Source organism: Kocuria cellulosilytica (genome assembly GCF_040981245.1).
In the GTDB taxonomy this organism is placed as follows: Bacteria; Actinomycetota; Actinomycetes; order Actinomycetales; family Micrococcaceae; genus Kocuria; species Kocuria cellulosilytica.
Window position 1 is genome coordinate 169203 of sequence record NZ_JAVFWZ010000004.1, and the last position, 57671, is coordinate 226873.

Consider the following 57671-nt stretch of genomic DNA (forward strand, 5'->3'; position numbering starts at 1 on the left):
CCAGGTCCCAGGGGCGCCCGTTGGCCAGGTGGACGTTGAGGCTGTGCGGGAGGAACTGCTCGACGACCCAGACGTCCGAGACGTGGGAGTGCACGAGGTTGGACAGGGCCACGTCGATGAGCCGGTAGGTGCCCGCCACGGGCAGGGCGGGCTTGACCTTCTTCTCCGTCAGGGCGCCGAGGCGGGAGCCCTTGCCCCCGGCGAGGATCAGGGCCAGTGTGCGGGGGATGCGCATCGTGCGTCCTTCCTCTCGGCACCATCCTGCCAGAGCGGGGCCGGGGCGATTTGCCCCCATGCGATAATCTTGGCTTCCATGGCCTCCCTTGACTTCCCGGCAGAGATCTCCGCCCTTCGTTCCACGTTCGCGTCCATCGAGGCCGTGAGCGACGTCGACGCCATCAAGCGGGACATCGCCGAGCTCTCGCAGCAGGCGACCGCCCCGGACCTCTGGGACGACCCGGCCTCGGCGCAGAAGATCACCTCCAAGCTCTCGCACAAGCAGTCCGACCTCGAACGGCTCGAGAAGCTCGGCGGCCGGATCGACGACATCGAGGTCATGGTGCAGCTGGCCGCCGAGGAGGACGACGCCGAGACCCTGGAGCTCGCCGTGGAGGAGCTCGCCGCGGTGAAGAAGGCGCTCTCCCAGCTGGAGGTCCAGACGCTGCTCTCGGGCGAGTACGACGAGCGCGAGGCCGTGGTGACCATCCGCTCCGGCGCCGGCGGCGTGGACGCCGCCGACTTCGCCGAGATGCTCATGCGCATGTACCTGCGCTGGGCCGAGCGCCACGGCTACCCGACCACCGTCCTCGACACCTCCTACGCGGAGGAGGCGGGCCTGAAGTCCGCGACCTTCGAGGTCAAGGCGCCCTACGCCTTCGGCACGCTGTCCGTGGAGGCCGGCACCCACCGGCTCGTGCGCATCTCCCCGTTCGACAACCAGGGGCGGCGCCAGACCTCGTTCGCGGCCGTGGAGGTCATCCCGCTCATCGAGCAGGACGACTCGATCGAGATCCCGGAGTCGGAGATCAAGGTGGACGTCTTCCGCTCGTCGGGCCCCGGCGGGCAGTCCGTGAACACCACGGACTCCGCGGTGCGGATGACGCACATCCCCACGGGCATCGTCGTGTCCATGCAGAACGAGAAGTCCCAGATCCAGAACCGCGCCGCCGCGCTGCGCGTGCTCCAGTCCCGGCTGCTCCTGCAGCGCCAGGAGGAGGAGAGCGCCAAGAAGAAGGAGCTGGCCGGGGACGTCAAGGCGTCCTGGGGCGACCAGATGCGCTCCTACGTCCTGAACCCGTACCAGATGGTCAAGGACCTGCGGACCAACCACGAGGAGGGCAACCCCTCCGCGATCTTCGACGGCGCGATCGACGGCTTCGTCGACGCCGGCATCCGCTGGCGCGCCGACCAGCGCCACGCCCCGGCCGACGCCTGAGCTCCCGCGGGATCCCCGCCGGGGCCTCGGCCGCTGGCCGGCCCGGGCCCGGTGCTCAGCGGCGCCAGAAGCGCGCGACCGTCCGTCCCGGCAGGGTGCGGGCCTCGGGCTCGGCCGGGCCGTGCTCGGGGGGATCGACGGCCGGGTACAGCTCCTCCGCCTCGCGCAGCTTCGTCCGGTGCAGCCGTGCGGCCGTGGCCGGGAAGTCGGCGGACCGGGCGGGTGCGGCCGGTTCCGTGCTGCCGGTCGGCGTGACGGACCAGCCGGTGCCGGCCTCGAGCAGGGACTGGTGCTTGACCCGGTAGTAGTCCGGGCTGACCTCGAGCGCGGTGCCCTCCGCGCCGCACGCGGCGGCGAGCAGGTGGAAGTGGAACCGGGAGGTCAGCCAGGTCTGGCCCGGGCGGGCCGGGAAGCCCTCCTGCCACACCCGGGTGAAGGGCACGAAGTTCTCCTCCGGGACGAGGTCGGCGAGCCGGTCGAAGGCCGCGCGGTCGGCGCCGGGGATCGCCTCGAGGTAGCGCACGGTCCGCCCGGCCAGCGCCGGGTCCGTCAGGGCGGCCCGCACGGCGGCGACGGCGTCCTCGAGGACCCCGGGCTCGGACATGTCGCTCTGCAGGCACACCCACACGTCGCCGTCGGCGGCCCCCTCGGCGGGAGCGCCGGTGAAGCCCGCGAGGCCCGGGAGCCCGAGGAAGGCGTCGTCGGGGGCGCGGTCGGCCCGGGAGAGCCGGGCGCTGGGCGCGTCGCGGACCGTGGCGTGCTCGAAGGTCCCCAGCGCGGCGCGCAGGCCCTCGGCGTCGGCGGCGGGGGACAGGCCGAGGCCGGTGGCGACGAGGCGCGCACCGGACACCTCGCGCAGCCGCAGGGCCGCACGCAGCAGGCGCGCGTGGTGCGGCCAGATGGAGTTCAGGTAGCCGCCCCCGATGAAGTGGACCGAGCCGGCCCGGCGGGCGCCGAGCAGGCCGAGGTCGTAGCGGGGGGAGCCCAGGTGCGTCACCACCCGGTCCACGTGGGCGTCGGCCGCGGCAGGATCCATCCCCGCTGTCTCGAAGGCGAGCCGCCACAGGGTGTCGGTGGTCCGCAGCCGCGGGTGCAGGTCCGCGAACAGGTGGGACGCCAGCCCCGGGTTCGGGCAGTCGAGCCACACCTCGGCGTCGGGCCGGGCGCGGGCGAGGAAGCGCAGCCACGACGCGGCGATGAACTCGTCGCCGAAGTTCGGGTGGCCGCTCGTGCCGACGAGGTACAGGACCTCCCGGACAGGTGGGGGCTCGGTGGGGACTCGATCCAGCATCCGCTCAGCTTAGCGGGTGCCGCGACGGTGACCTGGGGCGACGCCCGTGCCCCGGCTCCGCCTCCCGGCGCGGAGGGCGACCGTCCGTTCCGCGCCGACGCCGTGGCGTAGGATGGAGGCCCTGCCGCGTGCCCCGGTGCGCGGCCGTTCCCCGCCCGCACCGTCCCCAGGGAGGAGGCCCATGGCCAAGAAGGACTCCGGTCGCCAGGTCGTCGCCAACAACAAGAAGGCCCGGCACGACTACCACATCCTCGACACCTACGAGGCAGGCCTCTCGCTCATGGGCACCGAGGTGAAGTCCCTGCGCATGGGGCGCGCCTCGCTCGTGGACGGGTTCTGCCAGTTCACCGACGGGGAGCTGTGGCTCGAGGGCGTCCACATCCCCGAGTACCTGCAGGGCTCGTGGACCAACCACTCCGCCCGCCGGCGCCGCAAGCTGCTCCTGCACCGCACCGAGATGGACAAGATCCAGCAGAAGACCCGGGAGGCGGGCTTCACGATCGTCCCGCTCTCCCTGTACTTCGTGGACGGGAAGCGGGCCAAGGTCGAGATCGCGGTGGCCAAGGGAAAGCGGGAGTACGACAAGCGCCAGGCGCTGCGGGAGCAGCAGGACAACCGCGAGGCGCAGCGCGCCATGCGCTACAAGAACCTGGGCTGAGGCGCCCGGGCATCCCTTGCGGCCGGCGTGTACCGCGCGGTACAGTGGGTTGTCCCGCTGCGGCGGGGTGATTGACAAACGAATACGGGGATGATCGGTTTCGACGATGTGAGTTGAGACAGGGGAAGCGGGTCGAGGACGCAGAGTTATCTCGTAAACGCTCTCTGTAAAACAATAGTTGCCAATTCCAAGAGCAACGCCACGCAGTCCACTTTCGCGCTCGCCGCGTAAGTAGACTCACCAGTGGCTGTCAGCCCGGGTTCGCCTTCGGCCCGGGGCCTGGCATCAGCTAGAAGGCCACTGCTCCAGCCGTTCGTCGCGGGCGTCTGGAGAACACTTTCGCGACTGAGTCCGTCGGCCACGTGTCTGCACGAGGGCCGGGACTGAGAAGACGCCAAGCAGACTGCGCCCGGAGAAGCCCTGACAATGCTGCATCGGACGGGGGTTCAATTCCCCCCATCTCCACGAGATCCCTGACCGGGGAGCGCCGCGAGGCGCTCCCCGGTTTTTTCGTGCCCGCTCCGTCCGGTGCGGGGGTCCTCCGGCGCCCCGTGCCGGCCCGGTCCGCGACCGGTGGGCCCACAGGGTCTCACGGCGGACCGTGTGACAAGCTGGTGCCGTACCGACGACGACCGAAAGGGCAACGCCATGAGCCACAACGACAACACGCCAGACCAGAGCGGCACCGGTGCCGGCGGGTCGTCGAGCTCGGGCCGCCAGGACGTGCCCGAGTACGGCCAGCGCGTGGAGGGAGCTCCCTCCGGCCCCTCCTACGACCCGCCGCGCTACGGCCAGGGAGCACCCGGCGACCAGTACTCCGCACCCCAGTACGGGCAGGGGCAGTACGGCCAGGGCCAGTACGGGCAGGACTCCTACAACCAGGGCCAGTACAACCAGGGACAGTACGGACAGGACCAGTACAACCAGGGGCAGTACCGACAGGACCAGTACGGCCAGGGCTCCTACAACCAGGGCCAGTACAACCAGGGGCAGTACAACCCGGACCAGTACGGCCAGGGCCAGTACAACCAGGGTCAGCAGGGCTACCAGGGCCAGTACGACATGGGCCATTACGGGGCGGCGTCCAAGCCCGCGGGCACGGGCCTGGGCATCGCCGCCCTGGTGCTGGGCATCGTGGCGCTGCTGACGTGCTGGTTCGTGCTCGGCATCGTCCCGGGACTCGTCGGACTGGTGCTGGGCATCGTGGCGCTGCGCAAGCTGGGCAGGACGCCCGGCACGTCCAAGGCCCTGCCGATCATCGGCATCGTGCTCAGCGTCCTGGGGATCCTCGCGAGCATCTTCTTCCTCGTGGTCTACGGGGCGTTGATCGACTCGGTCCTCAACGGCGAGTGCGCCCAGTACCTCGAGGCCAACGACCAGGCCGGCTTCCAGCGCTGCCTCGAGCAGGAGTGGGGCGTCAGCACCATGGACCAGTGACCGCCCGGTGACCCGTCCCGCTCGAGCGGGCAGGGCGCACGCGAGGGGCCCGCACCGACCGGTGCGGGCCCCTCGCCGTCGCCGGGGCGGTCCGTGCCCGGCGAGCCGGGCGCGGTGCGTCAGGAACCGGTGGCCAGCATCCCCAGGACCTCGTCGTGGAGCAGCCCGTTGGTGGCCAGCGCGTTGCCGCCGAAGGGGCCGGGCTCGCCCTCGAGGGAGGTGAAGCGGCCGCCGGCCTCCTCGACCACGGGCACGAGCGCGGCCATGTCGTGCAGACTGAGCTCGGGCTCGCAGGCGATGTCCACGGCGCCCTCCGCCAGGAGGCAGTAGGACCAGAAGTCGCCGTAGGCCCGGGTCCGCCAGACCTCGTCGGTGAGCTCCAGGAAGCGGTCGCGCACCCCGCGGTCCCGCCACCCGGTGAGCGAGGAGTAGGACAGCGAGGCGTCGGAGAGCCGCCCGACCTGGGAGACGCGGATGCGCTGGGCGTTGGCCAGGGACTTGCCGGTGAAGGCGCCGGTGCCGGACGCCGCCCACCAGCGGCGGCCGAGCGCCGGTGCGGAGACCACGCCGACCACCGGCCGGCCCTCGTCGACGAGGGCGATCAGGGTGGCCCACACCGGCACGCCGCGCACGAAGTTCTTGGTGCCGTCGATGGGGTCCACGACCCACTGCCGGGCGCCGCTGCCGGTGGCGCCGTACTCCTCGCCGATCACGGCGTCCCGGTTGCGCGTGCGCCCCAGCTGGGCGCGGATGAGCTGCTCGGCCTCGCGGTCGGCGTCGGTGACGGGGGTGAGGTCGGGCTTGGTCTCCACCACGAGGTCCTGGGCCTTGAACCGGCGCATGGTCAGGCGGTCCACGGCGTCGGCCAGGATGTGGGCGAGGCGGAGGTCGTCGGTGTAGTTGCTGGGGCTGCGCATTGGACCAACCTACCCCGAACCCGTCCCGGGCCTGGTCGGACGGGAATGGTGCTGGGCGGCCCGGCGGGTCACTGGACGCCGAGCTCCTTGTCCTCGCGGGACTCCCCGGGGCGCTCCCCGGCGCCGAGCAGGCGGCGCAGGGAGACCAGCCGGGACTCGCCCGCGTCCCCGGCACGGCCCTGCGCCACCCAGGCGTCGAGGGCGCAGCCGGGGGAGGTGTCCGTGTGCCGGCAGCCCTTGGGGCACTCGGCGATCGCCTCGGCGAGCTCGTCGAAGGACTCCACGATCCGGTCGTGGTCCACGTGCGCGAGGCCGAACGAGCGGATGCCCGGGGTGTCGATGATCCAGGACCCGGGGGAGGCGTCCTCGACCTTCAGGGCCAGGGCCGACGACGACGTGTGCCGGCCCCGCCCGGTCACGGCGTTCACCCCGCCGGTGGCCCGGTCGGCGCCCGTGAGAGCGTTCACGAGGGTCGACTTGCCCACGCCGGAGTGCCCGAGCAGCACCGAGACGCGGCCGTCGAGCCGCTTCCGCAGGGCCTCCACGAGCGCGGGGTCGAGGGGCAGCGTGGTCCCGTCGTCGTCCGCCGGGACGTCCCGGGCGGGCCCCGAGACGAGCACGGGCAGCTCGAGCGCCGTGTAGTGGGAGATCAGCTCCGCGGGATCCCGGAGGTCGGTCTTGGTGATGCACAGCAGCGGCTCGATGCCGGCGTCGTAGGCGGCCACCAGGGAGCGGTCGATGAACCCCGTGCGGGGCTCGGGGTTGGCGGCGGCCACCACGACCACGAGCTGGTCGGCGTTGGCGACGACGACCCGCTCGACCGGGTCGGTGTCGTCCGCGCTGCGCCGCAGCACAGTGGAGCGCTCCTCGATCCGCACGAGGCGGGCCAGGGTGTCCGGGGCCCCGCTGACGTCCCCGACGAGGCCCACGAGGTCGCCGGCGACCACCGGCCGGCGGCGCAGCTCCTTGGCGCGCACCGCCACGACCAGCCGCTCCCGGGGCGTGTCCTCCTCGAGGATCGCGGTGTACCGGCCGCGGTCCACGGTGACGATCCGTCCCGTGACCGCGTCCTCGTGCGCCGGCCGCTCCTTGGTGCGCGGCCGGGAGCCGGACTTGCTGGGCCGCACGCGCACGTCCGACTCGTCCCAGTCGCGCCGGACGGAGTCCCTACGCGCCACGGTGCGTGCCCGTGAGCTCCGCCCACAGCCGGGGGAACTCGGGCAGGGTCTTGGCGGTGGTCGCGATGTTCTCGACCATGACGTCCGGGACCACGAGGCCGATCACGGCGCCGGCGGTGGCCATGCGGTGGTCCTCGTAGCTCCGGAAGGTCCCCCCGTGCAGGGGCGCGGGACGGATCAGCAGCCCGTCCGCGGTCTCCTCGGCGTCGCCGCCGAGCCGGTTGATCTCGGTGACGAGCGCCGCGAGCCGGTCGGTCTCGTGGCCGCGCAGGTGCGCGATGCCGCGCAGCCGCGACGGCGTGCCGGCGACCGCGCACACGGCGGCGACGGTGGGCGCGAGCTCCCCGGCCTCGCCGAGGTCGAGGTCGACCCCGGTCACCGACTCCGGTCCCGTGACGGTGAAGGTCCCGTCCGCGAGCTCCACCGACGCGCCGAACGCCGGGAGGATGTGCTTCCAGTGGTCCCCGCCCTGGGTGGTGCGGGCGGGCCACCGGGGCACCGAGACCCGTCCGCCGGTCACCACGGCGGCCGCCAGGAAGGGGCCCGCGTTGGAGAGGTCCTGCTCGATGGTGACGTCGAAGGCCCGCACCGGTCCCGGCGCCACCCGCCACTCGTCGGGGACCGAGTCGTCCACGGAGACGCCCAGGCCGCGCAGCACCTCCACGGTCATCTCGACGTGCGGCATCGACGGCACGCCGCGGCCGGAGCCGTCGGCGCTGCGGTGGCGCAGCACGAGCCCGTCGTCGAAGCGCGCTCCCGCGAGCAGCAGGGCGGAGACGAACTGGCTCGAGCCGGTGGCGTCGATCTCCAGCTCCCCGCCGCGCGCAGCACCGGTGCCGTGCACGGTGAAGGGCAGCCGGCCCCGCCCGTCGTCCTCGACGCGCAGGCCCAGACCGCGCAGGGCGTCGATCACCGGCCCCATGGGGCGCACCCGGGCGCCGGGGTCGCCGTCGAACGTGACCGGGCGTCGTGCGAGGGCGGCGAGGGGCGGGACGAAGCGCATCACGGTCCCGGCCAGGCCGCAGTCGACCACGACCGGCTCCGTGGCGTCCCACGCCGCGGGCTCGACGAGCAGGTCGGGGCCGAAGCCGCCGTCCCCCGGCACCTCCTCGACGCCGGCGCCCAGGGCGCGCAGGGCGTCGACCATGAGCCGGGAGTCCCGGGAGTGCAGGGGAGCGCGCAGCCGGCACGGCCCGTCCGCGAGGGCGGCGAGCAGCAGGTACCGGTTGGTGAGGGACTTCGAGCCCGGGACCGTGAGCTCGGCGACGACGGGGCGGGCGCCGACGTGCGGAGCCGGCCACAGCTCGTGCTGCGGGACCGGCTCCGCCGCGCCGGGACGGGCCGGTGGGGCGGAGGACTCCGACGGCTTCACGGCGGGGGGACCGTGGCCTAGCCCTGCTTGACGGCGTGCTGGAGGGCCTTCTCGGCCTTGGCGACCTGCTTCTGGGTGTCCTTGCCCAGCTTGGAGGCGTTCTTGCGCACGTCCCCGGCGAGGTGCTCGGCGCGCCAGAGCAGGGAGGGGTTGCCCTCGGTGTCCACGGCGGCGAGCATGACGGCGCCCACCAAGGAGGAGTTCTTGAAGGCGGTGGAGCGGCGGGCGGCCTTCTGCTCCGCCGTGCTCGCCTCGGCGGCGCGGTAGTCGGCGTAGGCGTTGAGCGCGGTCGTGGTGACGAGCACGCCGGCCGAGAGGCGGGGCAGCTTGCCCAGCCCGAAGAGCACGGCGGCGCCGACCTGCGCCGCGGCCAGGCCCTGGGCCACCACGGCGTGGTTCTGCAGCGCGGGACCGGCCTGCGGGAAGGCCTTGGTGGCGGCGGAGATCGCCGGGGCGAGGTGCTGGGCGGCCTGGGACGAGCTGCGGAAGCTCTCCACCCCGTTGGCGACGTAACCGGTGGCCAGCAGCGGGCGGGCGATGCGACGGACGATGCTCATGGGTTCCTCCTCGGCGGCGGACGGTACCGCGGGGCTGTGTCGGGCGGGTCTGGTGCGGCGCACGGCGCCGCTCGTCCCATCCTAGCCACGGGGACCGCGCGCGGGGCGAGCGCGCGGCCACGGCGCCGGGGAATACGCGCGGCGGTGTCCCCCGTTGTGCAGGACAGTGATCGGCCCGGAAAGGGGCCGGGCACCATCGACGTCCAGCGAGCGGACCCGCACGGCCGGGGGAGAGGAGCAGCAATCACCGCCCCCACGAGCGTTCTCGAGCCGGCCCCGGCCCGCGCGCACCGCCCCGTAGACTGGTCAGTGATGAACGAGCAGAACCAGCAGGGGGCCGCCCCGCAGCGCGCCGAGCCGCCCGTCGACGTCGAGACCGAGAGTCCCGAGGCCCGGAAGGCGCGCTTCGAGCAGGACGCCATGGAGTACGTGGACCAGCTCTACGCCGCCGCCCTGCGCATGGCTCGCAACCCGGCCGACGCGGAGGACCTCGTCCAGGAGGCCTACACGAAGGCCTTCTCGGCGTTCCACCAGTACAAGCCCGGCACGAACCTCAAGGCGTGGCTGTACCGCATCCTCACGAACACGTACATCAACCTCTACCGCAAGCGGCAGCGCGAACCGCTGCAGGCCAACACCGACACCGTCGAGGACTGGCAGCTGCACCGCGCCGAGTCCCACACGTCCTCGGGGCTGCGCTCCGCGGAGGTCGAGGCGCTGGACCACCTGCCGGACAGCGACGTCAAGCGCGCCCTGCAGGAGCTGCCCGAGGAGTTCCGGCTCGCGGTGTACTTCTCCGACGTGGAGGGCTTCGCGTACAAGGAGATCTCCGAGATCATGGACACGCCGATCGGGACGGTGATGTCCCGCCTGCACCGCGGGCGGAAGCTGCTGCGCGAGAAGCTCGCCGACTACGCCGCGGAGCGCGGCTTCGACACGTCCAGGGTGACCGGCGACCAGAAGAAGGAAAAGGACAAGTAGACATGGCCGACTGCGAGAGCCTCGGAGGCTGCACGGACGAGAGGATCCGCCTGATCTACGAGTACCTGGACGGGGTGCTCCCGGCGGAGGACCTCGACGACATCCACGGGCACCTCCTCGAGTGCCGGGAGTGCGCCCGCGAGTACGACCTGGAGTGCGTGATCCGCTCCGTGGTCCGGCGCTCCTGCGCGGAGACGGCGCCGGCGGACCTGCGGGTCTCCATCCTCGCCCGGCTGCACGGCCAGCGCCAGGACCCTCCCGCCGCCTGAGCCCGGCGCCCCGCCCGGGCACACGGAAGGGCCCCGGACCGCTTCAGCGGTCCGGGGCCCTTCCGTCACGGCGTCGCCGGGGTCCGGGGAGGACCTCAGGCGTTGGGGCGCTTGCCGTGGTTGGCGCCGCCCTTGCGGCGGTCCTTGCGCTTGCGTCCGCGCTTGCTCATGCGAGCCTCCTGTCTGTCCGCGGTCGTCCGCGGCGGATCGTGGGTGTCGGCGTCCGTTCCCGCGTGGTCGGGTGATGTCGGCGGCGGCCGGACGGGGCACTGCCCGCCATTCTCTCACACGCGGGGCGGGCGGGGCTCACTGGGGCTCGGGCAGGTCCAGCCAGTCGTACCAGCCGCGGTGCAGCACGAGCCAGGCCATCAGGCCGTAGCCCGCCTGGCCGGGGTGGCCGTGGTTGGCCGCGAGGTCCTTGCGCCACTGCTCGTGGTGCTGCAGCGGGTTGAACGTGTCCACGTAGACGTGGTTGCGCCGGGTCGTGACGTCCGCGTAGGCGGCCGAGAGGTCCGCGATCCGGCGGTTGCGCTCGGTGTCCATCGTGGGCGGGGGGCCGACGACGAGGACCCGCACGTTGTGCTGGGAGGCGGTGTCGATGATGTTCGCCATGTTCAGCCGGGACCGGGCGCTCGTGATGGACAGGTCGATGTCCAGCGTGGAGGGCGCGATGACCAGGCGGTTGTCGTGGCCCGGGGAGAAGCGGCGGGCCGCCTCCTCGAACCAGCGCTCGTTCAGCGACTCGCTGCCCTCGCCGGGCGCCGCCAGGTTGTAGGCGGACACCGGGGCCACGTGGTGCGGGGTCCGGGCCATGACCCGCCCGAACCAGCCCAGGCCCCGGGGGTCGCCCTCGCCGGCCAGCAGCTCGTCACCGACTGCGACAATTCTGATCCTTCGTTGCTCCACGTCGTTCTTTCTGGTCGGGGGTGCGGGATGTCGGGGGGACGAGCGGCGCCGGCCCGTGGGCACGGGCCGGCGCCGGACTCGCTGGGGACGTGCGGGAGGGCAGGGGCACGGGCCCCTGCCCTCCGGGACCGCCTCAGTCGCGCTCGAAGGCCGTCTGCACCAGGGTCTCGAGCTCGGCCGCGTGGCGCTTGGCCGAGCCGTTGGCCGGGGACGCGGACGCGGGACGGGAGGCCAGCCGGACCGGCCGGTCGAGCTGCGGCACCAGGTTGACCGCCATGAACGGCCAGGCGCCCTGGTTGGCGGGCTCGTCCTGGGCCCACGTGAGCCGGGCCTCCGGGTACTTGCCGAGCTCCTCCCGGATCTCCGCGAGGGGCAGCGGGTACAGCTGCTCCACGCGCACCACCGCCGTGCTCCGGTCCTGGCGCTCCTCGCGGGCCGAGACGAGGTCGTAGTAGAGCCGGCCGGAGACCAGCACCACGTCCGTGACCTCGGAGGCCTCCAGCCCCGCCTGGTCGCCGATCACCGGGCGGAACCCCCCGGACGTGAACTCCTCGATCGGGGAGGCCGCCGCCTTGAGGCGCAGCAGCTGCTTCGGCGTGGCCACCACCAGCGGCTTGCGCGGACGGCTGTAGGCCTGCCGGCGCAGCAGGTGGAAGTGGTTCGCCGGCGTCGAGGGGTTGGCCACGACCATGTTCTTCTCGGCGCACAGCGTCAGGAAGCGCTCGATGCGGGCGGAGGAGTGGTCCGGGCCCTGCCCCTCGAACCCGTGCGGCAGGAGCATGACCAGCGAGGAGCGCTGGCCCCACTTCTGCTCGGCGGAGGAGACGAACTCGTCCAGGATGATCTGGGCGCCGTTGACGAAGTCGCCGAACTGGGCCTCCCAGACGGTCAGGGCCTCGGGGCGCTCCACGGAGTAGCCGTACTCGAAGCCCAGCACCCCGTACTCGGACAGCAGCGAGTTGTAGATCGCCAGCTGCGCCTGGTTCCCGGAGAGGTGGTTGAGCGGGGTCCACTCCGCACCGGTGCCGGCGTCGTAGAACACGGCGTGGCGCTGGGTGAAGGTGCCGCGCCGGACGTCCTGGCCGGACATCCGGACCGGGATGCCCTCCATCATCAGGGACCCGAAGGCCATGAGCTCGCCCATGCCCCAGTCCACGCCGCCCTCGCGGGTCATCGCCTCGCGGCGCTCGAGCAGCTTGCGCAGCTTCTTGTGCACGGTGAAGTCCTCGGGGACCTCCAGGTGCACCGCGCCGATCCGCTCGGCGGCCTCGCCGGAGATCGCCGTGGTGCGCGGGATGGACACCCCGGAGTCGGCCTGCTGGGCGGAGGGCCGCTCGATGTTCGAGATCGCGGCGGAGTCCCCGGTGACCAGCGGGATGGAGGAGGTCTGCGCCTCGTGGGTCTCGGCGAAGACCCGCTCCAGCCGCTCCTGGTAGTCCTTCAGCGCCCGGTCGGCCTCCTCCTGGGTGATGTCGCCGCGGCCCACGAGGTTCTCGGTGTAGATCTTGCGGGTCGAGCGCTTCTCCTCGATGAGGTTGTACATCAGCGGCTGCGTCATCGAGGGGTCGTCGCCCTCGTTGTGGCCGCGGCGCCGGTAGCACACGAGGTCGATGATGACGTCCTTGTGGAAGGCCTGCCGGTACGCGAATGCCATCTGGCCCACGTGCGTGACGGCCTCGGGGTCGTCGGCGTTGACGTGGAAGATCGGCGCCTGCAGGCCCTTGGCGATGTCCGTGGCGTACGTGGTGGACCGGGCCGCGGCGGGCGCGGTGGTGAAGCCCACCTGGTTGTTCACCACGACGTGGACGGTGCCGCCCACCGTGTAGCCGGGCAGCAGGGCCATCTGCAGGACCTCCGCGACCACGCCCTGGCCCGCGAAGGCGGCGTCGCCGTGCACCTGGATGGGCAGCACGGGGAAGGTGCCGTCGCCCTCGGGGCCGGCCCCGAGGACGTCGGTCTTGGCCCGGGCGATGCCCTCGACGACCGGGTCGGCCGCCTCGAGGTGGGACGGGTTGGCGGCCAGGTAGACCTGGGTCTCGTTGCCGTTGTCGGAGGTGAAGGAGCCCTCGGTGCCGAGGTGGTACTTCACGTCGCCGGAGCCCTCGGTGGTGCGCGGGTCCTGGCTGCCCTCGAACTCGCGGAAGACCTGGGCGTAGGACTTGCCGGCGATGTTGGTGAGCACGTTGAGCCGGCCGCGGTGGGCCATGGCGATGCCCACGCCGGCGAGCCCGGCGTCGGCGGCGTCGGAGATGATCTCATCCAGCAGCGGGATCAGGGACTCGCCGCCCTCGAGGGAGAACCGCTTCTGGCCCACGTACTTGGTCTGCAGGAACGTCTCGAAGGCCTCGGCGGCGTTGAGCCGGCCGAGGATGCGGAACTGCTCCTCGCGGCTGGGCTTCTGGTAGCCGTGCTCGAGCTGGTCCTGGAACCACTCGCGCTCCTCCGGCTCCTGCAGGTGCATGTACTCCACGCCGACGGTGCGGCAGTAGGCGTCCCGCAGCCGGCCCAGGATGGTGCGCAGACTCAGCACGTCCGCGCCGCCGAAGCCCCCGGTGGGCCACTCCCGCTCCAGGTCCCACAGGGACAGCCCGTACGTGCGGATGTCGAGGTCCGGGTGCTTGCGCATCACGTACTCGAGCGGGTTGGTGTCCGCCATGAGGTGCCCGCGGACCCGGTAGGCGTGGATCAGCTGCTGGATCCGGGCGACCTTGTTGACCTGGATCTCGGGGTTGACCTGGTTGTCCACGGCCCAGCGCACGGGCTCGTAGGGGATCCGCAGGGCCTCGAAGATCTCGTCGTAGAAGTCCTCCCCGCCCAGCAGGTAGGACTCGATCAGGCGCAGGAACTCGCCGGAGCCCGCGCCCTGGATGACGCGGTGGTCGTAGGTTGAGGTCAGCGTGATGATCTTCGAGACCGCGTGCCGCGCGATCGTCTTGGGGGAGGAGCCCCGGTACTCGGCGGGGTGGTCGAGCGCGCCCACGCCGACGATGCACGCCTGCCCCTTGGACAGCCGGGGCACCGAGTGCACCGTGCCGATGCCGCCCGGGTTGGTCAGGGACACCGTGGTGCCCTGGTAGTCCTCCATGGTCAGCTCGTTGGCGCGCGCGCGGCGGACGACGTCCTCGTACGCGTTCCAGAACTGCATGAAGGACATGTCCTCGGCGCCCTTGATGTTGGGCACCACGAGGTTGCGGGAGCCGTCCTTGTTCGGGATGTCGATGGCGATGCCGAAGTTGACGTGGGCGGGGTGCACCGCGACGGGCTTGCCGTCCTGCTCGTCGTAGACGACGTTCTGGGACGGGTAGTTGGCCAGGGCCTTGATCACGGCGTAGCCGATCAGGTGCGTGAAGGACACCTTGCCGCCACGGTTGCGGGCGAGGTGGCTGTTGATGACGATGCGGTTGTCGATCAGCAGCTTCGCCGGCACGGCGCGGACCGTGGTGGCGGTGGGCACGGTGAGGGACGCGTCCATGTTGGCGGCCACGGCCTTCGCGGGCCCGCGCAGCTTGACGACCTTGTCCTCGGCCGGCGCGTCGTGGTTGGGGGCCGTGGCGCGGGCGCGGGCGGGCTGGGCCGGGATGGGCCGCTTCGCCTCGGTGGTCTCGGCCTCGCCCTGGTCGGTCTCGGGCCGGCCCTCGGCCTTGGCTCCGGACTTGCTGGGGGCGGGCGCCGCGGCGGGCTTCGGGGCCGGCTTCGTCGCCGGCGCGGAGGCGGTCCGGTCAGCGGTCCCGGACCCGGGGGTCTTGGAAGCGGCGGGGGCCTTGGGGGCGGTGCCCTCCGGGGCCTTCTCCTTCGGGGAGGACGCAGGAGTCTTCGACGCCGGGGCCTTCGACGCCGGGGCCTTCTCCTTCGGGGAGGACGCAGGGGCCTTCGGCGCCGGGGCCTTCCCCGTGCTCTGCTGCTCCGCGGGGGCGCCGTTGTCCGCGCTCATCGACTCGAAGATGGGCCACCACTTCTCGTCCACCGAGTTCTTGTCCGTCCGGTACTTCTCGAACAGTTCGTCGACGAGCCACTCGTTACCTGCGAATTCTTCAGGGATGGGGTGCTGTGGCTGATGTGGCACGGGGAATACGCCTCTTCCATGGTTGATCGCGTGGAGGCCGTCTGCCCGGTCTCCACAGTGTCGGTCCCAGCAGCGTCCGGACCCGCCGCCGGTGTTCGTCGCCGGCCGTCTCCCGCGACAGCCGCCGGCGTCCGCCTCCGGACCGGCCGGACGGTCGTCGACCGGGCGCGGCCGTACCTCCGGCGAGTCTAGTGATCCGCGCGGCGGCATGGCTAGTCCGCGGCCCCGCCCCGGGGCGCGTGTCGCGGGGCCCCGGCTAGACTGGCGCGCGTGCGCTTCCTCAACACCCCCACCTCCGACCTGACCTACAGCGACGTCTTCCTCGTGCCCTCGAGCTCCCGGGTCACCTCCCGCTTCGACGTCGACCTCACCCCGCGCGACGGCACGGGCGCCACCGTGCCGCTCGTGGCCGCGAACATGACGGCGGTCACCGGCCGCCGGATGGTCGAGACGCTCGCCCGGCGCGGCGGGCTGGGCATCCTGCCGCAGGACATCCCGCTCGACGTCATCGCCGACGTCACGTCCTGGGTCAAGGACCGCTCCCCGCGCTTCGAGACGCCGGTGGTCCTCGGCGCCGAGGACACAGTCCACGACGCCCTGGGCATCATGCACAAGCGACCCCACGGGGCCGTGGTGGTGTGCGGGCCGGACCGGTCCTACCGCGGGGTGGTGCTCGCGGCCGACTGCACCGAGGTGGACCGCTTCACCCAGCTCGGCTCGATCATGCGCACCGACGCCCCGGTGTTCTCCCTGGCGGACGTCCGGGCCGGCTCCGGCGACGACGTCCTCGCCGCCGCCTACGACCGGCTGACCCAGACCCGCGCCCACGTGGCGCCCGTGCTGGACGGGGACACGGTCGTGGGCGTGCTGACCCGCAAGGGCACGGTGCGCTCCACCATCTACGCCCCCGCGCTGGACGGCGCCGGGCGGCTCCGGGTGGGCGCCGCCGTGGGCATCAACGGGGACGTGCGGGGCAAGGCCAGGGCCCTGCTCGACGCCGGGGTGGACGTCCTCGTCGTCGACACCGCCCACGGCCACCAGCGCAAGATGGTGGAGGCCCTCGAGCAGGTGCGCGCCGCGGCTCCCGACGTGCCCGTCGTGGCCGGCAACGTGGTCACCGCGGACGGCGTCCAGGACCTCGTCGACGCCGGTGCGGACATCGTGAAGGTCGGCGTGGGCCCCGGCGCGATGTGCACCACCCGGATGATGACCGCCGTGGGCCGGCCGCAGTTCTCCGCCGTGCTCGAGTGCGCCGAGGCCGCGGCGGGACTGGGCCGGCACGTCTGGGCGGACGGCGGGGTGAAGCACCCCCGGGACGTCGCCCTGGCGCTCGCGGCCGGCGCCAGCCAGGTGATGGTGGGCTCCTGGTTCGCCGGCACCCACGAGGGGCCCGGCGAGCTCAACGTGGACGCGGACGGGCGCATGTACAAGGAGAGCTTCGGCATGGCCTCGACCCGCGCCGTGCGCGAGCGCACCCGGGGCGAGGGCGCCTTCGCCCGGGCCCGCAAGGGCCTGTTCGAGGAGGGCATCTCGAGCTCCAAGATGTACCTCGACCCCGAGCGCCCCGGCGTGGAGGACCTCATGGACCAGATCACCGCCGGCGTGCGCAGCTCCATGACCTACGCGGGGGCCACGACCCTCGAGCAGTTCGCGTCCCGGGCCGTGGTCGGCATCCAGTCCGCCTCCGGCTACGAGGAGGGCAGGGCGCGCGCCGTCAGCTGGTCCTGAGCCGCGCGCCGGGCGGGCCCCGCTCCGGTACTCTGGAGCTCTCATGGACTCGTTCAGTAGTTGCCGGCCCGGCCGCGGCGTCCCCCGCCGCGGCCCCTGCGCCGGCTCACCCACCGTCCCCCTCCCCGCCCCCGGCCGCACGGCCCCGGCCCGCCCGGCCCCCGCCCGGCGGGCCGCCACGGGAGGCCGCTCCTGATGGAATGGCTGCTCCTGGCGGCGGGCCTGCTCCTGATCCTCGGCACGGGCTTCTTCGTGGCCGTCGAGTTCTCCCTCGTGGCCCTCGACCAGACCACGGTGCGCCGTGCTCTCGCCGAGGGCGACCGGGCCGCGGAACCGCTGCTCAAGTGCCTCAAGTCCCTGTCCACGCAGCTCTCCAGCTGCCAGCTCGGGATCACCCTGACCACCCTGCTCACCGGCTACACCCTGGACCTCGCGCTCCAGTCCTTCCTGCGGGAGCCGATCGCCGAGCTCACCGGCCTGTCCGTGGCGGCCGCCGGGGGAGCGACCCTGGCGCTGTCGATGCTCATCTCGACGCTGCTGTCCATGCTGCTGGGCGAGCTCGTGCCCAAGAACTGGGCGATCGCGGAGGCGTTCCGGGTGGGCCGGCTGGTCGCCCGCCCCCAGCTGGTGTTCACGGCGGTGTTCAAGCCGTTCGTCGTCACGCTCAACGGCGTGGCCAACCGCGTCCTGCACCTGTTCGGGATGGAGGCCAAGGAGGAGCTCTCGGGCGCGCGCTCCCCGGAGGAGCTGTCCTCGATGGTCCGCCGCTCCGCGAAGATGGGCACCCTGGACGCCGGCACCGCCGCGTTCGTCGCCAAGACCCTCACGTTCGCGGAGCGCACGGCCGCGGACGTCATGACGCCCCGGATCCGCGTGCAGATGCTCGACTCCCACGAGTCCGTGGCGGACGTCGTGGCCGTGGCCTCGCGCACCGGCCACTCCCGCTTCCCCGTGATGGACGACTCCCCGGACGACGTCCGCGGCGTGGTGCACATCAAGAAGGCCGTGGCCGTGCCGTCGGAGCGCCGCGCCGCCCTGGAGTGCGGGGCGATCATGGAGGACGTCCTGCGCGTGCCCGAGACCGTCCACCTGGACTCGCTGCTCGTGCAGCTGCGCTCCGGCGGGCTCCAGATGGCCGTGGTCGTCGACGAGTGGGGCGGCACCGCCGGCGTCGTCACCCTCGAGGACCTGGTGGAGGAGGTGGTCGGGGAGGTCTCCGACGAGCACGACCGGCTCAGCCTCGGGGCCCTGCAGTCCGCGACGGGCGAGTGGTACTTCCCGGGGCTGATGCGCCCCGACGAGGTCTCCGAGCAGATCACCGAGCTCGACATCGAGGACGGGCCCGCCTACGAGACCATGGGCGGTTTCATGATGGACCGGCTCGGACAGGTCCCGAGGACCGGGGACGTGGTGCCCGTCCAGGGCGGCGTGCTCGAGGTCGCCCGGATGGAGGGGCGCCGCGTGGACCGCATCCGCTTCGTCCCGTCCCCGGCCGAGCACGAGGACGCCGCGGCGGGCACCCGCGAGGACGGCGCACGGGAGGAGGACGCACGATGAGCGACTGGGCAGGCCTGGCGTGGCTCGTGGTGCTCCTGGCGGGCAACGCCTTCTTCGTGGGCGGCGAGTTCGCCGTCATGTCCGCGCGGCGCAGCCAGATCGAGCCGATGGCCGAGGACGGCAACAAGCGGGCCCGGACCGCGCTGTACGCGATGGAGCACGTGTCCCTGATGCTGGCCTGCTGCCAGCTGGGCATCACCGTGTGCTCCCTGCTGATCCTCAACATCTCCGAGCCGGCGCTGCACCACATCGTCTCCGGCCCGCTGGAGCACCTGGGCGTGCCGGCCGAGGTCGCCGACGTCAGCGGGTTCCTCACGGCCCTGCTCGTGGTGACCTTCCTGCACGTGGTGTTCGGGGAGATGGTCCCCAAGAACATGTCGGTGTCCGCCGCCGACCGGGCGGTGCTGCTGCTCGCGCCGCCGCTCGTGTTCGTCTCCCGGGTGGTCAAGCCGGTCATCGCCACGCTGAACTGGTCGGCGAACCACGTGCTGAAGCTGATGGGCATCGAGCCGAAGGACGAGGTCTCCTCGACCTTCACCCTGGACGAGCTCCAGTCCATCGTGGCGGAGTCCACGAAGGAGGGCACCGTGGCGGACCAGACGGGCCTGCTGTCCGGCGCGCTCGAGTTCTCGTCCAAGCGCACCGCCGACGTCATGGTGCCCCTGCACGAGCTCGTGACGCTGCCCGAGGACGCCTCCGCGGCGGAGGTCGAGAAGGCGGTGGCCCGCACGGGCTTCTCGCGCTTCGCCCTCACCGAGGACGACGGCGAGCTCAACGGCTACCTGCACCTCAAGGACGTCCTGTCCATCCCGGAGAGCCGCTACAACGAGCCGGTGCCGGTGACCCGGGTCCGCTCCCTGGCCAACCTGCGCCCCGGCATCGAGATCGACGACGCGCTGGCGGCCATGCAGCGCACGGGCTCCCACCTGGCGCGCGTGGTCGACCCGGGCGGGCAGACCCTGGGCGTGCTCTTCCTCGAGGACGTCATCGAGGAGCTGGTCGGCGAGATCCGCGACACCACCCAGGACCGGCGGCAGCGCCGCGGGGACCGGGTGGACACCTCGGAGCCGCCGCGCTGAGCGGCGGACGGGCGCCGGCCCGCCGCGCGGACTGCCGGCGGTGCGCCCGCGGGGCCGGTGCGGGGCCGGCGCGGAATCAGGCCAGGACGCGGACCGCGGCGGGGAGGACGTCCACCCGCACCGGCAGGGGCCCCAGGCGCTCCCCGTCCGCGTAGACGGTGACGTCCGCGGCGTCCACGGCCACGGAGCGGACCCGCTCGATCCGCACGCTCGGCAGCGTCACGTGCCGGCCCGAGAACAGCCGCGGGAACAGGAAGAGGAAGCGGGCCCGGCCCAGGGGCGCCACGGTGAACAGCTCCAGCAGCCCGTCGTCCGCCCTGGCCGCGGGCACGATGGTCAGCCCGCCCCCGATCGACGAGGTGTTGGCGACGTTCAGCAGGACCCCCTCCCGGCGCTCCGTGCGGCGCCCGCCGCCGGCGTCCTCGATCTCGAGCCGGTAGCGGACGGTGCGCAGCCGCACGATCTCCACCAGGACGGCCAGCAGGTACTTGGTGGAGCCGCTCAGGCGCAGCCACCGGTTGGCGCGCTCGTTGACCACGGCGTCGAAGCCGGCGCACAGGGCGGTGGCGAAGACGGCCGTGCGCCCGTCCGGGAAGCGCGCCCGGCCGACGTCGAGGCGGCGCGGCTCCGATTCGTCGAGCCGGCGCAGGATCCGGCCCGCGGCGGCCACCGGGTCCCGCAGCGGGACGCCGAAGTGGCGGGCCAGGTCGTTGCCGGTCCCGCACGGCACCACGCCCAGCGGGATCTCGACGCCCTGCGCGGCGAGCTCCACGAGCACCCCGAGGCCGGCCTGGACCATTCCGTCCCCGCCCACGACCACGAGCGCCCGGGTCGAGAGGGCCCGCACCCGCAGCTGCTCGCGGACCAGCGCCAGCAGGGCGTCGAGGTCGTCCGCGGCGAGCACCACGGTCTCGTCGCCGCCGGTGCGCAGCAGCTCGGCGGCCCGGTGCGCCTCCGCCAGGGCACGGCCGCGGCCGGCGCGCGGGTTGACCGCGAGGACGAAGACGCCGCGGGACGGGCCCGGCTCAGCCATCGGCCCGTCGCGCTCCGCAGGCGGCGCACAGGCCGGTGATCTCCACCGTGTGGTCCACCTCGGTGAAGCCGTGGGCGGCGGCGGTGCGCCCGGCCCACTCCTCGACGGCCGGCGCCTCGAGCTCGACGGCGGCGCCGCAGCGACGGCACACGAGATGGTGGTGGTGGTGCTCGGCCGCGCAGCGCCGGTAGATGGCCTCGCCGTCGTCGCTGCGCAGCACGTCCAGCTCCCCGAGCTCGGACATCGACTGCAGGATCCGGTAGGTGGTGGCCAGGGAGACGGAGTCGCCGCGCTCCCGCAGCAGGGCGTGCAGGTCCTGCGTGGAGATGAAGTCCTCCCGGGACGCGAGGGCCTGGGCGACGGCACGGCGCTGCCGGGTGTTGCGGACCTCCCCGGCGCCGCCCCCGCTGGTTCTCACGCTCACGCCTCGTCCTCTCGTCGCCGGTGCCTGGGCAGGCCACCAGCTTAACAAGGACCGCCCGACACGTCCTCCGCCGTCCTGGGGGCCGGGACGGAGCCGGGGATAGGGTGGGCCCATGGAGCTGATCAAGTACACCCACTCGTGCGTGCGGCTCGAGAAGGAGGGCCGGGTCCTGGTCATCGACCCGGGCGCGTTCTCCGGGCCGGACGAGCTGGCGGAGGCCCTCGACGGGGCGGACGTCCTGCTGATCACGCACGTGCACCCCGACCACCTCGACCCGGAGCCCGTGCACGCGCACCTGCGGGCGCACCCGGAGGTCGAGGTGCACGCCCCGGCTCCGGTGGCCGCGGGACTGCGGGAGGCCCTGGGCGAGGGCCACGCGATCCACGACGCCGAGCCCGAGGCCGTGCTGGAGGTCGCCGGCTTCACCGTGCGGACGTTCGGCGGCCAGCACGCGCTGATCCACCCGCTGATCCGCACCGTGGACAACATCGGCTACCTGGTCGACGACACCGTCTACCACCCCGGCGACTCGCTCGTGGTCCCGCACGGGCTCTCCGCCCCCGTGCTGCTGGCCCCGATCCACGCGCCCTGGAACAAGCTCGCGGAGGTCGTCGACTTCGTGGTGGCCGTGCGCCCCGAGCGGGTGCACCAGATCCACGACGGGCTGCTCTCCGACAACGGCTTCGGCGTGATCGAGGGACAGCTGCGCACGTTCGCCGCGAAGTACGGGGCCGAGTACCGCCACCTGGCCACCGGCGAGCGCGTGCGCCTGTAGCCGCGGGGCGCCGCCGCCCGCGGGGACCGCGGACCGACCCCGACCCGACCACCGAGAGGAACCACCTGTGAGCACCGTCTTCACGAAGATCATCGAGGGGGAGATCCCCGGCCGCTTCGTCTGGCAGGACGAGCGCTGCGTCGGCTTCCTGTCGATCGACCCGCTCTCGCAGGGCCACACCCTCGTGGTCCCGCGCGAGGAGCACGACCACTGGATCGACCTGCCCGAGGACCTCGCGGCGCACCTGATGGTGGTCTCCCAGCGGATCGGGCAGGCCATCGACGCCGTGTGGCGGCCGGCGAGGGTGGGCCAGATGATCCAGGGCTTCGAGGTCCCGCACACCCACGTGCACGTGTGGCCGGCGAACTCGGTGGAGCAGTTCCAGTTCGCCAACGTGCTCCGCGACCCGGACCCGGCCTGGATGGACGAGGCCGCCGAGCGGCTCCGGGCCGCCCTGGTCGAGGCCGGGCACGGGTCCTCCGTCCCGCAGGCGTGACCGCGGGACGCCGACCGGTTCGGGCCCGCACGGAACGCCGGCGGGTCAGGCCCGGGCGGCCTCGAGGGCGTCCTTGAGGGCCTTGCGGATCCGCTTCTCCGAGACCGTGTGGGCGGTCCCCAGCTCCTGGGCGAACAGCGAGACCCGCAGCTCCTCGATCATCCAGGCCACCCGGCGCAGCTCGTCCGGGACCGGGGCGTGCGGCGGCAGCGAGTCCAGCGCGGCGTCGTAGTCGTCCTCGAGCTTCTGCACGGCCAGCATCGCGACCGTGTCCCGCTGCAGGTGACCGGCGAGCTTCTCGAGCCGCACCTCCATCGCCCGCACGTAGCGGGGCAGGTGCTGGAGCTGGTCGTAGCCGGTGGCCGCGACGAAGCCCGGGTGCACGAGGTGCTCCAGCTGGGCCTTGACGTCGTTGAGCGAGTTCACCGCGGCGAGCGAGGAGGACCGCTTGAGCTGCTTGCGGATCCGGGCCGCCCCGGAGAGCACCTGCTCCACGAGCGCGGTGACCTGGAAGACGGTGTCGATGAGCTCCGCGCGCACGTGCTCGTGCAGGGTGTCGAACGCGGCGCGGGTGAACGGGGGCTCGGGCGGGGTGAGCTTGTCGATCGCGGCGACCGTGCAGTCCGCGATGAGCTCGGCGACCGACCCGTGCGGGTTCTGGGTGAAGACCAGCTTCTCCCGGTTGTTGAGGTGCTCCAGCACGTACCGCTCGGGGGAGGGGATGCGCAGCTGCAGCAGGGTGATCACCCCGCGGCGCTGCGCGGCGCGCTGCTCGGCGGCCGAGGGCAGGATGCGCACGGCCACCGTGGTCCCCCGGCCCGCCGTCCGCTCCGCCGTGCCCCGTGGGCGCTCGGGGACCAGCGCGGGCCACCCGGTGATCCGCTGGCCGGCCACCGTGGTCTCGACGCTGCGGGGCAGGTCCTCCTCCGGCCACCCCGTCAGGTCCGAGCGCTCGAGCGCCGGCGCCGCCGGCGCCGCCGGCGCCGCCGGCGGCCCGGGGGCCGGGGTGCGCGGGTCCTTCCGGGCGGGGCCGCCGGCCGGGGGCCCGGAGGGGGCGCCGGGCACGGCGCCGAGGGACTCGGCCAGGGCGGCGCGGATCTCGTCGTGCAGCTGCGCCCGGAGCGCCTCGAGGTCCTCGCCCTCGCCCAGCACCCGGTTGCGGCGGTCCCGCACCTCGAAGCGCATCCGCAGGTGGGCCGGGACCGCGTCCCAGTTCCAGGATCCCGGCGGCACCACGTGGCCCCGGAGCCGGCGCAGGACCAGCTCCAGGGACGGCTCGAGGGCGTCGACGGCCGGGTCGAAGTCGGCCTCGAGCATCGCCACCGCCTGGCGGGCGACGTCGGGGGCCGGTACGAAGTTGCGCCGCACGGCCTTGGGCAGGGACTTGATGAGCGCCGTGACGAGCTCGGTGCGCAGGCCGGGGATCTGCCACCGGAACTGCTCGGGGTCGATCTGGTGGAGGAACAGGACGGGCACGCGCACGGTCACGCCGTCGGCCTGGTCGGCGCCCGGGGCGAACTCGTAGGCGAGGTCGAGCACCAGCTCCCCGTCGCGGGTGCGCCGGACCCACTGGCGCGGGTACCGGGACTCGTCGTAGCCGCCGGCCTCCTCGTCGATCAGGTCCTCGGGGTCCAGGTCCAGGAGGTGCTCGTCCTGCTGCCGGGCCTTCTTCCACCACGCGTCGAAGTGCCGCGCGGAGACCACGGACGCCGGGATCCGGGCGTCGTAGAACTCGAACAGGGCCTCGTCGTCGACCCGCAGGTCCTTGCGGCGCAACCGGTTCTCGAGCTCCTCGACCTCGGCCAGGCGCTTGCGGTTGCGCGCGAAGAACCGGTGCCGGGTCTGCCAGTCGCCCTCCACGAGGGCGTGGCGGATGAACAGCTCCCGCGCGAGGGCGGGGTCCACCCGCCAGAAGTTGATCCGGCGCTGCGCCACGACGGGCACGCCGTAGAGGGTGACCTTCTCGTAGGCCATCACGGAGCCCTGCGCCCGGGACCAGTGCGGCTCCGAGACGCTGCGCTTGACCAGGTGCGGGGCCAGCTCCTCGGCCCACAGCGGGTCGATCGCGGCGTTGACGCGGGCCCACAGCCGGGAGGTCTCCACGAGCTCCGCGGACATGATCCAGTCCGGGGACCTCTTGAACAGGTTCGAGCCCGGGAACACGGCGAAGCGTGAGCCGCGCGCGCCCTGGTACTCGCGCTTGCGCTCGTCCTTGAGCCCGATGTGGCTCAGCAGCCCGGCCAGCAGCGAGACGTGGATCTCCCGCTCCTTCCCGGCGGGGTCCACCTCGCGGCCCTTGCCGACCCGGATGCCGACCTGCTGGCCCATCTGGCGCAGCTGGGCGTAGAGGTCCTGCCACTCGCGGATCCGCAGGAAGTTCAGGTACTCCCGCTGGCACAGCTTCCGGAAGCGGGTCGAGGACAGCTCCTCCTGCTGCTCCTGGACGTAGCGCCACAGCAGCAGCCAGGACGTGAAGTCGGAGTTCTCGTCGAAGAACCGCTTGTGCAGCTCGTCGGCCTGCTGGCGCTTCTCGAGGGGCCGCTCGCGGGGGTCCTGCACGGTCATCGCCGCGGCGAGCACCATGACCTCTCGCGCGCAGCCCCGCCGGTCGGCCTCCACGATCATCCGGCCCAGCCGCGGGTCCACCGGCAGCTGCGCCAGCTGCCGGCCCACCGGGGTCAGCGGGCCGCCGCCGTCGTCGTCCCGGCGTCCGCGCGGGGACGCCCCCCGGGGCTCCTTCAGGGCGCCGAGCTCCCGGAGCAGGGCCACGCCGTCCTTGACGGCCCGGGACTCGGGCGGCTCCACGAACGGGAAGCGCTCGATGTCCCCGGGCTCCTTGACGACCCCCACCGCGGTCATCTGCAGGATCACGGCCGCCAGCGAGGTGCGCAGGATCTCGGGGTCGGTGAACTCCGGGCGGGAGAGGTAGTCCTCCTCCGAGTAGAGCCGGATGCAGATGCCGTCGGAGACGCGCCCGCAGCGGCCCGCGCGCTGGTTCGCGGAGGCCTGGGAGATGCGCTCGATCGGGAGGCGCTGCACCTTGGTCCGTGCCGAGTAGCGCGAGATGCGGGCCGTGCCGGGGTCGATCACGTACTTGATGCCCGGGACGGTCAGGGACGTCTCGGCCACGTTGGTGGCCAGGACGATCCGGCGACGGCCCGACGGCGCGAACACCCGGTGCTGCTCCGCCATGGACAGCCGGCCGAACAGGGGCAGGATCTCGGTGTCGGCCAGGGCCCGGACCCGCTTCAGGGTGGCCTGCAGCGCCTCCTGGGCGTCGCGGATCTCCCGCTCCCCGGCGAAGAAGACGAGGATGTCCCCGGGCGGCTCGGCGGAGAGCTCCACGACGGCGTCGCACACGGCGTCGATCGGGTCCCGGTCCTCGTCCTCCAGTCCGTCGCCGGCGTCCTCGGCGTCCTGGCCGCCGTCCCCCGACCGGGACTGGGCGAGCGGGCGCCAGCGGACCTCCACCGGGTACGTGCGGCCCGAGACCTCGATGACCGGCGCCGGCTCCGGCTCGGCGCCCTCGGCCGGCTCCGGCGCGAAGTGCCGGGCGAAGCGCTCGGGGTCGATCGTGGCCGAGGTGATGACCACCTTGAGGTCGGGCCGGCGGGGCAGGATCCGCCGGAGGTAGCCCAGCAGGAAGTCGATGTTCAGGGAGCGCTCGTGGGCCTCGTCGATGATGATCGCCGAGTACTTCTGCAGCAGGCGGTCGTGCTGGATCTCGGCGAGCAGGATGCCGTCCGTCATCAGCTTGATCCGCGAGTCGGCGCCCACCTCGGAGGTGAAGCGCACCTGGTAGCCGACCGTGCCGCCGATCTTCTCGCCCAGCTCCGAGGCGATGCGCTCGGCGACCGAGCGCGCGGCGATCCGCCGCGGCTGGGTGTGCCCGATCAGGCCGCGCTCGCCGAGGCCGAGCTCGAGGCACATCTTGGGGATCTGGGTCGTCTTGCCGGAGCCGGTCTCGCCCGCGATCACCACCACCTGGTGCGCGGAGATCGCGTCCATGATGTCCTCCCGGCGCGCGGAGACCGGGAGGTGCTCGGGGTAGACGACGGCGGGGGGGCTGCTCAGGGATGCTGACATGACCCCCCGATCCTACCGGGGACACGGCCCGCGGAGGGCCCGGCCCCGGTGGACGATCGGGCATCTCCGACACGCCGTCGGCGCCGTTCTGTCACCACTTGTGAGCTGCCTCTCATTTTATGAACTAACGGCAGGTAATATCGCTGACACCACTCGTTCTCGAAAGGATCCACCATGAAGCGACTGTTCCCGATGACGGCGGCCCTCGCCTCCACCGCCCTGCTGCTCACGGCCTGCGGCGGCTCCGAGACCGGGACCGCCGGCGGCGGAGAAGGCACCGGCGAGGCCGTCGAGGAGGCCACCGTCGGGATCAGCCAGTTCGTGGAGCACCCCTCGCTCGACGCCGCGCGCGAGGGCTTCGTCGCCGCGCTCGAGGAGGGCGGCTACACGGAGGGGGACAACCTCACCCTCGATCTCCAGAACGCCTCCGGCGACCAGGGCACCTCCACCAGCATCGCCTCCAACATGGCGTCCTCGGACGCGGACCTCGTGCTGGCCATCGCGACGCCCTCCGCCCAGGGCGTGGCCCAGGCGGTCACCGACCGCCCGGTGCTCTTCACGGCCGTCACCGACCCGGTCGAGGCCGGCCTGGTCGACTCGCTCGAGAACCCCGGCGGCAACGTCACGGGCACCACCGACATGAACCCGGTCGCCGAGCAGATCGCGCTGATCAAGCAGCTCGACCCGGACGCGCAGTCCGTCGGGATCATCTACAGCTCGGGCGAGACCAACTCCCAGGTCCAGGTGGACATGGCCAAGGAGGCCGCCGCCGAGGAGGGGCTGGAGGTCGTCGAGAAGGCCGTCACCAACACCTCCGAGGTGGCCCAGGCCGCCGAGTCCTTCGACACGGACGCGATCTACGTGCCCACCGACAACAAGGTGGTCTCCGGCCTCGAGGCCGTGATCGCCGCCGCCGAGTCCAAGCAGATCCCCCTGATCGCGGGCGAGGGCGACTCCGTGGAGCGCGGCGCCCTCATCACCCAGGGCATCGACTACGAGCAGCTCGGCCGGCAGACCGGGGAGATGGCCGTGCGCATCCTCGCCGAGGGCGCGGACCCCGCGTCCATGCCCGTCGAGTCCCAGGAGGAGACGGAGCTGATCATCAACCTCAGGGCCGCCGAGCGGATGGGCGTCGAGGTTCCCCAGGAGCTGCGCGACTCCGCCGACCAGGTCATCGAGTAGTCTCCGGGCGGGCCGGGACGGCGCCGGCGCCCGGAGACCCCGGGCGCCGGCCCGCCCGGCCCCCTGCACGCCCCACCCCGACGGAAGGCGCGCCCGCCCGATCGGCGGACGGACCCCGTCCCACCACCAACCAGAACGGATCCAGCAGAAGTGATAGCCGGTATCGAACTCGGACTGCTCTACGCGGTCATGGCGCTGGGCGTCTACCTCACGTTCCGGGTGCTCGACTTCCCCGACCTGACGGTCGACCAGTCCTTCACCACGGGCGCCGCCACCACGGCGATGATCATCCTGGGCGGCGGCAGCCCCTGGCTCGCCACCGCCGCCGGCTTCGTGACCGGTGCGCTCGCCGGGCTCATCACGGGCCTGCTCCACACCAAGGCCCACATCAACGGGCTGCTCGCGGGCATCCTCACCATGACCGCGCTCTACTCCATCAACCTGCGCGTCATGGACGGGCGGGCGAACCTGTCCCTGCTGCGCGAGGACACGATCTTCACCCCGCTCGCCGAGCTGGGCGTGCAGGGGACGTGGATCGGCATCGCCCTGTTCCTGCTCGGCGTCGCCGTGGTCAAGGTCCTCCTCGACTGGTTCCTCTACACGGACGCCGGGCTCGCGATGCAGGCCACCGGCGACAACCCGGAGATGATCCGCTCCTTCGGCGTGAACACGGACCACCAGAAGATGCTGGGCCTGTGCCTGTCCAACGGGCTCGTGGGCCTCGCCGGGTCCCTCGTGGCCCAGTACCAGGGCTTCGCCGACATCGGCATGGGCATCGGCCTGATCGTGGTCGGGCTCGCCTCGGTGATCCTCGGCCAGGGGCTCTTCGGCTCCCGCACGGTCGTGGTCGCGACCCTGGCCGTCGTCCTCGGCTCGGTCGTCTACCGGCTGGTCATCACCGTGGCCCTGCAGGCGGGCCTGAACCCGTCCGACATGAAGCTGATCTCCGCGGTCCTCGTGGTGGCCGCGCTCGTGGTGCCGCAGCTGCAGTTCTTCCGGCGCCGCAGGGAACGGCACCAGGCGAGCGAGGCGGCCCGCCTCGTCGACGACCTGACCGACACCCCCGCGACCACGAAGGCAGGTGCCTGAGCCGTGCTCACCATCGACAACGTCCACAAGACGTTCTTCGCCGGGACCGTCAACGAGCGGCGCGCCCTGGCCGGCGTCTCGCTGACCCTGGAGGAGGGCGACTTCCTCACCGTCATCGGCTCCAACGGCGCCGGCAAGTCCACGATCCTCAACGCCATCTCCGGGACGCTGACCCCGGACACGGGCACCGTGCGGGTCGACGACACCGACGTCACCCGGCTGCCCGAGCACAAGCGCGCACGGTACCTGTCCCGCGTGTTCCAGGACCCCATGAAGGGCTCCTCGCCGACCATGACGGTCGAGCAGAACATGGCGATCGCGCTCCAGCGGGGGAAGTCCCGCGGCCTCGCCCCGGGGCTGACGAACGCACGCCGCCGGCTCTTCCGCGAGAAGCTGGCCAGCCTCGAGCTGGGCCTGGAGAACCGGCTGGGCGCCAAGGTGGGTCTGCTCTCCGGCGGCCAGCGGCAGGCCCTGTCCCTGCTCATGGCGACGTTCTCGGAGCCCCGCATCCTGCTCCTGGACGAGCACACGGCAGCCCTCGACCCGCAGCGCGCGGACCTCGTGTCCCGGCTCACCGCGGACATCGTGGCCGAGCAGAACCTCACCACGGTGATGGTCACGCACAACATGGACCAGGCCCTGCGCCTGGGCAACCGGCTCATCATGATGCACGAGGGCCGGATCCTCTTCGAGCTCGACGCCGAGCAGAAGCGGACCATGACCGTGCCCGGCCTGCTCGAGCAGTTCCGCCGGCTGCAGCCGGGATCGGGGCAGGAGGCGTTCGACGACGCTACGCTGTTCGAGAGCGTCAAGACCGAGGACGGTTCCTGACCGGCCGCCGCCCGACGACGGTCCCGACCGGCACGGAGGGGGACGGGGCGGGCCGGGAGCGGCCCGCCCCGTCCCGCACGTCCGGGCCGTCCGCCCGGCCCCGTCCAGCACCAGGAGAGCACCGCCGTGAGCCAGACCCCCGATCCGCGCCACCCCCGCCGCCGGCGCACCGGGGGGTGGCTGCTGGCCGTGGGCGTGCTGGCCCTGTTCCTCTCGACCTTCACCGTGCCGGAGGCCATCCACCTCATCGCGCGCGTCTCCGCGGGAGAGGCCGAGAGCCTGAGCGGGCGCGGGGTGGTGGTCACCGTCGTGGGTGCCGTGACCCTGCTCGGCGGCGGCGCCCTCGCGATCGCCGGGTTCAACTGGCGCCGCTCGGCGGGGGAGGGGCCCAGCGCGGAGGACCGGATGCTCGACGAGCAGTACGGGGACGGACCGGTGCTCCCCTTCGACCCGGAGCGCTTCCGCCGCCCGGGACCGGGGGACCCCGGCGCCCCCGAGTGACCCGCCGTCCGCCCGGGACGGCCGATCGGCCTAGACTCGACGCATGCACAATCAGCCTGCTGACGGTCCGGGACTCAAGAAGCACATCACCGGCCCGCTCCTGTTCCTGTTCATCCTCGGCGACGTCCTCGGCGCCGGGGTCTACGCCCTCGTGGGCATCATCGCCGGCGAGGTGGGCGGCGTCACCTGGGCCCCGATGCTCGTGGCCCTGCTGCTCGCCCTGCTCACGGCCGCGTCCTACGCCGAGCTCGTCACCAAGTACCCCCGGGCGGGCGGCGCGGCGGTCTTCGCCCACCGCGCCTTCCGCGTCCCGGTCGTGCCCTACCTCGTCGGCTTCTGCATGCTCACCGCCGGTGTGGTGAGCGCGTCCGCCCTGGCCCTGGCGTTCAGCGGGGACTACCTCGCAGTGTTCGTGGACGTGCCCCCCGCTGCCGGGGCCATCGTGTTCCTGATCGCCGTCGCCCTGCTCAACGCGCGCGGGATCAAGGAGTCGCTGCGCGCCAACGTCGTCATGACGGCGCTCGAGGTCTCCGGACTGGTGCTGGTCGTCGTGGCCGTCGCGGTCCTGCTCGGCGGCGGGGGCGGCGACATCGGGCGCGCCGTGCGGTTCGGCGAGGAGGTCGACCCGCTGCTGGGCGTGCTGGGCGCCGCCCTGCTCGCGTACTACTCCTTCGTGGGCTTCGAGACCTCGGCCAACATCGCCGAGGAGGTCCGTGACGTGACGCGGGTCTACCCCCGGGCCCTGTTCGGTTCCCTGCTGGCGGCCGGGGCGATGTACGTGCTCGTCGGCACGGCGGCCTCGGTGGCCCTCCCGGCCGACCGGCTGGCGGACTCGAGCGCCCCGCTGCTGGACGTCGTGACGGCCACCGGGGTCCCGGTGCCGGGCTGGCTGTTCAGCCTGCTCGCCCTCGTCGCGGTCGCCAACGGGGCGCTGCTGACCATGATCATGGCCAGCCGGCTCACCTACGGCATGGCCGTGCAGGGGCTCTTCCCCGCCGTGCTGGGCCGGGTGCTCCCGCGGCGCGGCACCCCGTGGGTCGCCATCGTCGCGACGACGCTTGCCGCGCTGGCCCTGACGCTCACCGGCGGGGTGGCCGTCCTGGCGGAGACGGTGGTGCTGCTGCTGCTCGTCGTCTTCATCAGCACGAACGTCGCCGTTCTCGTGCTGCGCCGGGAGCCGGTGGAGCACCGGCACTTCCACGCCTGGACGCCCCTGCCGGTGCTCGCCGTCCTGTCGTGCCTGGTCCTGCTGACGCAGCTGGAGCCCGGGGTGTGGGCCCGCGGCGGGATCGTCCTCGCCGTCGGCGTGCTGCTCCACGTCGTCGCCCGGGTCCGCGACGGACGGCCCGTCCGGTACCGGACGGTGGAGAGCCCGGAGGCCGAGCGGCCCGCGGAGCGCCGCTGAACGCCCCGTGCCCGGTGCCGTGGTGCCTTCCGGCGGGTCCGCGGCGCCCCGGTCCCGGTCTCGGGGGGCCTCGGCCGCCTTCGCCGGGACCCGTGGGGCGGGCCGCCCGGGGCCCGGGCACGACGAAGGCCCCGGACCGGTCGGTCCGGGGCCTTCGTCCCATGGGTGCCCGCGGTAGGATTCGAACCTACGGCCTTCTGCTCCGGAGGCAGACGCTCTATCCCCTGAGCTACGCGGGCCTTTCACCGCCTCAGCGATGAACCTCGACGATACTAGCAGGTTTCCGGGGGTGCTCGTCGACCGCCCCGGCACGGGCGCTCCACGGCGCCCGGTTACACTGGTCCGGTGACTCCAGAACAACTTTCTCTCGCCGTATCCGCATGCCTTCAGGACGCCGTGGCCCAGGGCGAGCTCGCCCTCGCCGACGGCGCCCGGCTGCCGGAGGTGCGGATCGAGCGACCGAAGAACCGGGAGCACGGGGACTGGGCGACCAACGTGGCCATGCAGCTCGCGAAGAAGGTGGGCCAGGCGCCCCGGGACGTCGCCGCCGTGGTCAGGGACCGGCTGCAGGACACCGCGGGCGTGGCCGCCGTCGACGTGGCCGGCCCGGGCTTCCTCAACATCACCCTGGACGCCGCCGCCGCCGGGGAGATCGCCCGGACCGTCGTGGAGCAGGGCGAGGCCTTCGGCCGGGCACGGTCGATGGCCGGGACGGCGGTCAACCTCGAGTTCGTCTCCGCGAACCCCACCGGCCCCGTCCACCTGGGCGGCACCCGCTGGGCCGCCGTCGGCGACTCCCTGGCCCGAGTGCTCGAGGCGCAGGGCGCGGACGTGGTCCGCGAGTACTACTTCAACGACGCCGGCGCGCAGATCGACCGCTTCGCCCGTTCCCTGCTGGCCCGCGCCCAGGGCGAGCCCGCCCCCGAGGACGGCTACGGCGGGGAGTACATCACCGACATCGCCGGACGGATCGTCGCCGAGAACCCGGGCGTCCTCGAGTCCGGGGACCCGCAGGAGGCGTTCCGCGCCGCGGGCGTCGAGCTGATGTTCGCCGAGATCAAGTCCTCGCTGCACGACTTCGGCGTGGACTTCGACGTGTACTTCCACGAGCAGTCCCTGTTCGACGACGGCGCCGTGGAGACGCTCCTCGAGCAGCTCAAGACCTCCGGCGCCCTCTACTTCGCGGACGGCGCCTGGTGGCTGCGCTCGAGCGCCTACGGGGACGACAAGGACCGCGTGGTCGTGAAGTCCGACGGCCAGGCCGCCTACATCGCCGGGGACATCGCCTACTTCAAGGACAAGCGGGACCGCGGGGCGGACCTGTGCATCTACATGCTCGGGGCCGACCACCACGGCTACGTGGCCCGGCTCAAGGCCGCCGCCGCGGCCCTGGGGGACTCCCCGGACCGGGTCGAGGTGCTCATCGGCCAGATGGTCAACCTCGTCAAGGACGGTGTACCCGTGCGGATGTCCAAGCGCGCCGGGAACGTGGTGACCATGGAGGACCTGGTCGAGGCCGTCGGCGTGGACGCCGCCCGGTACTCCCTGACCCGCTTCTCCGTGGACTCCAACATCGACATCGACCTGGGCCTGCTGACCCGCCGGTCCAACGAGAACCCGGTCTTCTACGTCCAGTACGCCCACGCCCGCACCTGCGCCGTGGGGCGCAACGCCGCGGCGGCGGGCGTCGCCCGCACGGACGGGCAGGGCGGGGCCGTGTTCGACGCGGCGCTGCTCGACCACCCGCTGGAGGGGGAGCTGCTGGCCGCCCTGGGCCAGTACCCGTCGGTGCTCGCCCAGGCCGCCGAGTTCCGCGAGCCGCACCGCGTGGCCCGCCACCTCGAGGTGCTGGCCGGGACCTACCACCGCTGGTACGACGCCTGCCGCGTGGCGCCGCAGGGCGAGGACGAGATCACCGACCTGCACCGCACCCGCCTGTGGCTCAACGACGCCGCACGCCAGGTCCTGGCCAACGGCCTGGGCGTGCTCGGCGTGTCCGCACCGGAGAGGATGTGATCGCATGACCGTCGAACGGACCACCCGCACCGGGGGCTCAGCCCTGGCCCCGGCCTGGCTCTCCGTGCCCGAGGACCTCGACGCGCTCGACCCCGTGATCTGGCCGGAGGCGTTCCGCCGCCGTGCGGACGGCGTCCTGGCCGTCTCGGGGATCCCCGTGACCGAGCTCGCCGAGCGCTACGGCACCCCCTCGTACGTCTACTCCGAGGACACCTTCCGGGCCCGCGCCCGCGAGTTCCGCTCCGCCTTCACCGAGGCGTTCGCGCGGATCGGCGCCGAGGTCTCCGTCTACTACGCCGGCAAGTCGTTCCTGACCACCGAGGTGGTGCGCTGGCTGCGCGAGGAGGGCCTCAACGTGGACACCGCCTCGGGCGGGGAGCTGGCCGTCGCCCTGCGCGGCGGCATGGAGCCCGCCCGGATCGCCCTGCACGGCAACAACAAGTCCGCCGCCGAGATCACCCGCGCCCTGGACCACGGCCTCGGCCGGATCGTCGTGGACTCCCTCGCCGAGATCGAGCTCGTCGCCCACCTGGCGCGCACCCTCGGCGTCGTCGCCCCTGTGCTGATCCGCGTCACCCCCGGCGTGCACGCCTCCACGCACGAGTTCATCGCCACCGCCCACGAGGACCAGAAGTTCGGCCTGTCCCTGGCCGCGCCCGCGGGCGGCGGGGACAGTCCCGCGATGCAGGCCGTCGCGGCGTGCGTCCTGGAGCCGGAGCTGGACCTGCGCGGGATCCACTGCCACATCGGCTCCCAGATCTTCGACGCCGACGGCTTCGGGATGGCCGCCGAGCGGGTGCTCGCCTTCATGGCCGACGCCGACGAGCGCTTCGGCCTGACCCTGCCGGAGCTCGACCTCGGCGGCGGCTACGGCATCGCCTACACCGAGGCGGACACCCCGCGCCCGGCCCGCGAGATCGCCGAGGCCCTCGCGGACCAGGTGGCCACCACGGCCCGGTCCCTGCGCATGGCCGTCCCGCACCTGTCCATCGAGCCCGGCCGCGCGATCTCCGGGCCCGCCGCGTGCACCCTCTACACCGTGGGCACCCTCAAGACCGTCACGGCGGAGTCCGGTGCACCGCGCCGGTACGTCTCCGTGGACGGCGGGATGAGCGACAACGCCCGGCCCGTGCTCTACGGGGCCGACTACACCGCCGTGCTCGCGAACCGCCGCGCCGAGGGGGACCCGGTGCTCTCCCGGGTGGTGGGCAAGCACTGCGAGTCCGGCGACATCGTGGTCCGGGACGTCTACCTGCCGGCGGACCTCGCCCCCGGGGACGTCCTGGCGGTGCCGGCCACCGGTGCCTACTGCTGGGCCCTGTCCAGCAACTACAACTGGATCGCCCGCCCGCCGGTCGTCGCCGTGCGCGCCGCCGGGGACGTGCCGGAGGCACGGCTCATCGTGCGGGGCGAGACCGAAGAAGACCTGTTCGCCCGCGACCTGGGAGCCTGATTGACCGCTTCGAACCCTGAGACCACCCGCCCGCCCTCGACCGTGAAGGTCGCCCTGCTCGGTGCCGGCAACGTCGGCGCCGAGGTGGCCCGGACCCTGCTCGACCACGGCCCCGAGTTCGCCGCCCGCGTGGGCGCGCCCGTCGAGCTCGTCGGCATCGCCGTGCGGGACCGCACCGCCCGGCGGACCGTCGAGCTGCCCGAGGAGCTGCTCACGACCGACGCCGAGACCCTCATCGACGCCGCGGACGTGGTCATCGAGCTCACCGGGGGCATCGAACCGGCCCGCAGCCGCATCCTGCGGGCCCTGCACGCGGGCAAGCCGGTGATCTCGGGGAACAAGGCGCTCATCGCCCGGCACGGCCGCCAGCTCCAGGACGCGGCCGACGCCGCCGGCGTGCCGCTGTCCTACGAGGCCGCCGTGGCCGGTGCGATCCCGATCGTGCGGCCCATGCAGGACTCCCTCGCGGGGGACCGGGTGGACCGTGTGCTGGGCATCATGAACGGCACCACGAACTACATCCTCGACCAGATGGACACCACGGGCGCGGCGTTCGACGACGCCCTCGCCGAGGCGCAGCGCCTCGGCTACGCGGAGGCGGACCCCACGGCCGACGTGGAGGGCCACGACGCCGCGGCCAAGGCCGCCATCCTCGCGTCCCTCGCCTTCCACTCGACCTTCACGATCGACGACGTGTACTGCCGCGGCATCACCGGGGTCACCGCCGCCGACGTCGCCGCCGCCCGCGAGGCCGGCTACGTCATCAAGCTCCTGGCGGTCTGCGAGCGCTGCTCGGACGGCGTGAACCTGCGGGTCACCCCGACCATGATCCCGCGGGAGCACCCGCTGGCCGGCGTGCACGGGGCCTACAACGCCGTGTTCGTCGAGGCCGCGAACGCCGGGTCCCTCATGTTCTACGGTGCGGGCGCCGGCGGCGCCGCCACCGCCTCGGCCGTGCTGGGCGACTTCGTCTCGGCCGCGCGCCGGCTCGTGCTCGGGGGCCCCGCGCAGGGCGCGGACCCCCACGCGCAGCTGCCCGCCGCGCCGATGGACGACGTCCGCACGAGCTTCTCGATCTCCCTGACGGTCCAGGACCGGCTCGGCGTCCTGGCGCGGATCGCCCAGGTCTTCGCGGACCACGGCGTGTCGATCTTCACGATGCAGCAGAAGGACCACCCGCACGGCGACCCGCAGCTGTCGGAGATCCGGCTGGTGACCCACCGGGGCGCCAACAAGGACCTCGTGGCGACCGTGGACGCCCTGCGCGGGCTGCCCTTCGTCGAGGACATCGCCGGCGTGATCCGCGTGGAGCACGCCGACTGAGACCGCCGAAGGCGGTGCCGCCCGCGACCGGGCGGCACCGCCTTCGGCGGCGGCACCGCGCCCGCGAACGGCGCGGCCGCCGCCCCCGCACCGCACGAGCCCCCCCTCGCACCACCGAGTCCACAGGAAGAGATCCAGCACATGGCACACGTCTGGCAGGGCGTCATCAACGAGTACCGGGACCGGCTGCCGGTCTCCGCGTCCACCGAGGTCATCACGATGGGGGAGGGAGGCACGCCGCTGATCCGGGCGCGCGCCCTGTCGGAGCTCACCGGCAGCACCGTCTGGCTGAAGTTCGAGGGCATGAACCCGACCGGCTCGTTCAAGGACCGGGGCATGACCATGGCCATCACGAAGGCCAAGGAGGAGGGCGCCGAGGCCGTCGTGTGCGCCTCGACGGGCAACACCTCGGCCTCCGCCGCGGCGTACGCCAAGCAGGCCGGGCTCACGTGCGCGGTGCTCGTGCCCGAGGGCCGGATCGCCATGGGCAAGCTCTCCCAGGCCGTGGCGCACGGCGCGGACATCATCCAGGTGGACGGCAACTTCGACAACTGCCTCGAGGTGGCCCGCAAGCTCTCCGAGTCCTACCCCGTCTTCCTCGTGAACTCGGTGAACCCGTACCGGATCGAGGGCCAGAAGACCGGGGCGTTCGAGGTCGTCGACACCCTCGGCGACGCGCCGGACCTGCACATCCTGCCGGTCGGCAACGCCGGCAACATCACCGCGTACTGGAAGGGCTACCAGGAGTACGCCCGGCCGTACGACTCGCCGACGGCGGGCGAGCTGCCCGCGGTCTCGACGAAGCTGCCCGTGATGTGGGGCTTCCAGGCCGAGGGGGCCGCGCCGCTGGTCCTCGGCCACCCCGTGACGGAGCCCGAGACCATCGCGACCGCCATCCGGATCGGCAACCCCGCGTCCTGGGACTCCGCGATCGCCGCCCGCGACGAGTCCGGCGGGCTCATCGGCTCGGTCTCCGACGACGAGATCCTGGCCGCCCACCGGTGGCTCTCGGCCCGGGAGGGCGTGTTCGTCGAACCGGGGTCCGCCGCGGGCGTCGCCGGCCTGCTCCAGAAGCACGCCGCGGGGGAGGCCCCCACGGGGAGGACGATCGTCATCACCGTGACCGGCCACGGGCTCAAGGACCCGCAGTGGGCGATCAAGGCCGCCGAGAAGGAGGACCCCGCGCTGGTCGAGCCCCAGCGCGTGCCCTTCGACGTCGTGGCCGTCGCGGCCGCCCTGGGCCTGGAGTAGTCCCCGATGTTCGAGATCGGCCAGCGGGTCACGGTGAGCGTGCCCGGCTCCACCGGCAACGTGGGCCCCGGCTACGACAGCCTGGGGCTGGCGCTCGGCCACTACGACGACCTCGCCGTGACCGTGATCGAGGGCGGGCTGGAGTTCGAGCTCCACGGCGAGGGCTCCGCGTCCGTGCCCCGGTCCGCGGAGCACCTGGTGGTCCGCGCCATGCGGGCCGCCCTCCGGGCCGCGGGCGTCGAGGAGCTGCCGGGTCTGCGGCTCGAGGCGACCAACCGGATCCCGCACGGCCGCGGCATGGGCTCGAGCGCCTCCGCCGTGGTGGCGGGCGTGCTCGCGGCGAACGCACTGCTGCCGGCGGAGCGCGTCCTCGACGGCCGCCGCCTGCTCCAGGTCGCCGCCGCCATGGAGGGCCACCCCGACAACGTGGCCCCGTCCCTCTACGGGGGCCTCGTGATCTCCTGGACCGGCACGGACGGCTACCGCAGCGCCCCCGTCACCGTCCACGAGGACGTGGTCCCGGTCGTCGCGATCCCCGACTTCGAGGTGCCCACCCGGCTGGCCCGGTCCCTGCTGCCCACGACCGTCCCGCACCACGACGCCGCGGTCAACGCCGGGCGGACGGCCCTGCTCGTGGAGGCCCTGACCCGCCGCCCCGAGCTGCTGCTGCCCGCCACGGAGGACCGGCTGCACCAGCCGTACCGGGCCTCGGCCATGCCGCCGAGCGCCCGGCTGATGACCGCGCTGCGGGAGCGCGGGCTCCCGGCCATGATCTCCGGGGCCGGACCGACGGTCCTGGTCCTGGCCGCGGACCGGCACCAGGCGCAGCAGACGGAACAGGCCCTCGAGGAGCTCGTGGGGCACGGTGCCGACTCCGGTTCCGTCTCCTGGCGTGTCCTCCGTCTGCGGGTCGACGGCCAGGGTGCTAAGCTGGAGAGGCACCCGCAGCAGATCCAGGGGTAGGAGACCGCGTCCGGCGCGGTGAGGACAGCGGGCATCATGAGGGGCAGCGCCCCGGTCCGATGCCCGGAGGTCCTCGGCTCCACCACCTCAGATCCTCCGGTGATCCCCCGCCGGCACCGGCTTCTTCGATGCCGTCGGCGCACCGGTCCGCACCGACACGGGCCGGAGCGCACCACGATCCTGCGGGCAACACCTTGTTCGCCCAGGCTGCCGCGCCCTGAAGTGCGCCCCGCCGCAGGCGGCCCGCCGTCGCGGCCCGCCGGGAACCATCCACGGTCCTGGACTCTGAGATCCATGGGCCCCCCACCGAGGGAGAAGGACACTTCGTGACCGAGACCACCGACCTTTCCACGGGTACGGAAGAGACCACCACCACCGATCCCCGGAACGCGGGCCTGTCCGCGCTCAAGCTGGCGCAGCTCCAGGCGCTCGCCTCCCAGCTCGGGATCACCGGCGCCCGCCGGATGCGCAAGAGCCTGCTGGTCGACGCGATCGCCGCCCACCAGCGCGGCGGAGCCGTGGCCGACCGGGACAAGGCCGTCGAGGAGAAGATCGCGCAGACGGTCGAGAAGACCGCCGACGGCAGCGCCGACCAGGGCGCCGCCCCGGCCGCCGAGCGGACCGGCGCGGACGCCGCCGCCCAGGACACCGAGAGCGCCCCGCCGCAGCGGCGCACGCGCTCCCGCCGGGCCACGAGCACCGGCGTGGTGCCGGCCGCCGAGCAGTCGGCCGCCGAGCAGCAGGCCGCCGAGCAGCAGGCCGCCGGGCACCAGAGCACCGACCCGCAGAGCACCGGGCAGCAGGCGACCGAGCCGGGGACCGCCGAGCCGCAGCAGGCCGAGCGCCCCGCCGAGGACGCCTCCGAGGGCGAGGGCGGCCGCAACCGCAACCGCAGCCGCCGCAACCGCAACCGCGACGACAGCGGCCAGAACGGCGGCGGTCAGAACGGCGGCGGCCAGGACGCCGGGCAGAGGCCCGAGGAGCCGCGCTCCGCCGAGGGCCGTGAGGACGACCAGCCCAAGCAGGACCGCAGCCGCAACCAGAACCGCGGCCAGGACAAGAGCGGTCAGGACAACCGGGGCCAGGACAACCGGCAGGACGCCCGCCAGGACAAGGGCGGCCAGGACAACCGGCAGGACAAGGGCGGCCAGGACGGCCGCCAGGACAACCGGGGCCAGGACAAGGGCGACGGCCGTGGCAAGCGGGACAACCGCTCCGAGGGCGGGAAGTCCCAGGACGGCAAGGGCCAGGACAACCGCGGTCAGGACAACCGCCAGGACAACCGCGGCCAGGACGGCGACGGCGGCAGCCGCCGCAGCCGCCGCAACCGCAACCGCAACGACCGCGACCGGGACCGCAGCGACCGCAACGACCGGGCCGAGCGCAACGAGCGCCGCAACCGCCGCGGGCGCAACGCCGGTCCCGAGGTCGACGACACGGAGTTCACCGAGGACGACGTCCTGCTGCCCGTCGCGGGCATCCTGGACGTCCTCGACAACTACGCGTTCGTGCGCACCTCCGGCTACCTGCCGGGCCCGAACGACGTCTACGTCAGCCTCGCCCAGGTCAAGAAGCACAACCTGCGCAAGGGCGACGCCGTGGTCGGCGCCATCCGCGCCCCCCGCGAGGGCGAGCAGCAGAACAACACGCGGCAGAAGTTCAACGCGCTGGTCCAGCTGACCACGGTCAACGGCAAGAAGACCGAGGAGAACAAGGACCGCGTGGACTTCGGGAAGCTGATCCCGCTGTACCCGCAGGAGCGGCTGCGCCTCGAGACGGAGCCCAAGAAGATCGGGCCCCGCGTCGTCGACCTCGTCGCGCCCATCGGCAAGGGCCAGCGCGGGCTGATCGTCTCCCCGCCGAAGGCCGGCAAGACGCTGATGCTGCAGGCGATCGCCAACGCGATCACCACGAACAACCCCGAGGTCCACCTCATGATGGTGCTCGTCGACGAGCGCCCCGAGGAGGTCACGGACATGCAGCGCACGGTCAAGGGCGAGGTCATCGCCTCGACCTTCGACCGCCCGGCGGACGACCACACCACGGTCGCCGAGCTCGCGATCGAGCGGGCCAAGCGGCTCGTGGAGATGGGCATGGACGTGGTGGTCCTCCTGGACTCCATGACCCGCCTGGGCCGTGCCTACAACCTCTCGGCCCCCGCGTCCGGGCGCATCCTCTCGGGCGGCGTGGACTCCGCGGCGCTGTACCCGCCGAAGAAGTTCTTCGGCGCGGCCCGCAACATCGAGAACGGCGGCTCGCTCACCATCCTCGCGACCGCCCTCGTGGAGACGGGGTCCAAGATGGACGAGGTCATCTTCGAGGAGTTCAAGGGCACCGGCAACATGGAGCTGCGCCTGTCCCGCTCGCTCGCGGACAAGCGGATCTACCCGGCCGTGGACGTCAACTCCTCGGGCACCCGCCGGGAGGAGAACCTCCTGTCCCCGGACGAGATCAAGATCATGTGGAAGCTGCGCCGGGTCCTCTCCGGGCTCGACCAGCAGCAGGCCCTCGAGCTGCTCACGAACAAGCTGCGGGACACCCAGTCCAACACCGAGTTCCTGCTCCAGGTGCAGAAGACCACGCTGTCGGCCCGCGCCGAGAGCGACCGCTAGCACGCCCGCAGCCGCCGCGGCCCGGTCCGGATCCCGGACCGGGCCGCGGCGGCGTCGTCGTGCCCGGGCCCCGCCCGCGCGCGACCCGCCCGCCGCCGTCACCGCGGCCCGACGAAGCCGCCCGATGAACGCCCGACGAAGGAGCGTCCCATGCCGGACCCGATCCAGTCCCTGCTCGACGAGCACGCCGAGCTGCAGCGGCAGCTCGCCGACCCCGCGGTGCACGCGGAGCAGGGCAAGGCCCGCCGCCTGGGGCGCCGCTACGCCGAGCTCAACGGCATCGTCGAGGCCCACCGCCGGGTCGAGCGCCTCGAGGAGGACCTGGGCGCGGCCCGCGAGCTCGCCGCCGAGGAGCCCGAGTTCGCCGAGGAGATCCCGGCCCTCGAGGAGCAGCTCACGGCGGCCCGCGAGAAGCTGCGCCGGCTGCTCGTCCCGCGCGACCCCGACGACGGGCGCAACGTGATCCTCGAGGTCAAGGCCGGGGAGGGCGGCGACGAGTCCGCGCTCTTCGCCGGGGACCTGCTGCGCATGTACCTCAAGTACGCGGAGGCCCGAGGCTGGAAGACCGAGTTCATCTCGACCAACGACTCCGACCTGGGCGGCTACAAGGACGTGCAGGTCGCGATCAAGTCGAGCGCCACGGACCCCGCCGAGGGCGTGTGGGCGCGGCTCAAGTACGAGGGCGGGGTGCACCGCGTCCAGCGCGTGCCCGTCACCGAGTCGCAGGGCCGGATCCACACCTCCGCCGCGGCGGTGCTCGTCTTCCCGGAGGTCGACGAGCCCGAGGAGGTCGAGATCAGCCAGAACGACCTGAAGATCGACGTCTACCGCTCCTCGGGGCCCGGCGGCCAGTCCGTGAACACCACCGACTCCGCGGTCCGCATCACGCACCTGCCCACGGGCATCGTGGTGGCCATGCAGAACGAGAAGTCGCAGCTGCAGAACCGCGAGGCCGCGATGCGGGTGCTGCGCGCCCGCATCCTGGCCCACCAGCAGGAGCAGATCGACGCCGACAACGCCGCGCAGCGCCGCTCCCAGGTCCGGACCATGGACCGCTCCGAGCGGATCCGCACCTACAACTTCCCCGAGAACCGGATCAACGACCACCGCACCGGGTACAAGGCGTACAACCTCGACCACGTCATGGCGGGGGACCTCGAACCGGTGGTGCGCTCGGCGATCGAGATGGACGAGCAGGCCCGGCTCGAGGCCATCGGCCAGCAGGACGGCTGAGCGGGGGCCCGGGATGACGAGGTCGCTGGGCCAGGCGGTGCGCTGGGCGGAGCAGGTGCTCGCCGAGGCGGGGATCGACTCAGCGCGCACCGACGCGCTGCTGCTCGCGGGGCACCTCACGGGCCTGTCCCGGGGGGAGGTCGAGGCGCGGGCCATCATCGGCGGGGACGAGCCCGCGGGCTACGCGGAGCTGGTGGCCGAGCGCGCCCGCCGGATCCCGCTGCAGCACCTCACGGGCGTCGCCCACTTCCGCTACCTGACGCTGGCGGTCGGGCCCGGGGTGTTCGTGCCCCGGCCCGAGACGGAGACCGTGGTGCAGGCCGTGGTCGACGAGCTGCGCGAGCAGCTCGCCGCGGGCGTGCACCGCCCGCACGTGGTGGACCTGGGCACGGGCTCCGGGGCGATCGCCGCCTCGGTGGCGCACGAGGTGCCGCAGGCCCGCGTGCACGCCGTGGAGCTCTCCGGGACCGCCCACGCCTGGGCGGCGGAGAACCTGCGCGGGACGCGCGCGGAGCTCGTCCGGGGCGATCTGCGCACCGCGTTCCCGGAGCTCGAGGGCCGCTGCGACGTGGTCGTCTCGAACCCGCCGTACATCCCCGCGGACGCGGTCCCGCGCGAGCCCGAGGCCCGGGAGCACGACCCGGACCTCGCCCTGTACGGAGGCGGCGAGGACGGGCTCGAGCTCCCGCGGGCGGCCCTGGCCTCGGCCCTGCGGCTGCTGCGCCCCGGGGGGTTCTTCGTCATGGAGCACGCCGAGGTGCAGGCCCGCGCCGTGGCGCACGCCTTCCGGGCGGCGGGGCTCGAGGACGTCGAGGGCCACCAGGACCTGACGGGCCGGGACCGGGCCACGGCCGGCCGGACGCCCCTCGGGGGCGGCGCCCGCACGACCGGAATGGGAGAATGGACGCCGTGAACTCCACCGTCTACGACTGCAGCAGCATCGCCCAGCGCACCGCCGGGCTCAAGCACGCCGCGCGCGCCCTCGCGGCCGACGCGTGCGTGGTTCTGCCCACCGACACCGTCTACGGGATCGGGGCCAACGCGTTCTCCGCCCGCGGGGTCGCGACCCTGCTTGCGGCCAAGGGGCGGTCCCGGGCGATGCCCCCGCCCGTGCTCATCGCTCACGCCGGGGTGCTCGACGGTCTGGCCGACGAGGTCTCCGAGGACGCCCGCGCGCTCGCCCGCGCCTTCTGGCCCGGCGGGCTGACCCTGATCTTCCACTCCCACCCGTCGCTGGGCTGGGACCTGGGGGAGACCCACGGCACCGTGGCCCTGCGGGTCCCCGACGACGAGCTCGCCCAGGCGCTGCTCATCGAGAGCGGCCCGCTGGCCGTCTCCTCGGCCAACCGCACCGGCCACCCCGCCGCGTCGACGGCGCAGGCCGCGGCGGACATGCTCGGGGACTCGGTGGAGCTCTACCTGGACGGCGGTCCGCGGCCCGTCGGGGGCCCCGCGGGCGCGGACCCGGTGTCCTCCACGATCGTGGACTGCACGGGGGAGACCCCGCTGCTGGTGCGGCACGGCACCGTGAGCCTCGCCCGGCTGCGCTCCGTCGTCCCCTCGGTGGTGCCGGCCGACGGCGACGAGGAGCTGGACGGCCCCGCCGCCCCGGACGCCGGTCCCGCCGAGCCCGCCGCCGAGCGGGCGGCGGCGGGCTCGCACGCGGTGAGCGAGCCCGACCCGGAGGCGGGTCCGCCCGCCGCGGGGACCGCCGCACCGGCGGACCCGGGCGCCGCAGGACCGGACCGGCAGCCCCCGTCGCCCGGCCCGGCGCGGGCCGCCGCCGCCCAGGGCCTGGCCGCCGCGCTCGTGGCGCGCTCCGCGGCGGGCGCCCGCCCGGCCGTGGACCAGGACCGCACGCGCGTCCGGCGCCCGGGGACGCCGGGGGAGCCGCGGCCCCTGCCGGTCGACGAGGCCGCCCGGCTCGTGGCGCGCGGCCGCGGCGGGTCCTGAGGCCGTCCCCGGGGAGGGTCCGGCCGGCGCTCAGCCCCGGCCGGCGGCGAGGTGCGCCTGGCGCAGCACCTCGCTGATCCGCGGCTCCGGGACCGCGCCGTGCTCCTCGGCCCAGCCGCGCACCTGGCGCTGGCCGAACCACGTCACCTCGAGCCGGCGGAAGACCCCGTGCCAGCGGTGGCCGGCCAGGGCGGAGACCGCGAACCCGGCGTCCACCACGAGCCGGCTCAGCAGCACGGGGAGGTGCCGCGGCTCCCGCCGTCCGGCGTCCCGCAGGATGGAGGCCGTGGTGGCGCCCTCCCACGGCTGCAGCACGACCGGCGGCAGCTCCTCGCGGTGGCGCCCGACCCGGGAGACGAACTCCGCCAGGGCGTGCACGGAGGTCACCGGGGTGTGCGCGGTGCCGTCGCCGGCCACCGAGCTCAGCGGCGAGGACGCGAAGCGGGCCAGCCGCGCCGTGGTGCGCCGGCCGGAGCCCTGCACGGAGGTCGCGCGCAGCACCGTGACAGCCGGGGTCCCGTCCTCGCCCGCCCAGTCGCGGCGCAGCTTCAGGAGCGCGCTCTCGCCGAGGGCCTTGGAGAAGGAGTAGGGGGAGAAGGGCCGGACCGTGGGGGTCTCGTCGAGGACGTCGACGTCGCCCTGGACGGCCGCGGAGCTGATGTGCACGATCCGGCGCACGCTCGTGCGGCGCGCCGCGAGCGCCACGAGCACCGGCAGCAGCGCGTTCGCCCCGACGAGGGACTCCTCGTGGGTCTGGTCCGGGGCCGCCAGGCCCGCCGCGTTGACGACCACGTGGGCGCCGGCGAAGGACTCGGCGAGGTAGTCGATGACGGACTCGAGCCGGCCGGCCTGCTGGAGCAGGTGGTGGACCGTGCGCGCCCCGGACCCCAGCCGCGGCGCGGACACCGGGACCACCGTCTGGCCGTCCGCCTGCAGCCGGGCCACGGTCGCGGAACCCACGAACCCCGTCGCTCCCAGGACTGCCCACGTCGTCGATGTCACGGTGCTTCCTCTCCGCCGGCCGCTGCCGGTCGCCGTCGTCCGGATCCTTGCGCTCATCGTACAGACCGGCCCGTGCGGGGGCGGGGCGACGCGGCCCGCCGGCCCGGCCGTCCGGCGGCCGCTTGCTAGACTCGGGACGTCCCGGCGGCCACCCCGCGCCGGACCCCCGCACCCGTCACCGCACCCGCCACCGCACTGGAGGAGCCGCATGCCGTCCGACCCCACGCCCACCCCCACGGTGGCGGTGGCCTGCGTGACCCAGGACCGGCACGAGGACGTCCTCGCGCTCGTCGCCGCGCTGCGGGAGCAGACGGTGCCGGTCGCGTCCCTGTGCCTGGTCGACGCGGGGCGCGAGCCGCTGCCGCGGCAGGCGCTGGAGCAGGCGGTCGACGGCCGGTTCGAGCTGCGGCTCGTGCGCTCCCTCGCCAACCTGGGCGGGGCCGGCGGGTTCTCCCTCGCGATCCTGACCGCGCTCGCCACCGGCGCGGACCGGGTCTGGCTCATGGACGACGACGCCCGCCCGGAGGGCCCCGACTGCCTCGAGGTCCTCCTGCACGAGGCCGCCCGGCGGGACCTGTCGGTCGTCTCCCCGCTCGTCGTGGCGCCCCAGGACCACGGCGCGCTGGCCTTCTCCCACCGCCTCGAGGGGCGGATCACGCACTCCCGCGCCGACCTGGAGCCGCTCGGCTTCCTGCCCGGCCACGCCACCTTCTTCAACGGCGCCCTCATGGCCGAGCACGTCTTCTTCACGGTCGGGCTCCCGGACCTCAAGCTCTTCCTGCGCGGCGACGAGGTCGACTTCCTCGTGCGGCTGCGCCGCTCCGGGCTGCCCTTCGGCACCACCACGCGCACCGCCGTGGCCCATCCGCCCGGCTGGGACGAGGAGCACGTCGTGGTCCCCGGCCGGCTCAAGGTCGTGGTGCCCACCACCGCGTTCAAGCGCGCGCACTTCTTCCGCAACCGGGGCTGGACCACGTGGCGGTACAAGCGGGTCGTCCAGCTCGGCGCCGACCTCGTCGGCTACCCCCTCTACTACCTGCGCCGGCGGGACGCGGCCGGTCTCGCGTCCTGGGCGAGCCGCTACGTCGGCGGGATGCGCGGCCGCGGCTTCGGCGGGCCGCGGTGACGACGTGAGCGGCTCCCCGGACCTCGAGTTCTCCGTGCTCATGCCCGTCTACCGCGCCGACACCGCGGAGCGGGTGCGCCGTGCGGCCGAGTCCGCCACCATCGAGCAGCGGCGCCGGCCCGCCGAGCTCGTCGTCGTGCGCGACGGCCCCGTCCCCGCGCCGCTCGAGGCCGAGCTGGACCGCCTCGCGCGCGAGCTGCCCGTGCCGGTCGTGCGGGTCGACCTCGAGCGCAACCAGGGGCTCGCCGCGGCGCTCAACGCCGGGCTCGACCGGTGCCGGCACGACGTGGTGGCCCGCGCCGACGCCGACGACGTCTCCTACCCCCGCCGCTTCGCGGTGCAGCTGCCCGTCATCGAGGCCGGGGCCGACCTGGTGGGCTCCTCGATGCACGAGATCGGCGACGACGAGCGGACCCCGATCGCGCTGCGCCGCGCCCCGGTGGGGGAGCGGGACATCCGCTCCGTCTCGCGGCGCCGCAACCCCGTGAGCCACCCGACCGTGGTCTTCCGGCGCTCGGCCGTGCGGGCGGCCGGCGGCTACGTGCACGTGCCCCTCGCCGAGGACTACTGGCTGTGGGTGCGGATGCTGCGCGCCGGCGCCGACGTGCGCAACGTGCCCGAGCCGCTGGTCGGCTACCGGGTCTCCGCCGGCTCCTACGAGCGGCGCGGCGGGTGGCGCGTGCTCCGCGCGGAGCTCGCCCTCCAGGCCCGGCTGCGCGGGATCGGCCACGTGGGGTTCCTACAATGGGTGCGCAACGTGGTGGTGCGCGGCGGCTACCGGTTCGTCCCCACCCGGCTCCGGGAGCTCGCCTACCGGGCCATGGTCGGCGCACCCCGCCGCTGACCGTCCCGCACCGGACCCCAGCCCGCCGGCCCCCGGCTCCGGCACCGACCACGAAAGGAACTTCCGCGATGAGTGGTGAGCCCGAGCGCCCCGCCGGCACGGCGGTGCCCCCCGGGGACGCCGGCAGGGGGGCACCGCCCCGCGCCTCCCCGCCGGACCGGCCCGTGGCGTGGCTGTGGATCCAGATGCTGCTGGACTCCGTCGCCTGGGCCGTGGCCCTCGTGCTCGCCCTGGTGCTGCGCTACGAGATGGACCTCCAGTTCATCAGCGCCCCCGGACTGCTGCTGGTCTCCCTGGTGGCCGTGGCCGCCCAGCTCGTCGTCGGCTTCTCCTTCGCCCTGTACAAGGGGCGGTACTCCTTCGGCAGCTTCGACGAGGCCAAGCTCCTGGTCGTGGTCACCCTCATCGTCACGGCCGTGCTCCAGGTCCTGCTCCTGCTGGTGGGCACGAGCATCGGCATCCCGCGCTCCACCGCCCTGATCGCGTTCCCCTTCGCGTGCCTGTTCATGGCGGCCTTCCGCTACCTCAAGCGGATGTACCAGGAGGCCTCCGCCCGCCCGGGCGCGTCCGCCCAGCACGTGGTCGTCTACGGCGCCGGCTACCTCGGGACGTTCCTCATCCAGCGCATGATGCAGGACCCGCACTCGGAGTTCCTGCCCGTGGCCCTGCTCGACGACGACCCCGCCAAGAAGCACCTGCGGATCTCGTCCGTGCCCGTGCTCGGCACCCTGCACGACGTCCGCGACGTCATGGCCCGGACCCGCGCCTCCGTGCTCATCGTGGCGATGTCCAGCCCGGAGCCCCGCATCATGCACCGGGTCGCGGACGCCGTGGCCGGCACCGGGATCCGGGTCATGACGATGCCCCCGCTCGGCGAGGTGCTCACCGCCGAGCACCGCGCCACGGACTTCCGGGACATCAGCATGGAGGACCTGATCGGGCGCCGCCCGGTGGACATCGACGTCGAGGAGATCGCCGGCTACGTCAAGGGCCGTCGCGTCCTGGTCACGGGCGCGGGCGGCTCCATCGGCTCCGAGCTGTGCCGCCAGCTCGTGGGCTTCGAGCCCGCCGAGCTGATCATGGTGGACCGCGACGAGTCCGCCCTGCAGAGCACCCAGATCTCCATCACGGGCCGCGGCCTGCTCGACGGCCGCGACACCGTCCTCGCCGACATCCGCGACCCCGAGTCCGTCGGGACGATCTTCCGCGACCGCCTGCCCCAGGTGGTCTTCCACGCCGCCGCGCTCAAGCACGTCTCGCTGCTCGAGCAGTACCCCGACGAGGCGTGGAAGACCAACGTCATCGGCACCCTCAACGTGCTGCAGGCCGCCGAGGAGGCGGGCGTCGAGGTCTTCGTCAACATCTCGACCGACAAGGCCGCCAACCCCACCACGGCGCTGGGCCACTCCAAGCGCGTCGCGGAGAAGCTCACCGCCTGGATGGCCGACCGGACCGGGCACCGGTACGCCTCGGTGCGCTTCGGCAACGTCTTCGGCTCCCGCGGCTCGATGCTGCCCCTGTTCACCGAGCAGATCCGGCAGGGCGGCCCCATCACGGTGACGCACGCCGAGGCCACCCGCTACTTCATGACGATCCCCGAGGCCTGCCAGCTCGTGATCCAGGCGGGGGCGATCGCCCGCGGCGGCGAGGTGCTGATCCTCGACATGGGGGAGCCCGTGCGGATCATGGACATCGCCGAGCGGCTGCGCGTGATGAGCGGGCGCGAGGACGTCGAGATCGAGGTCACGGGGCTGCGCCCGGGGGAGAAGCTGCACGAGGACCTCATCGGTCTCGGCGAGAAGGACGAGCGGCCCTTCCACCCCAAGATCTCCCACGCGCGCGCCGACCGCCTCGACCCCGCCCAGCTGGACCGGCACACGTGGAAGGTGCGCGGCGGCATGGTCTACACGGGCACGATCCCCGTCGTGCGGCCGTCCACGCAGCCGCCGCCCACGTCGGTCCAGCGCCCGCGCAGCTCCTCGGGGCGGGCGTCGTGAGCGCGGCCACGGTCCCGGCCGCGCTGCTCCCGGCCGGCCTCGACCTCACCGACCCCGGAGCCGCCCCCGACGCGGAGGAGCTGCGCCGGCTCGGGGAGCTCGTCCTCACGGTCGGCGCCCCGGCCCTCGTGCTCAGCCTCCTGCTGCCGCTGGCGGTCAAGCCCCTGCTCGCCCGGTGGGGCGTGCTCGACGTCCCCAACGAGCGCTCCTCCCACCAGCGCACGGTCGTCCGGGGCATGGGCCTGGCCGTGGCCGTGGCCGTGCTCCTCGCCTACGGCTCCGCGCTGCTCACCGGGGCCATCGAGGTCGACCGCTCCGTGGCGCTCGTGGTCCTGGCCGTCGCCGCGCTGTTCGCGGCGCTGGGCTGGGCCGAGGACTACCGCGGCGTGTCCGTGCGGGTGCGCCTGGCCGTCCAGCTGGGCATCGGCCTGGCCGCCACGTCCGTCCTCGTCGCGGTCCTGGGCACCTCCGCGTGGTGGCTGCCCGTGGGCACCCTCGCGATCACGGCCTACGTGAACATGGCCAACTTCATGGACGGGATCAACGGCATCTCGGGGCTGCACGGCCTGGCCGCCGGGCTGCTCTACGCCTGGGCCGGGGCGTCCAACGACCTGCCGTGGATGGTCGCCGCCGGCCTGGCCGTGGCGGGCGGCTTCGCCGGGTTCCTGCCCTGGAACCTCGGCCGCGGCACCGTGTTCCTCGGGGACGTCGGCTCCTACCTGCTGGGCGGGTCGCTGGCCGGCATCGCGGTCGCGGCGTTCCTCTCGGGCGTCTACGTCGAGTACCTCCTGCCCCCGCTCGCGGTCTACGTGGCCGACACCGCCGTGACGCTGCTCCGCCGGGTCCGCGCGGGGGAGGCCTGGTACCGGCCGCACCGCCAGCACGTCTACCAGCGGCTCACCGACGTGGGACTGTCCCACACGGGCTCCGCGCTCGTCGTCACGGCCGCGACCGTCCTCGTGAGCGTCGCCTCGGTCCTGGGCCTGCGCACGGGGCCGGCCGCCACGGCCCTGGCCGGCGCGTTCGTGCTCGCGGTGCTCGCCCTCTACCTCGTGCTGCCCGGGCTGCTCGGGCGCCGGGCGGCGTCCCGGTCCCGGGCGGGGACCCGCCCGTGAGCGCGGCCGCCCTCAGCGCCCTGCTCGGCGCCGGACTGATCGCCGCGAGCCACCTGGCCACCCTGCTCGTGGCGCGGGCCACCGCGGGGGCGGACGGGCCGGTCGCCGCCCCCGCGCTCGCCGCGACCTACGTGCTCAAGGTGCTGCTGCTCGGCTGGGTGCTGCTCACCGTGCCGGCGCCGCCGTGGCTGGTGCCGGGCTGGACCGCGGCGGGCGTGCTGGGCGCGCTCGTCGTCTCCCTGGTCCTCGCGGCCCGGGCGGGCGCCCGCGGCACCCGCGCCGCCCTGGGACCGCTGCTCGAGGCCCGGCGGGCGGCCGAGGCCGCGCGCCCGGAGACGCCCGGCGCACCCGGGCGCACCGACGACAGGAAGCAGGACGACCATGAGCAGGGATGACCGCGACGACGCCCGGCGCCCGGACGGCTCCCCGCCGCCGGGGACGCCGGACGGAGCGCCCCCCGACCCTCCCGGACTGCGCACCGCGGGGGAGCTCGTGGAGGGCGGAGGACTCTCCGGAGGCCTCACGACACTGCTCTACGTGGTGATCGGGATGGGGTTCTGGAGTTTGGTAGGGTGGGGTGCGGATCGCGTGCTGGGAACCCGGTGGATCGTGGTCCTGGGAGCGTGCATCGGCGCCGCGTCCGGGATCTACGTCGTGTACCTCCACATGCAGGAGGGACTCCGTCGGAGTCCGACCTCCGACGGTGCAGATCCTCACAACCCGCACCAGTCCGGCCCGGACTCGGCGCCCCGACCGTGACCACCGGCCAGAGCACTGCAGAAAGGACCCGCATTGAACGCCGCCCTCATCAGGCTCCCCGCCACCGGAGGATTCACCGCCCCGACCGTCGACGAGATGCACCTGCCCTACTTCTTCGAACTGGGCACCTTCGGCTTCGGCAAGCAGATGCTGCTGATCCTCCTGTCGGTCGTCCTGATCGCCGGCTTCTTCATGTGGGCCATCCGCCGCAACGCCCTCGTCCCCTCGAAGTCGCAGTACCTCGCGGAGAGCGGCTACGGGTTCGTGCGCAACCACCTCGGCCGGGACATCATCGGTGAGAAGGAGTTCCGCCCCTACATCCCGCTGCTGTTCACCTTCTTCTTCTTCATCCTGGTGAACAACCTCTTCGGCTCCATCCCGGTGCTCCAGCTGCCGACCCTCTCGCACGCGGGCTCCGCCTACGTCCTGGCCGGCATCGCCTATGTCACCTGGGTCTTCATGGGCATCAAGCGGCACGGGTTCGGCGGCTTCATGGGCAAGATGACGATGCCGCCGGACGTCCCGAAGCTGCTCTACATCTTCCTCATCCCGATCGAGTTCCTCTCGAACCTGATCATCCGCCCGGTCACGCACGCCCTGCGTGTGTTCGCCACGATGTTCGCCGGTCACCTGGCGCTCATGGTCGCGGCCTCCATGACGGGATACCTGCTCTCGCAGGCCAGCGCCATCAGCGTGGTCGCCCTCGGGTCCACCGTGCTCGGCGTGTTCATCTACTTCCTGGAGATCCTGATCCAGGTCCTCCAGGCCTACATCTTCACCCTCCTCTTCGCCGTCTACGTCCAGGGCGCCCTGCAAGAGGGCCACTGACACCGGCGGAGCACTGCTCCGGCCCCGGCCGGACCCCCTCGGTCCATCCTCGAAATGTTCAGAGCCGACACGGCTACGACGCCCGGCCCCCGGGCACTTAGAAAGGAAATACCCCTCATGACTGGTTCGCTCAGTGCTATCGGTTACGGTCTGGCTGCCATCGGCGGCGGCATCGGCGTGGGTCTGATCTTCGCCGCGTACATGCAGTCCGTCGCCCGCCAGCCGGAGTCGCAGCGCGTGCTCCAGCCGATGCTGTTCTTCGGCTTCGCCGTGGTCGAGGCGCTCGCGATTCTGGGCTTCGTGCTCGCGTTCATCGCCTGAGTGGCGCATCCCGTACAAGTCCTCCCTAGAGAACAGGAATCGCGCAAATGATCACCGTGCTGGCAGTCGAGGAAGGGGCGAACCCCCTCTTCCCCAATGTCTGGGAGATGCTGATCACCGGCATCGGCTTCCTGATCCTGCTCTTCCTGGTCGTCAAGTACGTCGTGCCGGCGTTCGAGCGGGTCTACCGTGAGCGCACCGAGGCCATCGAAGGGGGCCTGGCCAAGGCCAAGGCCGCCCAGGCCGAGGCCGCCGCCGCCCGCGACGAGTACAACCAGCAGCTCGAGAGCGCGCGCCTGGAGGCCCAGAAGATCCGCGAGGAGGCCCGCCTCGAGGGCGAGAAGATCCTGGCGGACTTCAAGGACCGGGCGAACGCCGAGTCGGCGCGGATCACCGAGAACGCCCACCGCACCATCGAGGCGGAGCGCTCGGCGGCCGTGGTCTCCCTGCGCAACGAGGTGGGCACCCTGGCCACCACGCTCGCGGCGAAGATCGTGGGCGAGTCGCTCGACGACGACGCCCGGGCCAACCGGGTGGTCGACCGCTTCCTCGCCGACCTGGAGCAGGAGCAGGAGCGGAATGCAGGTGCGGCGCGGTAATGGCAGACGCAGCGAACGAATTCACCCAGCAGAACGCCCGTGAGGTCGAGCGCTGGGCCGGCTCCGCCGGCCCCGCGCTCGCCCGTGAGCTGTTCGCCGTGCTCGCCGTCCTCGACGAGAACGGTGCCCTGCGCCGTGCGCTGGCCGACCCCTCGTACGAGGGGCCGCAGCGCGAGAAGGTCGTGCGCCGGATCTTCGCGGAGAAGGTGTCCCCGGACGCCGTGGAGATCGTGGCGCACCTCACCGGTCGCCGCTGGAGCGACGACCGCGAGTTCACCGACGCCCTCGAGCACGCCGGGGTGGCCCTCACCGCGGCGTCCGCCGAGAACCGCGGCGGGCTCGAGGGCCTCGAGCAGGTCGTGGACCAGCTGATCGCGTTCAAGGGGGTGCTGGGCGGCTCGCACGAGCTGCAGCGCGCCCTGGCCGACCCGCGCGCCGACGTCGAGGCGAAGACGCGGCTGGCCCGGCGGCTGACCCCGGGCGCCTCGGACGAGGCGCTGCTGCTCGTGGAGCAGGCCGTGCTCTCGCCGCGCGGCGCCATCGTCGGGCGCCTCGTCGAGCGCTTCGCGGAGGAGGTGGCCGCCCGCCGCCAGCGGTGGATCGCGCACGTGAGCACGTCGCGGCCGCTGACCGAGGAGCAGCGCGGCCGGCTGCAGCAGCAGCTGAACGCGGTGTACGGCAGGGACCTCAAGCTCACCGTGGACGTCGACCCGGCGCTGATCGGAGGGCTCAAGGTGCAGGTGGGCGAGGAGGTCATCGACGGTTCCGTCGCCGCCCGACTCGACGAGCTGCGCCAGCGGATCGGGGCCTGACCCGCTTCGGGGCCGTCCACGACGTCGCCCCGGACGGGCGCCCCGGCCGGCCGGTGGACCAGCGCAGCGTTCCGCCACAGATTTGGACTCACGGTCACCGCTGAGGCAGTGATCACGAACTAGGAGAGCAGGGACAGGACATGTCCGAAGTCACCATCAATGCCGACGACGTCCGTAGCGCGCTGAGCGAATTCGCCGCGTCCTACGAGCCCGGCACCGCAGAACGAACCGAGGTCGGCCGCGTCAGCAGCGCCTCCGACGGCATCGCGCGCGTCGAGGGCCTGCCCTCGGTCATGGCCAACGAGCTGCTGCGCTTCGAGAACGGCGTGCTCGGCCTCGCCCAGAACCTCGACGTCCGCGACATCGGCGTCGTGATCCTCGGCGACTTCCGCGGCATCGAGGAGGGCCAAGAGGTCCAGCGCACCGGAGAGGTCCTCTCCGTGCCGGTGGGCGACGCGTTCCTCGGCCGCGTGGTCGACCCGCTGGGCGCCCCCCTCGACGACCTCGGCCCGATCGAGGCCGAGGGCCGCCGCGCCCTGGAGCTCCAGGCCCCGGGCGTGACCATGCGCAAGTCGGTGCACGAGCCCCTGCAGACCGGGATCAAGGCCATCGACGCGATGATCCCGATCGGCCGCGGCCAGCGCCAGCTGCTCATCGGCGACCGCCAGACCGGCAAGACGGCGATCGCCGTCGACGCCATCCTCAACCAGCGCGCGAACTGGGAGTCCGGCGACGTCAACAAGCAGGTGCGCTGCATCTACGTGGCGGTCGGCCAGAAGGCCTCGACCATCGCCGGCGTGCGCCAGACCCTCGAGGACAACGGGGCCCTGGAGTACACGACGATCGTCGCGGCCCCGGCCTCCGACGCCGCGGGCATCAAGTACCTCGCCCCCTACTCCGGCTCGGCCATCGGCCAGCACTGGATGTACGGCGGCAAGCACGTCCTCATCGTCTTCGACGACCTCTCGAAGCAGGCCGAGGCCTACCGTGCGGTCTCGCTGCTGCTGCGCCGCCCGCCGGGGCGCGAGGCCTACCCCGGCGACGTCTTCTACCTGCACTCCCGCCTCCTGGAGCGCTGCGCGAAGCTCTCCGACGAGCTGGGCGCCGGGTCGATGACCGGTCTGCCGATGATCGAGACGAAGGCCAACGACGTCTCGGCCTTCATCCCCACCAACGTCATCTCCATCACCGACGGCCAGATCTTCCTGCAGTCGGACCTGTTCAACGCCAACCAGCGCCCGGCCGTGGACGTGGGCATCTCGGTGTCCCGCGTCGGCGGCGCCGCCCAGGTCAAGGCCATGAAGAAGGTCTCCGGCACGCTGAAGCTCGAGCTGGCGTCCTACCGCTCGATGCAGGCGTTCGCGATGTTCGCCTCCGACCTGGACCCGGCGTCCCGTCAGCAGCTGACCCGCGGCGCCCGGCTGATGGAGCTGCTGAAGCAGAAGCAGTACACCCCGTACCCGGTCGAGGACCAGGTCGTGTCGATCTGGGCCGGCACCAACGGCCACCTGGACGAGGTGGAGGTCGCCGACGTGCTCGACTTCGAGCAGGCCCTGCTCGAGCACGTGCGCCGCACCACGAACGTGATGGACTCCATCGTCGGCACCGGCAAGCTCGAGGACGACGCCGTCGCCGCCCTGGAGACCGCCGTCGCCGAGGTCAAGCGGGACTTCCGGGGCACCAAGCACGGGATCGAGCCGGGCCACGAGGAGCACGAGCCCCTCGAGGCGTCCGAGGTCGAGCAGGAACGGATCGTCAGGAAGTAACCGGTCGGCCCGGTGCGCGGCCTCGGCCGCGCACCGGGCACGGTGACGAAAGGAAGTCACATGGGAGCGCAGATTCGGGTCTACCGGAACAAGATCGCGTCGACCAAGTCCATGAAGAAGATCTTCAAGGCCATGGAGATGATCGCGACCTCGCGCATCAACAAGTCCCGACAGGGTCTGCAGGCGGCGCGTCCGTACGCGAACGCGCTGACCCGGGCGGTCTCACAGGTCGCCACCCAGCACAACGTCTCCCATGTCCTGACCACGCGGGCCGACGAGGTGCGCCGGTCGGCCGTGGTGATCATGACCTCGGACCGCGGTCTGGCCGGGTCCTACTCGTCCAACGTGCTCAAGGAGGCCGAGGGCCTGCTCGAGCTGCTGCACGGGGAGGGCAAGGAGACCAAGGTGTACCTGATCGGCCGCAAGGCCCAGGCGTACTTCGACTTCCGCAGCCGCCCGTACGAGCGGAACTGGACCGGGGACACGGACAACGCCCAGCCGGACCGGGCGCGCGAGCTGCGCAAGGTGCTGATCGAGGACCTGGAGACCCCGTACGAGAGCGGCGGCGTCGACGAGATCCACCTCGTCTACACGACGTTCAAGTCGATGGTCGTCCAGGAGCCCCGGGTGCTGCGGCTGCTGCCGCTGGAGGTCGTGGACGCCAACGCGCTGACCGACGAGGTCGCCCAGGAGTTCGACGAGCTGGAGGAGCCGGACAGCACCTTCGAGTTCGAGCCGAACCCCGAGGAGTTCCTCGACGCGGTCCTGCCGCGCTACATCGACGCCCGGCTGTTCGCGAGCCTGGCCCACGCCGCCACGAGCGAGCTCGCGGCCCGGCAGAAGGCCATGAAGGCGGCCGGCGACAACGCCGACGAGCTCATCAAGAAGTACACGCGCCTGATGAACAACGCCCGCCAGGCCGAGATCACCACCGAGCTCACCGAGATCGTGAGCGGCGCCGAGGCCCTCTGACGGGCCGTCCCGGCGATCCAGCAACTGACCACCACGAACAAGTGAAGTGAGAGAAATGACTGCCACCATCAGCGAACAGGCCGGGCAGCCGGTCTCGGGCGGCGCCACGGGCCGCATCGCCCGGGTCATCGGGCCGGTCGTCGACGTCCAGTTCCCCGAGCACGCGGTGCCCGGGATCTACAACGCCCTGACCGCCCGGTACGAGCTCAACGGCGAGACGCGGACGATCACGTTCGAGACGGCCCAGCACCTGGGCGACAACATGATCCGCGCGATCTCCCTGCAGCAGACCGACGGCCTGGTGCGCGGCACCGAGGTCAAGGACTCCGGCGGGCCGATCTCCGTGCCCGTGGGCGACGTGGTCAAGGGCCACATCTTCAACGTGCTCGGCGAGGCACTCGACGTCGAGACCTCCGCCCTGGAGATCACCGAGCGCTGGCCGATCCACCGCAAGGCGCCGTCCTTCGCGGAGCTCGAGGGCTCCACGGAGATGATGGAGACCGGCATCAAGTCGATCGACCTGCTGACCCCCTACATCAAGGGCGGCAAGATCGGCCTGTTCGGCGGCGCGGGCGTGGGCAAGACCGTGCTCATCCAGGAGATGATCACGCGTGTGGCCCGCAACTTCGGCGGCACGTCGGTCTTCGCCGGCGTGGGCGAGCGCACCCGTGAGGGCAACGACCTCTGGGTCGAGATGGAGGAGGCGGGCGTCCTCAAGGACACCGCCCTCGTGTTCGGCCAGATGGACGAGCCGCCGGGAACGCGTCTGCGCGTGGCCCTGACGGGCCTCACGATGGCGGAGTACTTCCGCGACGTGCAGAACCAGGACGTGCTGCTGTTCATCGACAACATCTTCCGCTTCACCCAGGCCGGCTCCGAGGTCTCGACCCTGCTGGGCCGCATCCCCTCCGCCGTGGGCTACCAGCCGACGCTGGCGGACGAGATGGGCGTGCTGCAGGAGCGGATCACCTCGACCCGCGGCCACTCGATCACCTCGATGCAGGCGATCTACGTGCCCGCCGACGACTACACCGACCCGGCCCCGGCGACGACGTTCGCCCACCTGGACGCGACCACGGAGCTCTCCCGCGACATCGCCTCCCGCGGTCTGTACCCGGCGATCGACCCGCTGACCTCGACCTCGCGCATCCTCGACCCGCAGATCGTGGGCCAGGAGCACTACGACGTCGCGATCCGCGTCCGGTCGATCCTGCAGGAGAACAAGGAGCTGCAGGACATCATCGCGATCCTCGGGGTCGAGGAGCTCTCCGAGGAGCAGAAGGTGGTCGTCTCGCGCGCCCGCCGGATCGAGCAGTTCCTCTCCCAGAACACCTACACCGCCAAGCAGTTCACCGGTGTCGAGGGCTCCACGGTCCCGCTCGCGGAGACCATCGAGGCGTTCGGGAAGATCACCGAGGGCGAGTTCGACCACGTGCCGGAGCAGGCGTTCTACAACGTCGGCGGCCTGGAGGACGT

General features: G+C 72.9%; 49 protein-coding genes, 1 tRNA gene and 1 other RNA gene (2 of these 51 cut by a window edge). 37 read left to right on the top strand and 14 right to left on the bottom strand.

What is annotated here, in order from left to right; all coding sequences use genetic code 11:
* Nucleotides 1-235, bottom strand: partial view of a glucose-1-phosphate adenylyltransferase family protein gene (locus RCG67_RS08340; RefSeq protein ID WP_368825692.1) — the 5' portion only. 929 nt of this gene lie to the left of the window's left edge; 235 of the gene's 1164 nt are visible here — the first part of the coding sequence; its start codon is at nt 233-235; the stop codon falls past the left edge of the window.
* Between the two features lie 78 nt (nt 236-313).
* Between RCG67_RS08340 and prfB the strand changes: the two genes are divergently transcribed.
* Nucleotides 314-1435, top strand: a complete 1122-nt coding sequence (gene prfB / locus RCG67_RS08345; RefSeq protein WP_368825693.1) for a peptide chain release factor 2 — start codon at nt 314-316, stop codon at nt 1433-1435.
* 55 nt (nt 1436-1490) lie between these two features.
* Here the strand turns inward: prfB and RCG67_RS08350 are convergent, their stop codons facing one another.
* A complete protein-coding gene (locus tag RCG67_RS08350) occupies nt 1491-2726 on the bottom strand; it encodes a polysaccharide pyruvyl transferase family protein (RefSeq protein WP_368825694.1) in 1236 nt (411 codons plus the stop codon).
* 181 nt (nt 2727-2907) lie between these two features.
* On the opposite strand from RCG67_RS08350, the gene smpB reads away from it, so the two are divergent.
* The 3 genes from smpB to RCG67_RS08365 all read left to right on the top strand — a co-directional run bounded on the left by smpB (nt 2908) and on the right by RCG67_RS08365 (nt 4821).
* Nucleotides 2908-3384: an SsrA-binding protein SmpB gene (gene smpB / locus RCG67_RS08355; RefSeq protein WP_058874759.1), complete on the top strand. Its 477-nt coding sequence runs from the start codon at nt 2908-2910 to the stop codon at nt 3382-3384.
* Nucleotides 3385-3470: 86 nt separating this feature from the next.
* Nucleotides 3471-3852: a transfer-messenger RNA gene (gene ssrA, locus RCG67_RS08360) on the top strand.
* 180 nt (nt 3853-4032) lie between these two features.
* A complete protein-coding gene (locus tag RCG67_RS08365) occupies nt 4033-4821 on the top strand; it encodes a DUF4190 domain-containing protein (RefSeq protein WP_368825695.1) in 789 nt (262 codons plus the stop codon).
* A gap of 119 nt (nt 4822-4940) precedes the next feature.
* Here RCG67_RS08365 and hisN read toward each other — a convergent pair whose 3' ends face one another.
* From hisN to RCG67_RS08385, 4 genes are all read right to left on the bottom strand, one after another.
* Nucleotides 4941-5738: a histidinol-phosphatase gene (gene hisN, locus RCG67_RS08370; RefSeq protein ID WP_058874741.1), complete on the bottom strand. Its 798-nt coding sequence runs from the start codon at nt 5736-5738 to the stop codon at nt 4941-4943.
* A 68-nt stretch (nt 5739-5806) separates the two neighbouring features.
* The gene (gene rsgA / locus RCG67_RS08375) at nt 5807-6916 is read right to left on the bottom strand and encodes a ribosome small subunit-dependent GTPase A (protein ID WP_368825696.1); all 1110 of its coding nucleotides are present in this window, start codon (nt 6914-6916) and stop codon (nt 5807-5809) included.
* Nucleotides 6906-8288 carry a 3-phosphoshikimate 1-carboxyvinyltransferase gene (aroA, locus tag RCG67_RS08380; protein WP_368825697.1) on the bottom strand — a complete coding sequence of 461 codons (1383 nt, stop codon included), beginning with the start codon at nt 8286-8288 and terminating at the stop codon, nt 6906-6908. Before aroA ends, rsgA begins: the two co-directional genes overlap by 11 nt.
* A gap of 17 nt (nt 8289-8305) precedes the next feature.
* A complete protein-coding gene (locus RCG67_RS08385; protein WP_368825698.1) occupies nt 8306-8845 on the bottom strand; it encodes a DoxX family membrane protein in 540 nt (179 codons plus the stop codon).
* Nucleotides 8846-9157: 312 nt separating this feature from the next.
* Between RCG67_RS08385 and RCG67_RS08390 the strand changes: the two genes are divergently transcribed.
* On the top strand, nt 9158-9826 hold the full coding sequence (locus RCG67_RS08390; RefSeq protein ID WP_058874737.1) for a sigma-70 family RNA polymerase sigma factor: 669 nt from the start codon (nt 9158-9160) through the stop codon (nt 9824-9826).
* A gap of 2 nt (nt 9827-9828) precedes the next feature.
* Nucleotides 9829-10095 (top strand): mycothiol system anti-sigma-R factor, encoded by a 267-nt coding sequence (gene rsrA, locus RCG67_RS08395; RefSeq protein WP_058874736.1) that lies wholly within the window; start codon nt 9829-9831, stop codon nt 10093-10095.
* Nucleotides 10096-10190: 95 nt separating this feature from the next.
* Here rsrA and RCG67_RS17635 read toward each other — a convergent pair whose 3' ends face one another.
* The 3 genes from RCG67_RS17635 to RCG67_RS08405 all read right to left on the bottom strand — a co-directional run bounded on the left by RCG67_RS17635 (nt 10191) and on the right by RCG67_RS08405 (nt 15064).
* Nucleotides 10191-10265 carry a 50S ribosomal protein bL37 gene (locus tag RCG67_RS17635; protein WP_095343185.1) on the bottom strand — a complete coding sequence of 25 codons (75 nt, stop codon included), beginning with the start codon at nt 10263-10265 and terminating at the stop codon, nt 10191-10193.
* Nucleotides 10266-10401: 136 nt separating this feature from the next.
* Complete coding sequence (locus tag RCG67_RS08400) at nt 10402-11001, bottom strand: GDSL-type esterase/lipase family protein (protein ID WP_058874735.1); 600 nt, start codon at nt 10999-11001, stop codon at nt 10402-10404.
* A 133-nt stretch (nt 11002-11134) separates the two neighbouring features.
* Nucleotides 11135-15064, bottom strand: a complete 3930-nt coding sequence (locus RCG67_RS08405) for a multifunctional oxoglutarate decarboxylase/oxoglutarate dehydrogenase thiamine pyrophosphate-binding subunit/dihydrolipoyllysine-residue succinyltransferase subunit (protein WP_368825699.1) — start codon at nt 15062-15064, stop codon at nt 11135-11137.
* Nucleotides 15065-15334: 270 nt separating this feature from the next.
* Between RCG67_RS08405 and guaB1 the strand changes: the two genes are divergently transcribed.
* The 3 genes from guaB1 (at nt 15335) to RCG67_RS08420 (ending at nt 19428) form a co-directional block, all read left to right on the top strand.
* A complete protein-coding gene (gene guaB1, locus RCG67_RS08410) occupies nt 15335-16792 on the top strand; it encodes a GMP reductase (protein ID WP_368825700.1) in 1458 nt (485 codons plus the stop codon).
* A gap of 195 nt (nt 16793-16987) precedes the next feature.
* Complete coding sequence (locus tag RCG67_RS08415) at nt 16988-18349, top strand: hemolysin family protein (protein WP_368825701.1); 1362 nt, start codon at nt 16988-16990, stop codon at nt 18347-18349.
* Nucleotides 18346-19428 carry a hemolysin family protein gene (locus RCG67_RS08420; protein ID WP_368825702.1) on the top strand — a complete coding sequence of 361 codons (1083 nt, stop codon included), beginning with the start codon at nt 18346-18348 and terminating at the stop codon, nt 19426-19428. Before RCG67_RS08415 ends, RCG67_RS08420 begins: the two co-directional genes overlap by 4 nt.
* A 76-nt stretch (nt 19429-19504) precedes the next feature.
* On the opposite strand, the gene RCG67_RS08425 is transcribed toward RCG67_RS08420, so the two are convergent.
* Both RCG67_RS08425 and RCG67_RS08430 read right to left on the bottom strand, forming a co-directional pair.
* Nucleotides 19505-20461: a diacylglycerol kinase family protein gene (locus RCG67_RS08425; protein ID WP_368825703.1), complete on the bottom strand. Its 957-nt coding sequence runs from the start codon at nt 20459-20461 to the stop codon at nt 19505-19507.
* Nucleotides 20454-20885 (bottom strand): Fur family transcriptional regulator, encoded by a 432-nt coding sequence (locus RCG67_RS08430; protein ID WP_058874729.1) that lies wholly within the window; start codon nt 20883-20885, stop codon nt 20454-20456. The genes RCG67_RS08425 and RCG67_RS08430 overlap by 8 nt, the downstream gene beginning before the upstream one ends.
* Before the next feature lie 112 nt (nt 20886-20997).
* Here RCG67_RS08430 and RCG67_RS08435 point away from each other — a divergent pair, with 112 nt between their 5' ends.
* Both RCG67_RS08435 and RCG67_RS08440 read left to right on the top strand, forming a co-directional pair.
* On the top strand, nt 20998-21660 hold the full coding sequence (locus RCG67_RS08435; protein WP_368825704.1) for an MBL fold metallo-hydrolase: 663 nt from the start codon (nt 20998-21000) through the stop codon (nt 21658-21660).
* Between the two features lie 67 nt (nt 21661-21727).
* Complete coding sequence (locus RCG67_RS08440) at nt 21728-22156, top strand: HIT family protein (protein WP_058874727.1); 429 nt, start codon at nt 21728-21730, stop codon at nt 22154-22156.
* Between the two features lie 45 nt (nt 22157-22201).
* Here RCG67_RS08440 and hrpA read toward each other — a convergent pair whose 3' ends face one another.
* Complete coding sequence (gene hrpA, locus RCG67_RS08445; RefSeq protein ID WP_368825705.1) at nt 22202-26242, bottom strand: ATP-dependent RNA helicase HrpA; 4041 nt, start codon at nt 26240-26242, stop codon at nt 22202-22204.
* Between the two features lie 174 nt (nt 26243-26416).
* Here hrpA and RCG67_RS08450 point away from each other — a divergent pair, with 174 nt between their 5' ends.
* From RCG67_RS08450 to RCG67_RS08470, 5 genes are all read left to right on the top strand, one after another.
* On the top strand, nt 26417-27424 hold the full coding sequence (locus tag RCG67_RS08450; RefSeq protein WP_368825706.1) for an ABC transporter substrate-binding protein: 1008 nt from the start codon (nt 26417-26419) through the stop codon (nt 27422-27424).
* Nucleotides 27425-27574: 150 nt separating this feature from the next.
* Nucleotides 27575-28513, top strand: a complete 939-nt coding sequence (locus RCG67_RS08455) for an ABC transporter permease (protein WP_058874724.1) — start codon at nt 27575-27577, stop codon at nt 28511-28513.
* Nucleotides 28514-28516: 3 nt separating this feature from the next.
* Nucleotides 28517-29344 (top strand): ABC transporter ATP-binding protein, encoded by an 828-nt coding sequence (locus RCG67_RS08460; RefSeq protein ID WP_368825707.1) that lies wholly within the window; start codon nt 28517-28519, stop codon nt 29342-29344.
* Nucleotides 29345-29470: 126 nt separating this feature from the next.
* Entirely contained in the window at nt 29471-29845 is a 375-nt protein-coding gene (locus RCG67_RS08465) for a hypothetical protein (protein WP_058874722.1), read from the top strand.
* Between the two features lie 43 nt (nt 29846-29888).
* Nucleotides 29889-31250, top strand: coding sequence for an APC family permease (locus RCG67_RS08470; protein ID WP_368825708.1), 1362 nt, complete (start codon nt 29889-29891; stop codon nt 31248-31250).
* Nucleotides 31251-31416: 166 nt separating this feature from the next.
* Here RCG67_RS08470 and RCG67_RS08475 read toward each other — a convergent pair.
* Nucleotides 31417-31489, bottom strand: a tRNA-Arg gene (locus RCG67_RS08475).
* Nucleotides 31490-31595: 106 nt separating this feature from the next.
* Between RCG67_RS08475 and argS the strand changes: the two genes are divergently transcribed.
* The 9 genes from argS to RCG67_RS08520 all read left to right on the top strand — a co-directional run bounded on the left by argS (nt 31596) and on the right by RCG67_RS08520 (nt 44054).
* Entirely contained in the window at nt 31596-33266 is a 1671-nt protein-coding gene (argS, locus tag RCG67_RS08480) for an arginine--tRNA ligase (RefSeq protein ID WP_368825709.1), read from the top strand.
* Nucleotides 33267-33270: 4 nt separating this feature from the next.
* A complete protein-coding gene (lysA, locus tag RCG67_RS08485) occupies nt 33271-34719 on the top strand; it encodes a diaminopimelate decarboxylase (protein WP_368825710.1) in 1449 nt (482 codons plus the stop codon).
* Entirely contained in the window at nt 34720-36042 is a 1323-nt protein-coding gene (locus RCG67_RS08490) for a homoserine dehydrogenase (protein ID WP_368825711.1), read from the top strand.
* A gap of 141 nt (nt 36043-36183) precedes the next feature.
* Nucleotides 36184-37293, top strand: coding sequence for a threonine synthase (thrC, locus tag RCG67_RS08495; RefSeq protein WP_368825712.1), 1110 nt, complete (start codon nt 36184-36186; stop codon nt 37291-37293).
* 6 nt (nt 37294-37299) lie between these two features.
* Nucleotides 37300-38256, top strand: coding sequence for a homoserine kinase (gene thrB, locus RCG67_RS08500; RefSeq protein ID WP_368825713.1), 957 nt, complete (start codon nt 37300-37302; stop codon nt 38254-38256).
* Between the two features lie 326 nt (nt 38257-38582).
* Nucleotides 38583-40868, top strand: a complete 2286-nt coding sequence (gene rho / locus RCG67_RS08505) for a transcription termination factor Rho (RefSeq protein WP_368825714.1) — start codon at nt 38583-38585, stop codon at nt 40866-40868.
* Nucleotides 40869-41018: 150 nt separating this feature from the next.
* Nucleotides 41019-42101: a peptide chain release factor 1 gene (prfA, locus tag RCG67_RS08510; RefSeq protein WP_368825715.1), complete on the top strand. Its 1083-nt coding sequence runs from the start codon at nt 41019-41021 to the stop codon at nt 42099-42101.
* Nucleotides 42102-42114: 13 nt separating this feature from the next.
* Nucleotides 42115-43014, top strand: coding sequence for a peptide chain release factor N(5)-glutamine methyltransferase (gene prmC / locus RCG67_RS08515; protein WP_368825716.1), 900 nt, complete (start codon nt 42115-42117; stop codon nt 43012-43014).
* Nucleotides 43002-44054, top strand: coding sequence for an L-threonylcarbamoyladenylate synthase (locus RCG67_RS08520; RefSeq protein ID WP_438612652.1), 1053 nt, complete (start codon nt 43002-43004; stop codon nt 44052-44054). Before prmC ends, RCG67_RS08520 begins: the two co-directional genes overlap by 13 nt.
* A gap of 30 nt (nt 44055-44084) precedes the next feature.
* Here RCG67_RS08520 and RCG67_RS08525 read toward each other — a convergent pair whose 3' ends face one another.
* A complete protein-coding gene (locus RCG67_RS08525; RefSeq protein WP_368825718.1) occupies nt 44085-45056 on the bottom strand; it encodes an NAD-dependent epimerase/dehydratase family protein in 972 nt (323 codons plus the stop codon).
* A 208-nt stretch (nt 45057-45264) separates the two neighbouring features.
* On the opposite strand from RCG67_RS08525, the gene RCG67_RS08530 reads away from it, so the two are divergent.
* The 12 genes from RCG67_RS08530 to atpD all read left to right on the top strand — a co-directional run.
* The gene (locus RCG67_RS08530; RefSeq protein WP_368825719.1) at nt 45265-46182 is read left to right on the top strand and encodes a glycosyltransferase; all 918 of its coding nucleotides are present in this window, start codon (nt 45265-45267) and stop codon (nt 46180-46182) included.
* Nucleotides 46183-46186: 4 nt separating this feature from the next.
* On the top strand, nt 46187-47026 hold the full coding sequence (locus tag RCG67_RS08535; RefSeq protein ID WP_368825720.1) for a glycosyltransferase: 840 nt from the start codon (nt 46187-46189) through the stop codon (nt 47024-47026).
* A gap of 68 nt (nt 47027-47094) precedes the next feature.
* The gene (locus tag RCG67_RS08540) at nt 47095-49023 is read left to right on the top strand and encodes a polysaccharide biosynthesis protein (RefSeq protein ID WP_368825721.1); all 1929 of its coding nucleotides are present in this window, start codon (nt 47095-47097) and stop codon (nt 49021-49023) included.
* Entirely contained in the window at nt 49020-50138 is a 1119-nt protein-coding gene (locus RCG67_RS08545) for an MraY family glycosyltransferase (RefSeq protein ID WP_368825722.1), read from the top strand. Before RCG67_RS08540 ends, RCG67_RS08545 begins: the two co-directional genes overlap by 4 nt.
* The gene (locus tag RCG67_RS08550) at nt 50135-50533 is read left to right on the top strand and encodes a hypothetical protein (protein WP_368825723.1); all 399 of its coding nucleotides are present in this window, start codon (nt 50135-50137) and stop codon (nt 50531-50533) included. Before RCG67_RS08545 ends, RCG67_RS08550 begins: the two co-directional genes overlap by 4 nt.
* Before the next feature lie 397 nt (nt 50534-50930).
* A complete protein-coding gene (gene atpB / locus RCG67_RS08555; RefSeq protein WP_368825724.1) occupies nt 50931-51725 on the top strand; it encodes a F0F1 ATP synthase subunit A in 795 nt (264 codons plus the stop codon).
* A 117-nt stretch (nt 51726-51842) separates the two neighbouring features.
* Entirely contained in the window at nt 51843-52046 is a 204-nt protein-coding gene (gene atpE / locus RCG67_RS08560; RefSeq protein WP_017833261.1) for an ATP synthase F0 subunit C, read from the top strand.
* A 47-nt stretch (nt 52047-52093) separates the two neighbouring features.
* The gene (locus RCG67_RS08565; protein WP_368825725.1) at nt 52094-52645 is read left to right on the top strand and encodes a F0F1 ATP synthase subunit B; all 552 of its coding nucleotides are present in this window, start codon (nt 52094-52096) and stop codon (nt 52643-52645) included.
* Nucleotides 52645-53457, top strand: coding sequence for a F0F1 ATP synthase subunit delta (locus RCG67_RS08570; RefSeq protein WP_368825726.1), 813 nt, complete (start codon nt 52645-52647; stop codon nt 53455-53457). The genes RCG67_RS08565 and RCG67_RS08570 overlap by 1 nt, the downstream gene beginning before the upstream one ends.
* Nucleotides 53458-53597: 140 nt before the next feature.
* Entirely contained in the window at nt 53598-55223 is a 1626-nt protein-coding gene (gene atpA, locus RCG67_RS08575; protein ID WP_058874704.1) for a F0F1 ATP synthase subunit alpha, read from the top strand.
* Nucleotides 55224-55283: 60 nt separating this feature from the next.
* The gene (locus RCG67_RS08580; RefSeq protein WP_058874703.1) at nt 55284-56195 is read left to right on the top strand and encodes a F0F1 ATP synthase subunit gamma; all 912 of its coding nucleotides are present in this window, start codon (nt 55284-55286) and stop codon (nt 56193-56195) included.
* 55 nt (nt 56196-56250) lie between these two features.
* A protein-coding gene (gene atpD, locus RCG67_RS08585; protein WP_368825727.1) for a F0F1 ATP synthase subunit beta crosses the window boundary here: on the top strand, nt 56251-57671 show its 5' portion. The gene runs 46 nt beyond the window's last position; the window shows 1421 of its 1467 coding nt (coding positions 1-1421); it begins with the start codon at nt 56251-56253; the stop codon falls past the right edge of the window.

What these genes read in the sequence shown, in the direction of transcription:
- prfB (WP_368825693.1), top strand. Translation starts at nt 314, where the DNA reads ATGGCCTCCCTTGACTTCCCGGCAGAGATCTCCGCCCTTCGTTCCACG.
- RCG67_RS08350 (WP_368825694.1), bottom strand. Translation starts at nt 2,726, where the DNA reads ATGCTGGATCGAGTCCCCACCGAGCCCCCACCTGTCCGGGAGGTCCTG.
- smpB (WP_058874759.1), top strand. Translation starts at nt 2,908, where the DNA reads ATGGCCAAGAAGGACTCCGGTCGCCAGGTCGTCGCCAACAACAAGAAG.
- RCG67_RS08365 (WP_368825695.1), top strand. Translation starts at nt 4,033, where the DNA reads ATGAGCCACAACGACAACACGCCAGACCAGAGCGGCACCGGTGCCGGC.
- hisN (WP_058874741.1), bottom strand. Translation starts at nt 5,738, where the DNA reads ATGCGCAGCCCCAGCAACTACACCGACGACCTCCGCCTCGCCCACATC.
- RCG67_RS08385 (WP_368825698.1), bottom strand. Translation starts at nt 8,845, where the DNA reads ATGAGCATCGTCCGTCGCATCGCCCGCCCGCTGCTGGCCACCGGTTAC.
- RCG67_RS08390 (WP_058874737.1), top strand. Translation starts at nt 9,158, where the DNA reads ATGAACGAGCAGAACCAGCAGGGGGCCGCCCCGCAGCGCGCCGAGCCG.
- rsrA (WP_058874736.1), top strand. Translation starts at nt 9,829, where the DNA reads ATGGCCGACTGCGAGAGCCTCGGAGGCTGCACGGACGAGAGGATCCGC.
- RCG67_RS08415 (WP_368825701.1), top strand. Translation starts at nt 16,988, where the DNA reads ATGGAATGGCTGCTCCTGGCGGCGGGCCTGCTCCTGATCCTCGGCACG.
- RCG67_RS08420 (WP_368825702.1), top strand. Translation starts at nt 18,346, where the DNA reads ATGAGCGACTGGGCAGGCCTGGCGTGGCTCGTGGTGCTCCTGGCGGGC.
- RCG67_RS08425 (WP_368825703.1), bottom strand. Translation starts at nt 20,461, where the DNA reads ATGGCTGAGCCGGGCCCGTCCCGCGGCGTCTTCGTCCTCGCGGTCAAC.
- RCG67_RS08435 (WP_368825704.1), top strand. Translation starts at nt 20,998, where the DNA reads ATGGAGCTGATCAAGTACACCCACTCGTGCGTGCGGCTCGAGAAGGAG.
- hrpA (WP_368825705.1), bottom strand. Translation starts at nt 26,242, where the DNA reads ATGTCAGCATCCCTGAGCAGCCCCCCCGCCGTCGTCTACCCCGAGCAC.
- RCG67_RS08450 (WP_368825706.1), top strand. Translation starts at nt 26,417, where the DNA reads ATGAAGCGACTGTTCCCGATGACGGCGGCCCTCGCCTCCACCGCCCTG.
- RCG67_RS08470 (WP_368825708.1), top strand. Translation starts at nt 29,889, where the DNA reads ATGCACAATCAGCCTGCTGACGGTCCGGGACTCAAGAAGCACATCACC.
- lysA (WP_368825710.1), top strand. Translation starts at nt 33,271, where the DNA reads ATGACCGTCGAACGGACCACCCGCACCGGGGGCTCAGCCCTGGCCCCG.
- thrC (WP_368825712.1), top strand. Translation starts at nt 36,184, where the DNA reads ATGGCACACGTCTGGCAGGGCGTCATCAACGAGTACCGGGACCGGCTG.
- thrB (WP_368825713.1), top strand. Translation starts at nt 37,300, where the DNA reads ATGTTCGAGATCGGCCAGCGGGTCACGGTGAGCGTGCCCGGCTCCACC.
- prfA (WP_368825715.1), top strand. Translation starts at nt 41,019, where the DNA reads ATGCCGGACCCGATCCAGTCCCTGCTCGACGAGCACGCCGAGCTGCAG.
- prmC (WP_368825716.1), top strand. Translation starts at nt 42,115, where the DNA reads ATGACGAGGTCGCTGGGCCAGGCGGTGCGCTGGGCGGAGCAGGTGCTC.
- RCG67_RS08520 (WP_438612652.1), top strand. Translation starts at nt 43,002, where the DNA reads ATGGACGCCGTGAACTCCACCGTCTACGACTGCAGCAGCATCGCCCAG.
- RCG67_RS08530 (WP_368825719.1), top strand. Translation starts at nt 45,265, where the DNA reads ATGCCGTCCGACCCCACGCCCACCCCCACGGTGGCGGTGGCCTGCGTG.
- RCG67_RS08540 (WP_368825721.1), top strand. Translation starts at nt 47,095, where the DNA reads ATGAGTGGTGAGCCCGAGCGCCCCGCCGGCACGGCGGTGCCCCCCGGG.
- atpE (WP_017833261.1), top strand. Translation starts at nt 51,843, where the DNA reads ATGACTGGTTCGCTCAGTGCTATCGGTTACGGTCTGGCTGCCATCGGC.
- RCG67_RS08565 (WP_368825725.1), top strand. Translation starts at nt 52,094, where the DNA reads ATGATCACCGTGCTGGCAGTCGAGGAAGGGGCGAACCCCCTCTTCCCC.
- RCG67_RS08570 (WP_368825726.1), top strand. Translation starts at nt 52,645, where the DNA reads ATGGCAGACGCAGCGAACGAATTCACCCAGCAGAACGCCCGTGAGGTC.
- atpA (WP_058874704.1), top strand. Translation starts at nt 53,598, where the DNA reads ATGTCCGAAGTCACCATCAATGCCGACGACGTCCGTAGCGCGCTGAGC.
- RCG67_RS08580 (WP_058874703.1), top strand. Translation starts at nt 55,284, where the DNA reads ATGGGAGCGCAGATTCGGGTCTACCGGAACAAGATCGCGTCGACCAAG.